Origin of the sequence: Priestia sp. LL-8 (genome assembly GCF_036227845.1) — a bacterium.
In the GTDB taxonomy this organism is placed as follows: domain Bacteria; phylum Bacillota; class Bacilli; order Bacillales; family Bacillaceae_H; genus Priestia; species Priestia zanthoxyli.
This window is the reverse complement of the sequence record NZ_JAZAQH010000001.1, coordinates 2,438,054-2,494,768: the sequence shown is the minus strand read 5'-3', so window position 1 is coordinate 2,494,768 and position 56,715 is coordinate 2,438,054. Positions and strand designations below refer to the sequence as shown.

Annotated in this window: 58 protein-coding genes and 2 riboswitches (2 of these 60 only partly in view); of the genes, 39 read left to right on the top strand and 19 right to left on the bottom strand. The window is 37.8% G+C overall.

Annotated features, from left to right (window positions below):
* Positions 1-263: the start of a hypothetical protein gene (locus U9R83_RS12635; protein WP_014459886.1), read on the bottom strand. The gene continues 349 nt to the left of window position 1, outside the view; 263 of the gene's 612 nt are visible here — the first part of the coding sequence; its start codon is at positions 261-263; the stop codon falls past the left edge of the window.
* A gap of 172 nt (positions 264-435) precedes the next feature.
* Here U9R83_RS12635 and tlp point away from each other — a divergent pair, with 172 nt between their 5' ends.
* The 3 genes from tlp (at position 436) to U9R83_RS12620 (ending at position 2,719) form a co-directional block, all read left to right on the top strand.
* Complete coding sequence (tlp, locus tag U9R83_RS12630; RefSeq protein ID WP_014459887.1) at positions 436-678, top strand: small acid-soluble spore protein Tlp; 243 nt, start codon at positions 436-438, stop codon at positions 676-678.
* A gap of 112 nt (positions 679-790) precedes the next feature.
* The gene (locus U9R83_RS12625; protein WP_209369307.1) at positions 791-2,218 is read left to right on the top strand and encodes a phospholipase D family protein; all 1,428 of its coding nucleotides are present in this window, start codon (positions 791-793) and stop codon (positions 2,216-2,218) included.
* Positions 2,219-2,296: 78 nt separating this feature from the next.
* The gene (locus U9R83_RS12620) at positions 2,297-2,719 is read left to right on the top strand and encodes an acyl-CoA thioesterase (protein ID WP_014459889.1); all 423 of its coding nucleotides are present in this window, start codon (positions 2,297-2,299) and stop codon (positions 2,717-2,719) included.
* Positions 2,720-2,759: 40 nt separating this feature from the next.
* Here U9R83_RS12620 and U9R83_RS12615 read toward each other — a convergent pair whose 3' ends face one another.
* Positions 2,760-3,050: a HesB/YadR/YfhF family protein gene (locus U9R83_RS12615; RefSeq protein WP_013057245.1), complete on the bottom strand. Its 291-nt coding sequence runs from the start codon at positions 3,048-3,050 to the stop codon at positions 2,760-2,762.
* A gap of 374 nt (positions 3,051-3,424) precedes the next feature.
* Positions 3,425-4,018 carry a glycerol-3-phosphate 1-O-acyltransferase PlsY gene (gene plsY, locus U9R83_RS12610; protein WP_014459891.1) on the bottom strand — a complete coding sequence of 198 codons (594 nt, stop codon included), beginning with the start codon at positions 4,016-4,018 and terminating at the stop codon, positions 3,425-3,427.
* Between the two features lie 205 nt (positions 4,019-4,223).
* On the opposite strand from plsY, the gene U9R83_RS12605 reads away from it, so the two are divergent.
* The 4 genes from U9R83_RS12605 (at position 4,224) to U9R83_RS12590 (ending at position 10,403) form a co-directional block, all read left to right on the top strand.
* Positions 4,224-4,637: a CoA-binding protein gene (locus U9R83_RS12605; protein WP_013057242.1), complete on the top strand. Its 414-nt coding sequence runs from the start codon at positions 4,224-4,226 to the stop codon at positions 4,635-4,637.
* Positions 4,638-4,970: 333 nt separating this feature from the next.
* Positions 4,971-6,947, top strand: coding sequence for a DNA topoisomerase IV subunit B (gene parE / locus U9R83_RS12600; protein ID WP_115654061.1), 1,977 nt, complete (start codon positions 4,971-4,973; stop codon positions 6,945-6,947).
* The gene (gene parC / locus U9R83_RS12595) at positions 6,944-9,370 is read left to right on the top strand and encodes a DNA topoisomerase IV subunit A (protein ID WP_115654060.1); all 2,427 of its coding nucleotides are present in this window, start codon (positions 6,944-6,946) and stop codon (positions 9,368-9,370) included. Before parE ends, parC begins: the two co-directional genes overlap by 4 nt.
* 211 nt (positions 9,371-9,581) lie before the next feature.
* Entirely contained in the window at positions 9,582-10,403 is an 822-nt protein-coding gene (locus U9R83_RS12590) for an alpha/beta fold hydrolase (protein ID WP_014459893.1), read from the top strand.
* Here U9R83_RS12590 and U9R83_RS12585 read toward each other — a convergent pair.
* Positions 10,389-11,030 (bottom strand): LysE family transporter, encoded by a 642-nt coding sequence (locus U9R83_RS12585; RefSeq protein WP_115654058.1) that lies wholly within the window; start codon positions 11,028-11,030, stop codon positions 10,389-10,391. The genes U9R83_RS12590 and U9R83_RS12585 overlap by 15 nt on opposite strands.
* 152 nt (positions 11,031-11,182) lie before the next feature.
* Between U9R83_RS12585 and U9R83_RS12580 the strand changes: the two genes are divergently transcribed.
* From U9R83_RS12580 to U9R83_RS12560, 5 genes are all read left to right on the top strand, one after another.
* Complete coding sequence (locus U9R83_RS12580; protein WP_243549398.1) at positions 11,183-11,950, top strand: YqcI/YcgG family protein; 768 nt, start codon at positions 11,183-11,185, stop codon at positions 11,948-11,950.
* Complete coding sequence (locus tag U9R83_RS12575; RefSeq protein ID WP_014459896.1) at positions 11,925-12,233, top strand: cupin domain-containing protein; 309 nt, start codon at positions 11,925-11,927, stop codon at positions 12,231-12,233. The genes U9R83_RS12580 and U9R83_RS12575 overlap by 26 nt, the downstream gene beginning before the upstream one ends.
* A 21-nt stretch (positions 12,234-12,254) precedes the next feature.
* Positions 12,255-12,842 carry a cysteine hydrolase family protein gene (locus U9R83_RS12570; RefSeq protein WP_014459897.1) on the top strand — a complete coding sequence of 196 codons (588 nt, stop codon included), beginning with the start codon at positions 12,255-12,257 and terminating at the stop codon, positions 12,840-12,842.
* A 90-nt stretch (positions 12,843-12,932) separates the two neighbouring features.
* A complete protein-coding gene (locus U9R83_RS12565) occupies positions 12,933-13,424 on the top strand; it encodes a GNAT family N-acetyltransferase (protein ID WP_014459898.1) in 492 nt (163 codons plus the stop codon).
* Positions 13,425-13,527: 103 nt separating this feature from the next.
* Positions 13,528-13,896 carry a hypothetical protein gene (locus tag U9R83_RS12560; protein ID WP_028413169.1) on the top strand — a complete coding sequence of 123 codons (369 nt, stop codon included), beginning with the start codon at positions 13,528-13,530 and terminating at the stop codon, positions 13,894-13,896.
* Positions 13,897-13,932: 36 nt separating this feature from the next.
* Here the strand turns inward: U9R83_RS12560 and U9R83_RS12555 are convergent, their stop codons facing one another.
* A complete protein-coding gene (locus U9R83_RS12555; protein WP_013057233.1) occupies positions 13,933-15,372 on the bottom strand; it encodes an amino acid permease in 1,440 nt (479 codons plus the stop codon).
* A 102-nt stretch (positions 15,373-15,474) separates the two neighbouring features.
* Positions 15,475-15,659: riboswitch (Lysine riboswitch) on the bottom strand.
* 174 nt (positions 15,660-15,833) lie between these two features.
* A riboswitch (TPP riboswitch) is annotated at positions 15,834-15,934 on the top strand.
* 32 nt (positions 15,935-15,966) lie between these two features.
* On the opposite strand from U9R83_RS12555, the gene thiT reads away from it, so the two are divergent.
* From thiT to U9R83_RS12510, 9 genes are all read left to right on the top strand, one after another.
* A complete protein-coding gene (gene thiT / locus U9R83_RS12550; RefSeq protein WP_047751853.1) occupies positions 15,967-16,575 on the top strand; it encodes an energy-coupled thiamine transporter ThiT in 609 nt (202 codons plus the stop codon).
* 156 nt (positions 16,576-16,731) lie between these two features.
* Complete coding sequence (locus U9R83_RS12545) at positions 16,732-18,150, top strand: ethanolamine ammonia-lyase reactivating factor EutA (protein WP_328575263.1); 1,419 nt, start codon at positions 16,732-16,734, stop codon at positions 18,148-18,150.
* Positions 18,151-18,176: 26 nt separating this feature from the next.
* Complete coding sequence (locus U9R83_RS12540; protein ID WP_014459901.1) at positions 18,177-19,547, top strand: ethanolamine ammonia-lyase subunit EutB; 1,371 nt, start codon at positions 18,177-18,179, stop codon at positions 19,545-19,547.
* 14 nt (positions 19,548-19,561) lie between these two features.
* Positions 19,562-20,275, top strand: coding sequence for an ethanolamine ammonia-lyase subunit EutC (gene eutC / locus U9R83_RS12535; protein WP_014459902.1), 714 nt, complete (start codon positions 19,562-19,564; stop codon positions 20,273-20,275).
* A 21-nt stretch (positions 20,276-20,296) separates the two neighbouring features.
* Positions 20,297-21,646 carry an ethanolamine permease gene (gene eat, locus U9R83_RS12530; protein ID WP_115654053.1) on the top strand — a complete coding sequence of 450 codons (1,350 nt, stop codon included), beginning with the start codon at positions 20,297-20,299 and terminating at the stop codon, positions 21,644-21,646.
* Positions 21,647-21,786: 140 nt separating this feature from the next.
* Complete coding sequence (locus U9R83_RS12525) at positions 21,787-22,719, top strand: TcaA NTF2-like domain-containing protein (RefSeq protein WP_226555500.1); 933 nt, start codon at positions 21,787-21,789, stop codon at positions 22,717-22,719.
* A gap of 47 nt (positions 22,720-22,766) precedes the next feature.
* Entirely contained in the window at positions 22,767-23,957 is a 1,191-nt protein-coding gene (locus tag U9R83_RS12520) for a TcaA NTF2-like domain-containing protein (protein ID WP_014459906.1), read from the top strand.
* A gap of 405 nt (positions 23,958-24,362) precedes the next feature.
* Positions 24,363-25,445, top strand: a complete 1,083-nt coding sequence (locus U9R83_RS12515; protein ID WP_014459907.1) for a tyrosine-type recombinase/integrase — start codon at positions 24,363-24,365, stop codon at positions 25,443-25,445.
* A 142-nt stretch (positions 25,446-25,587) separates the two neighbouring features.
* Complete coding sequence (locus U9R83_RS12510) at positions 25,588-26,022, top strand: hypothetical protein (protein WP_013083346.1); 435 nt, start codon at positions 25,588-25,590, stop codon at positions 26,020-26,022.
* Positions 26,023-26,058: 36 nt separating this feature from the next.
* On the opposite strand, the gene U9R83_RS12505 is transcribed toward U9R83_RS12510, so the two are convergent.
* A complete protein-coding gene (locus U9R83_RS12505; protein ID WP_014459908.1) occupies positions 26,059-26,511 on the bottom strand; it encodes a MarR family winged helix-turn-helix transcriptional regulator in 453 nt (150 codons plus the stop codon).
* 198 nt (positions 26,512-26,709) lie between these two features.
* Here U9R83_RS12505 and U9R83_RS12500 point away from each other — a divergent pair, with 198 nt between their 5' ends.
* Positions 26,710-27,498 (top strand): HAD family hydrolase, encoded by a 789-nt coding sequence (locus U9R83_RS12500; RefSeq protein ID WP_140450929.1) that lies wholly within the window; start codon positions 26,710-26,712, stop codon positions 27,496-27,498.
* A 967-nt stretch (positions 27,499-28,465) separates the two neighbouring features.
* Here the strand turns inward: U9R83_RS12500 and U9R83_RS12495 are convergent.
* The 3 genes from U9R83_RS12495 to U9R83_RS12485 all read right to left on the bottom strand — a co-directional run bounded on the left by U9R83_RS12495 (position 28,466) and on the right by U9R83_RS12485 (position 31,735).
* Positions 28,466-29,746: an Nramp family divalent metal transporter gene (locus U9R83_RS12495; RefSeq protein WP_014459912.1), complete on the bottom strand. Its 1,281-nt coding sequence runs from the start codon at positions 29,744-29,746 to the stop codon at positions 28,466-28,468.
* Between the two features lie 156 nt (positions 29,747-29,902).
* Positions 29,903-30,838 (bottom strand): PD-(D/E)XK nuclease family protein, encoded by a 936-nt coding sequence (locus U9R83_RS12490; protein WP_243550339.1) that lies wholly within the window; start codon positions 30,836-30,838, stop codon positions 29,903-29,905.
* 402 nt (positions 30,839-31,240) lie between these two features.
* The gene (locus U9R83_RS12485; RefSeq protein ID WP_014459914.1) at positions 31,241-31,735 is read right to left on the bottom strand and encodes a hypothetical protein; all 495 of its coding nucleotides are present in this window, start codon (positions 31,733-31,735) and stop codon (positions 31,241-31,243) included.
* A 416-nt stretch (positions 31,736-32,151) separates the two neighbouring features.
* On the opposite strand from U9R83_RS12485, the gene U9R83_RS12480 reads away from it, so the two are divergent.
* Positions 32,152-32,652 (top strand): GNAT family N-acetyltransferase, encoded by a 501-nt coding sequence (locus U9R83_RS12480; RefSeq protein ID WP_013083340.1) that lies wholly within the window; start codon positions 32,152-32,154, stop codon positions 32,650-32,652.
* Between the two features lie 36 nt (positions 32,653-32,688).
* On the opposite strand, the gene uraH is transcribed toward U9R83_RS12480, so the two are convergent.
* From uraH to U9R83_RS12465, 3 genes are read right to left on the bottom strand one after another with little or no spacing between them, the layout of a single operon-like run.
* A complete protein-coding gene (gene uraH / locus U9R83_RS12475) occupies positions 32,689-33,045 on the bottom strand; it encodes a hydroxyisourate hydrolase (RefSeq protein WP_140450926.1) in 357 nt (118 codons plus the stop codon).
* Complete coding sequence (uraD, locus tag U9R83_RS12470; RefSeq protein WP_140450925.1) at positions 33,042-33,569, bottom strand: 2-oxo-4-hydroxy-4-carboxy-5-ureidoimidazoline decarboxylase; 528 nt, start codon at positions 33,567-33,569, stop codon at positions 33,042-33,044. Before uraD ends, uraH begins: the two co-directional genes overlap by 4 nt.
* 11 nt (positions 33,570-33,580) lie before the next feature.
* Positions 33,581-34,903: a nucleobase:cation symporter-2 family protein gene (locus tag U9R83_RS12465; RefSeq protein WP_140450924.1), complete on the bottom strand. Its 1,323-nt coding sequence runs from the start codon at positions 34,901-34,903 to the stop codon at positions 33,581-33,583.
* Positions 34,904-35,172: 269 nt separating this feature from the next.
* Here U9R83_RS12465 and U9R83_RS12460 point away from each other — a divergent pair, with 269 nt between their 5' ends.
* The 7 genes from U9R83_RS12460 to U9R83_RS12430 all read left to right on the top strand — a co-directional run bounded on the left by U9R83_RS12460 (position 35,173) and on the right by U9R83_RS12430 (position 40,180).
* The gene (locus U9R83_RS12460) at positions 35,173-35,760 is read left to right on the top strand and encodes a lysophospholipid acyltransferase family protein (RefSeq protein ID WP_114895545.1); all 588 of its coding nucleotides are present in this window, start codon (positions 35,173-35,175) and stop codon (positions 35,758-35,760) included.
* 20 nt (positions 35,761-35,780) lie between these two features.
* Positions 35,781-36,266, top strand: a complete 486-nt coding sequence (locus tag U9R83_RS12455; protein ID WP_140450923.1) for a hypothetical protein — start codon at positions 35,781-35,783, stop codon at positions 36,264-36,266.
* Positions 36,267-36,485: 219 nt separating this feature from the next.
* The gene (locus tag U9R83_RS12450; protein ID WP_014459921.1) at positions 36,486-37,559 is read left to right on the top strand and encodes a branched-chain amino acid aminotransferase; all 1,074 of its coding nucleotides are present in this window, start codon (positions 36,486-36,488) and stop codon (positions 37,557-37,559) included.
* A 226-nt stretch (positions 37,560-37,785) separates the two neighbouring features.
* Complete coding sequence (locus tag U9R83_RS12445) at positions 37,786-38,013, top strand: hypothetical protein (RefSeq protein WP_014459922.1); 228 nt, start codon at positions 37,786-37,788, stop codon at positions 38,011-38,013.
* 137 nt (positions 38,014-38,150) lie between these two features.
* Positions 38,151-38,432: a hypothetical protein gene (locus U9R83_RS12440; protein ID WP_014459923.1), complete on the top strand. Its 282-nt coding sequence runs from the start codon at positions 38,151-38,153 to the stop codon at positions 38,430-38,432.
* Positions 38,433-38,538: 106 nt separating this feature from the next.
* Positions 38,539-38,997, top strand: coding sequence for a hypothetical protein (locus tag U9R83_RS12435; RefSeq protein ID WP_209369300.1), 459 nt, complete (start codon positions 38,539-38,541; stop codon positions 38,995-38,997).
* Between the two features lie 256 nt (positions 38,998-39,253).
* Positions 39,254-40,180, top strand: a complete 927-nt coding sequence (locus U9R83_RS12430; RefSeq protein WP_014459925.1) for a manganese-dependent inorganic pyrophosphatase — start codon at positions 39,254-39,256, stop codon at positions 40,178-40,180.
* A 19-nt stretch (positions 40,181-40,199) separates the two neighbouring features.
* Here the strand turns inward: U9R83_RS12430 and U9R83_RS12425 are convergent, their stop codons facing one another.
* On the bottom strand, positions 40,200-41,144 hold the full coding sequence (locus U9R83_RS12425; protein ID WP_154991278.1) for an alpha/beta hydrolase: 945 nt from the start codon (positions 41,142-41,144) through the stop codon (positions 40,200-40,202).
* 225 nt (positions 41,145-41,369) lie between these two features.
* Here U9R83_RS12425 and ilvD point away from each other — a divergent pair, with 225 nt between their 5' ends.
* Entirely contained in the window at positions 41,370-43,046 is a 1,677-nt protein-coding gene (gene ilvD / locus U9R83_RS12420; RefSeq protein WP_013057207.1) for a dihydroxy-acid dehydratase, read from the top strand.
* 64 nt (positions 43,047-43,110) lie between these two features.
* On the opposite strand, the gene U9R83_RS12415 is transcribed toward ilvD, so the two are convergent.
* Positions 43,111-43,539 carry a GNAT family N-acetyltransferase gene (locus tag U9R83_RS12415; RefSeq protein WP_014459928.1) on the bottom strand — a complete coding sequence of 143 codons (429 nt, stop codon included), beginning with the start codon at positions 43,537-43,539 and terminating at the stop codon, positions 43,111-43,113.
* A gap of 294 nt (positions 43,540-43,833) precedes the next feature.
* Here U9R83_RS12415 and U9R83_RS12410 point away from each other — a divergent pair, with 294 nt between their 5' ends.
* Entirely contained in the window at positions 43,834-44,622 is a 789-nt protein-coding gene (locus U9R83_RS12410; RefSeq protein WP_209369298.1) for a DUF4240 domain-containing protein, read from the top strand.
* Between the two features lie 46 nt (positions 44,623-44,668).
* On the opposite strand, the gene U9R83_RS12405 is transcribed toward U9R83_RS12410, so the two are convergent.
* Entirely contained in the window at positions 44,669-45,646 is a 978-nt protein-coding gene (locus U9R83_RS12405) for a DMT family transporter (protein WP_115654042.1), read from the bottom strand.
* A gap of 85 nt (positions 45,647-45,731) precedes the next feature.
* Between U9R83_RS12405 and U9R83_RS12400 the strand changes: the two genes are divergently transcribed.
* The gene (locus U9R83_RS12400; protein WP_028413197.1) at positions 45,732-46,289 is read left to right on the top strand and encodes a helix-turn-helix domain-containing protein; all 558 of its coding nucleotides are present in this window, start codon (positions 45,732-45,734) and stop codon (positions 46,287-46,289) included.
* 44 nt (positions 46,290-46,333) lie between these two features.
* Here the strand turns inward: U9R83_RS12400 and U9R83_RS12395 are convergent, their stop codons facing one another.
* Both U9R83_RS12395 and U9R83_RS12390 read right to left on the bottom strand, forming a co-directional pair.
* Positions 46,334-46,618: a hypothetical protein gene (locus U9R83_RS12395; RefSeq protein ID WP_014459932.1), complete on the bottom strand. Its 285-nt coding sequence runs from the start codon at positions 46,616-46,618 to the stop codon at positions 46,334-46,336.
* A gap of 95 nt (positions 46,619-46,713) precedes the next feature.
* Positions 46,714-47,052: a hypothetical protein gene (locus U9R83_RS12390; RefSeq protein ID WP_013057201.1), complete on the bottom strand. Its 339-nt coding sequence runs from the start codon at positions 47,050-47,052 to the stop codon at positions 46,714-46,716.
* Between the two features lie 336 nt (positions 47,053-47,388).
* Here U9R83_RS12390 and U9R83_RS12385 point away from each other — a divergent pair, with 336 nt between their 5' ends.
* From U9R83_RS12385 to U9R83_RS12360, 6 genes are all read left to right on the top strand, one after another.
* Positions 47,389-48,507: a GAF domain-containing sensor histidine kinase gene (locus U9R83_RS12385; protein WP_182420523.1), complete on the top strand. Its 1,119-nt coding sequence runs from the start codon at positions 47,389-47,391 to the stop codon at positions 48,505-48,507.
* Between the two features lie 15 nt (positions 48,508-48,522).
* Positions 48,523-49,161 (top strand): response regulator, encoded by a 639-nt coding sequence (locus U9R83_RS12380; RefSeq protein WP_182420524.1) that lies wholly within the window; start codon positions 48,523-48,525, stop codon positions 49,159-49,161.
* A 139-nt stretch (positions 49,162-49,300) separates the two neighbouring features.
* Positions 49,301-49,840, top strand: a complete 540-nt coding sequence (locus U9R83_RS12375) for an NADPH-dependent FMN reductase (RefSeq protein ID WP_014459935.1) — start codon at positions 49,301-49,303, stop codon at positions 49,838-49,840.
* Positions 49,840-51,057, top strand: coding sequence for an MFS transporter (locus tag U9R83_RS12370; RefSeq protein ID WP_328575262.1), 1,218 nt, complete (start codon positions 49,840-49,842; stop codon positions 51,055-51,057). Before U9R83_RS12375 ends, U9R83_RS12370 begins: the two co-directional genes overlap by 1 nt.
* Positions 51,058-51,189: 132 nt before the next feature.
* The gene (locus U9R83_RS12365) at positions 51,190-54,396 is read left to right on the top strand and encodes a DEAD/DEAH box helicase (RefSeq protein WP_328575261.1); all 3,207 of its coding nucleotides are present in this window, start codon (positions 51,190-51,192) and stop codon (positions 54,394-54,396) included.
* A gap of 17 nt (positions 54,397-54,413) precedes the next feature.
* On the top strand, positions 54,414-55,070 hold the full coding sequence (locus tag U9R83_RS12360) for an MtnX-like HAD-IB family phosphatase (RefSeq protein WP_226701271.1): 657 nt from the start codon (positions 54,414-54,416) through the stop codon (positions 55,068-55,070).
* 11 nt (positions 55,071-55,081) lie between these two features.
* Here the strand turns inward: U9R83_RS12360 and U9R83_RS12355 are convergent, their stop codons facing one another.
* Positions 55,082-56,176 (bottom strand): acetyl-CoA C-acyltransferase, encoded by a 1,095-nt coding sequence (locus U9R83_RS12355; protein WP_328575454.1) that lies wholly within the window; start codon positions 56,174-56,176, stop codon positions 55,082-55,084.
* Between the two features lie 13 nt (positions 56,177-56,189).
* A protein-coding gene (locus U9R83_RS12350) for a biotin transporter BioY (protein WP_014459940.1) crosses the window boundary here: on the bottom strand, positions 56,190-56,715 show its 3' portion. It continues 32 nt past the right edge of the window; 526 of the gene's 558 nt are visible here — the last part of the coding sequence; its start codon lies beyond the right edge, outside the window — the gene reads right to left on this strand; the stop codon is at positions 56,190-56,192.

The window sequence follows — 56,715 nt, the reverse complement described above, 5'->3', positions numbered from 1 at the left end:
TTGGCTTTTCCCTTTTCATAATAAGTAGCTTTTACATAAGCTTCTTTTGCGCCATTAGGAGCTTTAACATCATATGCAATGATATTGCTTTTGTAGTCTAAGTTTGTCACGGCTAACATTTTTTCTTCATGTTTTGAGTAATGATGAGGCTTCATAGAGGCACTTGCTGTCAATTTTGATGCCAATGAGGTTTGCGACATAAAAAATACAACAAGCACTGCAATAAAGATTGCGCTTAGTAATGCTATCAATCGTTTGGTCATAGCGATTCCCCCTTTGTATGTATATATTACCATATTATGTATGTTTTATATATACATTTTAACTTTATTATAATTATATTATGTAAACTAAAATCATTTTTTTCCACTTATAGAGATGAACAATTCCGGCATACTACAATTGTAACAAAGTTATTTTGAGGAGGAAGATACAATGGCATGGAATAAATCGAATCCAGACGATCGCAGTGATAACGTTGAAAAATTACAAACAATGGTCCAAAATACAATGAAAAACATTGAAGAAGCAGAAGAAGCTGCTGCATGCAGCACTGAAGAAGAACGTCAGCGCATTCAGCAAAAAAATCACAATCGTGAAGTAAGTATCGAAGCAATGCGCAGCGAAATAAAAGATGAGTCAGAAGCTCGTCAAAATGGTTACGAAGGTACGATTTAATAAGTAAAACAGCGACAATAAGCAGCTAAAAATAAACGGTTTTAGCTGCTTTCTTTCTATATTTTTTTAGTAAGGTGAATAATAATATAAACTAGCGAAGAGGTTTATGTAGGTGAAAAAGCACGTGAAAAAGAAAATAGTAAGGATTTTGGTCAGTTTGCTTGTCGTCTTGATTATTGTGGGCTCTTATCACACGCATAAACCCTTGCCTAAAGGAGTGTCATACGAAAGTAAGCCCCACAAAGTAGAAGATGTATTTCTTTTGTCAGACCTAACGTATCAAGACCAGCAGACATCTGTTTCTGAACAACATATTTTTCAAGCAGTTACGAATGCGATTGATGACGCAAAAGCTTTTATTATTATGGATATGTTTCTATTTAATGGCTACTATAACCAAGGCGAAACGTTTCCTCACCTTAGTGATACGCTTGCAAGTAAGCTGATTGAAAAGAAACGAAAACATCCTAATATCGAAATCGTCTTTATTACAGATGAAATCAATACAACCTACGGCTCACATGATTCAAAGTGGTTAGATTCACTGCGGCTAAACGGAATCAAAGTGGTGCAAACCAATTTATCTAAGCTCAGAGATTCCATTCCACTATATTCTTCAGTGTGGAGAACTTTTGTTCAGTGGTTTGGTGAAAAAGGAACCGGATGGATCACGAATCCTTTCGGAAATAATGCGCCTAACGTGACGGCCCGTGCTTATTTTAAGTTGTTAAATGTAAAAGCTAATCACAGAAAAGTAGTAGCAACCGATCAAAGCGTTATTATCTCCTCTGCCAATCCTCATGATGCAAGCTTTTATAATTCCAACATGGCCTTTGAAGTAAAGGGGAATATCATTGGAGATGTGGTAAAAAGTGAACAAGCGGTGTCAGATTTTTCTTACGGAGGAAAGTTACCTCGGTATAAGAAGAAAGAAAAAGAAAAGGGAGACCTCTATGTTCAGCTGTTAACAGAAGGTAAAATTTATAAGCACGTATTAAATGATTTACGTCATGCTAAAAAAGGCGACGATGTATGGCTTGGCATGTTTTATCTTGGAGATCGAGACGTAATAAAGGCGCTTTTAAAAGCTTCTAAACATGGCGCAAACGTACGATTAATTTTAGATCCTAATGAAAATGCGTTTGGAAAAAAAAAGTTTGGACTGCCTAACCGTCCAGTAGCAGCAGAACTTGTAAATAAATCCAAAGGAGATATTAAAGTTCGCTGGTATCATACAGGGAAAGAACAGTATCATCCCAAAACTTTATTTATTCGAAACAAAAAAAATGCAACTATTATTGCAGGAGCAGCAAATTTCACAAAACGAAATTTGGATGATTTGAACTTAGAAACGGATGTTAAAGTATCAGGACCTCCTAGCAAAAAGGTTATGACCGAACTAAACGCTTATTTTGACCGCCTATGGACAAATAAAGACTACACATATACACTTCCTTATAAAAGGTATGAAAATAAGATGACGAGGCTGGAAATGCTGATATATCGCATTCAAGATGCGCTTAGTCTTACAACATATTGAGTAATAACCAAACTAGTAGGAGTATATTCTCCTTATATGGTAAGATAAAACAGGAACAGTGCAAGAGGAGGTAAAATCATGCTAGTATCGAAGAAAGAAATCGAAGTGCGCTATGCAGAAACTGATCAGATGGGCGTTGTGTATCATGCTAACTATTTAGTATGGATGGAAATAGGTCGAACGCAGTTTATTAGTGATTTAGGTTTTAGCTATGCACAAATGGAAAGAGACGGTGTGCTGTCGCCGGTTATTGATATACAGGCATCATATAAAAAGCCGCTTCATTATGGCGAGACAGCTGTAGTACATACTTGGGTTGAGAGCTATGACGGGCTACGCGTTGTGTACGGCTACGAAATTTTTAATTCAAATGAAGAACTTGCGTTAACAGGAACATCGTCACACGTATGTGTGAAAAAAGAAAACTTTAAGCCTATTTCAGTTCGCCGTAATTATCCGGAATGGCATAAAGCCTATGAAGGTGCCAAGAAGCAGGGTTAAGCGTAAGAATAAAAAGCATCGATAAATCGATGCTTTTTTCTTACGCTTCGTAATGAAAGTCAGGTTCTTTTGTTTCTTCATTATAATTTACGGTCAAATCATGACCATCAAAGTACCAAAGGTCTTCATCTTCTACGAAGAATGTTAAACCGTCAACTTTTGTTTCAACGCCAACGTTTTTAGGAGAATCTGTGTTTACACCTAAAGAAAAACCTTTTTGAACGTTGCTGCATCCGCCGTAGCGAACAAAAAAGCGAATTGTTTCATTTCCTTCTAGCATCATTTCGTCTTTGTACCACGTAGCTGCTGCTTCTGTTACTGTCAATTTCATTAATTATGCTCCTTCCAATACTGCGGATACATTTATTATAGTAGAAAGATAGATAAATTACCAATATATACGAATCCAGCTAGGAAGGAATGAGATAAAATAAAACGATTTAATATAGAGGTGAATGCTTCATTTCTATATTAAATCGTTTCATTCTTTCATTTGAAATCATATTGTTTTCCAATGGTTTCCCAGCAGTGAACGCAGTAGCGGCTTCCTTCTAGCTGTGAATCCATTTTCTTATTTCGTTTGCAAATAGGGCATTTTTTCTTCACATCATTCACCTCCTTATTTTAGTATCAGTATAACTAATAAACAAGAAATGTATTCGCTTACAAAGTGGTTATAAAAAAAGAAATAAGAGGAAGATCCTCTTATTTCTTTTTACCTGACAAAAATGTGACTTTCGGTTCTGTTTTATTAAGAATTCGGGTAATGTTTGCGCGGTGTCTGTAAATGACAAAGGCTACAATTACACCAATAATCATAATAAGCATGTAGTCTTGCTTAAATAGCGTGTAGATAAAGGTTAATACCCCAGTAACCATTGATGACAGTGATACATACTTCGTTATGTATAAGCAGATAAAAAAACATAATAGCACGAAAACAAATAAAAGAGGTTCATAACATAAAATCACTCCGGCGGATGTGGCAACAGCTTTCCCGCCTTTAAATTTCGCGAAAATAGGAAAAATATGACCAATGACAGCAAATAAACCAATGAAGAGAATGTTTTGATTTGTATCAAATAAAAGCGGTAAAGAAGCTGCTAGGGTGCCTTTTAGAATGTCTCCAAGCGTAACGATAATTCCGGCTTTTACACCCAATGTACGAAATGAGTTGGTGCCGCCTAAATTGCCGCTTCCATGCTCTCGTATATCGATGCCGTATCCTAGTTTTCCAACAACTAGTCCAAAAGGAATAGAGCCCAAGATATAGGCAAGAATAGGTAATAAATAATTCATGTTTGAAAGCTCCTTTATTTCTATATCGTTTCTATTTTACCATGAGATACTTAAAAAAACATAGTTAGTTTTGGGTGAGAGACAATTATTTTAAAAAAAGAAGACGTTTACAAAAATAGAGAAAACGGGTACTATATGCAGGAAATCAACTGTAAATCGCGAATGTTGTTCAGTACATATTATATAGCTAAGAGAGGTAATAGACATGTCCATTAAAATTCCTTCCCGTCAAGAGCTTGGTAAAATATTAAAAAAAAGCAAGCGCATTGCTGTAGTAGGTTTATCAGATAATCCTCATCGAACGTCTTATATGGTTTCAGAAGCCATGCAGCAACAAGGTTACGAGATAATTCCGGTGAACCCAACAATCAACTCAGCGCTCGGCGTAAAAGCCGTATCTTCATTAAAAGAAATTGAAGGGCATATTGATATCGTTAATGTATTTCGTCGCTCTGAGCATTTGCTTGAAGTTGCAGAAGAGTTTTTAGAAGTAGATGCAGACGTATTTTGGGCACAATCTGGTTTAATTAATGAAGAAGCATATGACCTGCTCGCTAAAAAAGGGTATACTGTAGTTATGGATCGTTGTATAAAAGTCGAGCATGCTTTAACAAAGTAAGATCTATAAGCAGAACAACCAACCCATGCACACTGCTTGCATGGGTTTCACCATGCGTTGAAATAGTAAGAGCGTTTCCGCTACAATAGACGTTAGACAGCTAGCTTTATAAGGCTTATAATCCATGAATACACAAGATATTGCTTTTATAATACGGAAATTTGTGCTAAAATCTTGTAAGTACGCAAAAATAGAAACATACGTTCTATTGATGCGAACACTATAAAATTAAAAGATAGGATACATGATCATTTATTCTTAGACACGAAGCGCAAACGTTTGTGTTTCATACATAATGTAGTAATGTTCGTTGTGATGAAAGGGGTAGTATGAATGGCTCGGAAACAACAATTTAATTATAATGAAGATGCAATTCAAGTACTAGAAGGATTAGATGCCGTTCGTAAACGTCCTGGTATGTATATTGGAAGTACGGATACACGAGGTCTGCATCATTTAGTATATGAAATCGTCGACAACTCTGTCGATGAAGCTCTAGCAGGCTACGGAGAAGAAATTATTGTAACCATTCACAAAGATAATTCAATTTCTGTACAAGATAAAGGTCGAGGTATGCCAACGGGCATGCATAAACTAGGAAAACCAACGCCTGAAGTTATTTTAACCATCTTGCATGCAGGAGGTAAATTCGGACAGGGTGGATATAAAACAAGCGGAGGCTTACACGGAGTAGGTGCATCTGTTGTAAATGCGCTGTCTGAATGGTTGACTGTAACCATTCATAGAGATGGATTTATTTATGAACAGCGTTTTGAAAATGGAGGAAAGCCGGTTACGACGCTAGAAAAAATAGCGAAAACGAAAAAAACGGGAACAACGATTCATTTCAAACCGGATGCCACGATTTTTTCAACAACCGTGTACAATTATGACACGCTTTGTGAACGGCTCCGCGAATCGGCTTTTCTGTTAAAAGGATTCAAAATAGAGTTAATCGATAAAAGACATGATCGTCACGATATCTTTCATTATGAAACAGGTATTCAAGCCTTCGTTTCATACTTAAATGAAGAAAAAGATTCACTTCATCCAGTCGTCTTTTTTGAAGGGATTCATCATAATATTGAAGTTGAATTTGCCTTTCAATTTAACGATGGTTATTCTGAAACCATTTTATCATTTGTTAATAATGTTCGTACCAAAGACGGGGGAACGCATGAGTCCGGTGCAAAAAGCGCTATGACCCGTGCATTTAATGAATACGCCCGTAAAGTAAGCCTGCTAAAAGAAAAAGACAAAAACTTAGAAGGAACGGATATACGAGAAGGATTAGGAGCCATCGTTTCCGTTAGAATACCTGAAGAGTTGCTTCAGTTTGAAGGACAAACCAAAGGAAAGTTAGGTACAAGTGAAGCTCGTTCGTCGGTAGATGCAGTTATTTCTGAAAAACTTGCCTATTTCCTAGAAGAAAATCCGGACGTAAGCTCTCTTCTTGTAAAAAAAGCAATCAAAGCTGCTCAAGCGCGTGAAGCGGCACGAAAGGCGAGAGAAGACGCAAGAAACGGGAAGAAACGAAAGCGTCAAGAAACCGTTCTAAGCGGGAAGTTAACACCTGCGCAATCAAGAAATCCTCAGCGAAACGAACTGTACCTAGTCGAAGGGGATTCCGCCGGAGGTTCAGCAAAACAAGGAAGGGATCGCCGCTTTCAAGCTGTGCTGCCACTGCGAGGGAAAGTTATCAATACCGAAAAAGCTAAGCTTCAAGATATTTTTAAAAACGAAGAAATTAGTACGATCATCCACGCGATAGGCGGAGGAGTAGGTGCAGATTTTACAATTGATGATATTAACTACGATAAAATAGTCATCATGACTGATGCGGATACGGATGGCGCTCATATTCAAGTGCTTCTGCTAACGTTTTTCTACCGCTATATGAAACCGCTTGTGGAAGCAGGAAAAGTATTTATTGCTCTTCCACCGCTCTACAAAGTAAGTAAAGGGTCAGGTAAAAAAGAAGTGGTTGAATATTCATGGAGTGACGAAGAATTGCAAGGTGCTATCGATAAGGTAGGAAGAGGGTACATGATTCAACGCTATAAAGGTCTCGGTGAAATGAACGCAGATCAGCTTTGGGAAACAACAATGAACCCAGAGACGCGTACGCTGATTCGTGTCCGTATTGATGATGCTGCTCGCGCTGATCGTCGTGTGACCACTTTGATGGGCGATAAAGTAGAACCACGCAGAAAATGGATTGAAAGTAATGTAGCGTTTGGGTTAGAAGAAGATCCAAATATTTTAGATAATGAAAATGTATTAACGGTCGCAGAGGAGGACGTACAATGACACAAACAGAACGCTTTTTAGATTTACCTCTTGAGGATGTACTAGGCGACCGTTTTGGTCGATACAGTAAATATATCATTCAAGAGCGTGCACTGCCAGATGCAAGAGACGGGTTAAAACCCGTTCAGCGCCGTATTTTATATGCAATGCACGTAGATGGAAATACAGCAGAAAAAGGGTTTCGCAAGTCAGCCAAAACTGTAGGGAATGTAATTGGTAACTATCACCCTCATGGTGATTCATCCGTATATGATGCCATGGTTCGAATGAGTCAAGAATGGAAAGTTAGAAATGTATTAATCGAAATGCATGGAAACAACGGAAGTATTGATGGAGATCCCCCAGCAGCAATGCGTTATACAGAAGCTCGACTTTCGTCGATTGCTGCAGAACTTCTACGAGATATTGACAAACAAACGGTTGAGTTTGTATCTAACTTCGATGATACAAGCAGCGAACCAACTGTGTTACCAGCTATGTTTCCTAACCTGCTAGTGAATGGGTCAACGGGTATCTCAGCTGGTTATGCTACAGAACTTCCTCCTCATCATTTAGGTGAAGTAATTGACGCAACAATCATGCGAATTGATAAGCCAACGTGTACAATTGAAGAGTTGATGACGGCTATTCAAGGTCCTGATTTTCCTACGGGAGGAATCATTCAAGGGGTAGACGGGATTAAGAAGGCCTACGAGACAGGTAAAGGAAAAATTATTATTCGCGGAAAAACGGAAGTGGAGTCCATTCGCGGGGGGAAACAGCAAATTGTCATTACGGAAATTCCGTTTGAAGTAAACAAAGCCAACCTTGTTAAGAAAATGGATGAGCTTCGTTTAGATAAAAAAGTGGAAGGCATTGCTGAAGTTCGCGATGAAACGGATCGTACCGGTTTGCGCATCGTAGTAGAACTGAAAAAAGATGCAAATGCCCAAGGAGTACTTCACTATCTTTATAAAAATACGGATCTGCAAGTACCGTATAACTTTAACATGGTTGCCATTGCTAAAAAGCGACCAAAGCTTATGAGTTTGGCTAACATTCTTGATGCTTATATTGATCATCAAAAAGAAGTAGTAACAAATCGTTCTAAATACGAACTGCAAAAAGCACGTGAACGTGAACATATTGTAGCGGGATTGATTAAGGCACTGTCGATTTTAGATGAAGTTATTGCGACGATTAGAGCTTCTAAAGATAAGCGCGACGCTAAAAATAATTTAATTGCTAAATATGAATTTACAGAACCTCAAGCAGAAGCGATTGTGTCGCTTCAATTATACCGTTTGACAAACACGGACATCACAGCTCTACAAGCAGAAGCTGAAGAGCTAGGTGCTAAAATTAACGAGTTAGAAGAAATCTTACATAGCGAGAAAAAACTTTTTAATGTCATCAAAAAAGAATTACGCCGTGTGAAAAAGCAATACAGTACAGAACGCCGCTCAAAAATTGAAGCGGAAATCGAAGAAATTAAGATTAATCTAGAAGTGATGGTTCCTTCTGAAGAAGTGATGGTGACAGTCACAAAAGACGGATACGTAAAACGAACAAGCCTTCGTTCTTACGCCGCGTCTAACGGACAAGACTTCGGTATGAAAGATACGGACCGAATTTTAGCGAAGTATGAAATTAATACAACTGAAACGCTGCTCATCTTCACAAACAAAGGGAATTATTTATATATGCCAGTGCACGAACTTCCTGATATCAGGTGGAAAGACATGGGGCAGCATATCATGAACATTGTTCCAATTGATAAAGAAGAGCAAATTGTACGGGCGATACCGGTAAAAGAATTTAAAGAAAATCAGTATCTGCTTTTCTTTACGAAAAATGGTATGGTCAAAAAATCAGAATTACTTCAATATAAAGCACAGCGCTACTCCAAAGCTCTTGTCGCCGTTAATTTAAAAGGCGATGATGAGGTAGTCGATGTATATCAAACGGACGGTAAAAAACAAGTGTTTATTGCCACTCGCTCTGGCTACGGACTGCGTTTCCGGGAAGAAGAAATCAACATTGTAGGAACTCGCGCTTCTGGTGTGAAAGGAATTAACTTAAAAGACGATGATTATGTTGTAAGCGGCGTTATCTTCGATGAAGATGAAGCTCTATCAACTGAATTATTTATCGCCACGCAGCGAGGAGCTGTGAAAAAGACAAAAATTACTGAATTTGAAGAATCAGCACGAGCAAAAAGAGGGCTAGTGATGGTCCGAGAACTAAAATCTAATCCGCATCAAATTGCAAAAGTAAAAGTAATCTCTAAAGAACATTACATGATAGTGGAATCATCTAAAGGTCAAACCGAGCAGGTTGATCCATCTACAATGCGAGCTAGCGACCGATACAGCAATGGTTCATTCGTATTGGACCAAAGCGAAGCTGGCAATTTAGTTGATGTGTGGCTGGAAGAAAAATAACAAAAAAGTAGTAAAGTTTTTAAAGCTTTACTACTTTTTTTGTTTAATGTTTTTAAATTAAACTATGTTCTAAATAAACAATATAAAAGAATTACCCTACTTCTCATCCCAGATACACATTATACGCCTCCTACACAAGCCTCTAAGAAACTTTTGAATGTTCCAATTGTCCTAAACATATATATAAAAGAACAACTAGGAGGTGTTATACATGAACTATTTTATTCACGTAACTCCTAAGACTAAACTTTTTGTTCGGGATATTGGAAAAGGGGAACCCGTTCTTTTCCTTCACGGGTGGCCTGTTAACGCTAAAATGTACGAATACCAATTTACAACGCTGCCGGCCCGCGGTATTCGATGTATCGCTCCTGATCTTCGGGGATTCGGAAAATCAGATGCACCTTTCACCGGCTATTCTTATAATCAATTAGCAGATGATATTCGCATGTTAGTAGAAAGACTGGAACTTAAAAATTATACGCTCGTAGGCTTTTCTATGGGGGGAGCCATTGCCATTAGATATATGAGCAGACATTTAGGATATGGCGTGAAGAAGTTAATTTTATTAGGGGCAGCGGCTCCAAGCTTTATTCAAAAAACTGATTTTCCATATGGACTTCCTGTTGAGGAAGTAAATACAATTATCCAAAATACGTATAAAGATCGTCCTAACATGCTTGAGAACTTTGGGGGAAAGTTTTTTAATCAGCCTATCAGCTCAGCTTTTAGAGGATGGTTTCAAGATTTAGGTTTAGAGGCATCTGGTCATGGAACCATTAAAACTGCGGTGTCTTTACGAGACGAAGACTTACGGGAGGATTTGAGTCAAATTTTCGTCGAGACATATATATTACACGGAAAAAAAGATCAAATTTGTCCATTTGATCTTGCAAAAGTAATGAATCGTCACATTTCGTTTTCTACACTTATCCCGTTTGAAAATAGTGGACACGGCCTTTTTTATGATGAACGTGAGAAAGTAAATGACACCCTTATTGAACTCATCAATAAAAGCTCAGCCGATAAGTAAGGATACACATTTAAAACCGAATTGGCAGCCAAATAAAAAAAGGAGAAAACCAGCACCTAACGTAATGAGGCGAAAAAGCTTAGGCGTGATAAATTTTCTTGTAAAATGAATGCTGCTCGCAATATTTAAATTCCAAAGAAGGATGCCAAAAATAATAAAGAAGCTATGAAAAAAGACGGATAGCCACGTTTGACTTTGAAGGCTTTCGCTTAAGCTTGATCCAAATACACCAAACCAAAACACAATATTTAAAGGGTTCATAAGAGCAATAAAAAAACCTGTAAAAAACGACTTATCTTTTTTAGCAGAAGGGTTATTTACATCTACTGAAAAGGAACGAGAGACAGCTTGTTTCATACTTTGAAAGCCAACAAATGTGAGCATGACAAAACCCGTTGCATACAGGACAACCGTAACAGCCTGCATCTGAACAAAAGGCGTTAACCCTATTAAAATGAGAAGCATAAATAAAATATCGGCCGTCATGCCTCCTAAACCAACTAGCCAAGAAGCCCAAAATCCTTTTGTCAGACCTCTTTTAATCATCTCTATATTGATTGGACCTACCGGTGCTGCGAGACTAACACCTAGAATTATTTGTTTTATAGCAATCAAAAACCACTCCAAAAACACAGCCTCCTTTCTAACTTGTCCAACAGTAGCTTATATATATATAGATTAGAGTTTTATAATTTAGAAGCGGGATTTAGTTAAAAATACTCATAAACTTTCTTTTTTTTAATACACATGTAACGTTGAGTTCCATAAGGAGGGTTTTAATGGCATCAAAAATGCTTTTTCGAGCTAATGAGATTTTAGAGTCAACGCATGTCCCGTTCTGGGGAAAAGATGCTTTTCAATATTTCCAAAGCGATATATTATCAGAAGAAAATCCATTTCCTTGTATATTAGGGGTAGAAGGCTTTAAAAAAGATTTACTGCGTTTTTCATTTGTGACGAATCCTTATAACTACCAAGATATTAGGAGTGCAGCGTCGGCACTTAGAGAATACATAGATACGTTCAAGACCATAGGTCGCTATACATCTTTTGTGTTATTCTTTAAGCCTGAACATAAAGAACGTTCAATGGAAGAGTACGAAACGATGTTTTGGGATACGCTGACATTTCTTCATCAAATTGATCAAAAGAAATGGCCGCAAGACATTCCAAAAGATCCAAAAGATGCATTCTGGGAATTTTGCTTTCACGGAGAACCTATTTTTGTCGTCTGTAATACACCTGCTCATTCTTTACGTAAAAGCCGTAAGAGCAGAGGATTTATGATTACATTTCAGCCTCGGTGGGTGTTTGAAGGAATGACAGGGGATTCGAAAATAGGGAAGCATGTACAAAAGATCGTTCGCGATCGGTTAAAAACATATGATGACGTAGCAGCTCACCCTGAATTAGGCTGGTATGGGCAGCAGGAAAACCGAGAGTGGAAGCAATATTTTTTACACGATAATAATAACCATACTACCGGACAATGTCCGTTTAAATTAAAAAGGAGTGAGCAGCATGGACGTAAAAAAAGCCTCTATTAAAAAAGGAGTTGGCGGAAAGTTTGAAGAAGTAATTAAAGAACTGCTTCCCGCGTATACTGGATACGTTGAAGTACAGCACGATATTGCTTTTCAAACGCACCCATCTCATACGCATCCAACTGATGAAATTCTTCATATCCTTGAAGGATCTATTCACTTTACAGTTGAACGTGATACGGTTCTATGTCAGGCAGGAGATCGAATACATTTACCGAAACAAACGGTTCATTCGTCAAAAGCTGGTCCTGATGGGTGCACATACGTTATTTCCATTTTAAAATAAAGACGAAAGAAGATGATGCTTATGCTACGTTCCCGGCCAGTGCTGCTGCTTATCGATGTACAAGAAGGGTTTTATTCACCCGAGTGGGGAGAAAGAAACAATTTAGATGCAGAAAAGAATATGCTGACGCTACTGCAAGCATGGAGGCGCCAAGATTATCCTGTCATTCACGTGCAGCATGCATCAGAAAATCCAGATTCTCCTTTACACCCAAGTTCAAAGGGATTTCAGTTTAAAGAAGGATTTGGTCCACAAGAAGATGAATACTTAATTCGTAAACACGTAAACAGCTGCTTCATTGGAACAGAGCTAGATAGCTATTTAAAAGCAAATGGCTATGAGACGCTTATCTTAATAGGACTAACTACTAATCACTGCGTCTCTACGACTGCCCGCATGGCTGGAAATCTAGGGTACAGGACGTACGTTGTGAACGATGCAACGGCTTGTTTTGATTGTATGTCCTACGATGGAAAAACAAGGCTTCCTGCAGAAGATGTACATACATTCGCACTGTCTTCTTTGCACGGAGAGTTTGCAACGGTCGTTTCTACAAAAGAGACACTTCAAGTTCTTCAAACCTTTCAATATGCTCAAAATCATAACTGATGTGCATGCGCACATCGGTTTTTTATGTAGATTATGTTTATTAAAAGAAGTAAAATAAAGATAATTCTATACTATAAGGAGTTTGTACATATGATCATTCGTTATGCTAAAGAAGAAGATTTACCTATGCTTGTTGAAATTTATAATCAGTCCGTTCAAACAAGTGCTGCTACTTTTGACTTAACGCCTGTAACAGTAGAACAAAGAAGGGGCTGGTTTAATAATCATATTAGCAATGAACTCTTTCCGCTTATTGTCGCGGAAAAAGATGGAGTAGTAGCGGGCTATGCTTCGCTTTCTTCTTATCGAGATAAAGAAGCGTACATTCAAACGGTAGAGCTATCGATTTATATTGATAAAAATCAGCAGGGGTATGGCATTGGAAAACAGCTTATGAAGCGGATTTTGGAATTGGCTAAAGAACTCAACCATCACGTTGTCATTTCAGGGATTACAAAAGGGAATGATATCAGTATCAAAATGCATGAGCAATTTAATTTTACATTCTGCGGAGAATTTAAAGAAGTAGGCTGGAAATTTGATCAGTGGCAAGATGTGCTTTTTTATCAGCTTATTTTATAAGATGTATGACACCTTTACACATTGTAACGTTTTAGTTTCATGTGTAAAGGTTATTAAAATAATAAGTCATTTTATTATTTTAATACGAAAGGTGTTAGCTATCATGAATACACATTTTCAATATCAGCATATAAGAGCTATTCCAAAAAGATGGTCCAAAAAAGAACTGCATATCCAGCTGAATAGAATCAAACACAATTCTGAACTATCTACTATAACAGCAGATCCGCTTTTTCATCTGTTACAATGTACTCGTTCGGGCCTTCAAACTAAGCAAGAAATCATAGACTACATCCAAAGCATTCCTACTCATCAACTTCCATCTTTTGTAACCCATTTAAGCAGGTTAATTCAGCATATTTATTATATAGAAGCCGCTGATTACTATAACCGTCCCCTCAAAGGTTATATGCTTGTTATGAAAAAACAGCCCCCCTATATATCGCTTCATTTTGCTGATCAGATCACATAAAAAAAGCTCTCTATTCTTTTGAATAGAGAGCTTTTTTTACTCGTATTTTTTCACTGTTACTTGGCATTCTTTTAACGGAATAAGTTTTGACTTTTTCGTCCATTTGTATCCTAACCAAACAATTAAGAATAAAGGAAGTCCGATATAAGAAACAAGTACACCGTACCAGTCAATCGAATCACCCATAAACGCCGAATAGTTTTGACCTAAAATAACAACAGCACATAAAATAAAGGCAAAGATAGGACCAAACGGGAAAAGTTTTGCATGATATGGAAGTTCACTCAAATCATGACCTTGGGCAACAAATGCTCTTCTAAAACGATAGTGGCTGATTGCAATTCCTAACCAAGCAATAAAACCAGACATACCAGAAGCGTTAAGTAACCATGTGTATACCGCACCGTCTCCAAAAAATGAAGCACCAAATGCAAGTGTACCGACAAGTGCCGTTGCGATTAAGGCATTAACTGGAACGCCTCGTTTATTCACTTTTGCTAAGAACCTTGGTGCTTTTCCATCTTTCGCTAAGTTCCACAGCATACGCGTAGAAGCATACATACCTGAGTTACCAGCAGATAAAACAGCTGTTAAAATAACGGCATTGATAGCCGATGCCGCAAACGCCAGACCTGCTCGTTCGAATATTAGAGTAAACGGACTTACCCGCACATCATCACTTGCTAATGAATCCGCTGTGTATGGAATAAGCATTCCAATAACAAAAATAGCTAAAATATAAAATAACAAGATGCGCCAGAAGACTTGTTTAACTGCGCGAGGAACCGTTTTTTCGGGATCTTCACTTTCTCCAGCCGCGACTCCAAGCAACTCTGTTCCTTGGAATGAAAAACCAGCAGCCATAAAAATACCTAGTACAGTAAAGAATCCACCGTGAATCGGTCCATCACCAAGCGTGAAGTTTTTAAAACCTGGTGCTTCATTGTTAAAGATACCAAAAATCATCATAATACCAATAACTAAAAAGATGATAACCGTTACTACTTTAATTAACGAAAACCAAAATTCAGATTCACCAAATCCTTTTACAGAAAGGTAGTTAAGCCCAAACATAATTAATAAAAACAGGGCACTCCATAAAATAGAAGAAGAGTTTGGGAACCAAAATTTCATAATAAGGGCTCCAGCGGATAATTCAGCTGCAATCGTAATAGCCCAGTTATACCAGTAGTTCCAGCCGAGAGCGAAACCAAAGGATGGATCTACAAAACGAGACGCATACGTACTAAATGAACCAGCTTCAGGCATATAAGCTGCGAGCTCTGCTAGGCTGGTCATCAAAAAGTAAACCATGACGCCAATGATAGCGTAAGCTAAAAGCGCTCCCCCAGGTCCTGCTGTGTGAATTGCTCCACCACTTGCTAGGAATAAGCCGGTTCCGATGGCTCCTCCTAATGAAATCATCGTTAAGTGGCGAGATTTCAACCCACGTTTTAATTCTTGCTGCTCTTGCATAGATAAATACTCCTTTCGAATGTACGGAAAGAGACGGGATAACATAAAAAAAGCCCGCAGTATATGTGCGCGCTTTTAAATCTGAAAACCGCGTCAACCTTCCGTGAAGATAGCTCTTCACATCACTCGCATGATGTGACAGTTCTGTTCCTGTTCGGAGACAGCCCCAGCTTAAATCAACCGAGAAGTGATCTAAACTTCGGCAATTTTTCCTTTCAAGCAACATCCTCAATGTTCTCTGCATTTCCGTTACTTTACTATTAAAAACTGCGACCTCTACCTCATCGATTAGGATGAGGGTTTTTTATATTCAATTGACATAGAAGAAGTATAACAAATACTAAAACGATTGTCATTATAAAAAATAGATTCAGAAAATAGAAACATCTTTGAAATCTCTCGAATCTATTTTGTTACATATGATATAATAAACATTGTCTTTATACTACATAAATATCCAAACGTACCACAGGGGGAGCCGCCGTGCTGAGAGTGAACGAAATGTTCAGACCCTTAGAACCTGTTAGTTAACGCTAGCGCAGGAATGTGGGAATAGTAGCATATATTTGCTTACTCCTGTGTAAACCGTTTGATATGAATGATTCAAAAACAGGAGTGAGAAACGTGAATAAAGCATTACCTTTACAGGCTAAAATTGAAATAGCTATTTTTGCAGCATTGGCACTTCTACTTGACCTTTTGCCTTCCATTAAGATTGCAACGGCTGTAAGTATTTCGTTCTCCATGGTGCCCATTTTTATTATGTGCTTTCGCTGGGGAGTAAAAGGCGGGGCTCTATCTGGTCTATTATGGGGGCTTTTGCAGTTAGCGACAGGAACGGCTTATATTTTAACAGCGCTACAAACATTTATTGAATATATTGTGGCTTTTGCTTTTATAGGTTTTGGAGGTATTTTTTCACAATCTATTAAAACAAATTTAGCTACCAATAACAGATCAAAAGCTTTTGTTTTGATTGTTTTATCCCTTATTATCGGAAGCTTCGCACGTTATTTCTGGCACTTTATTGCTGGTATTATTTTCTGGGGATCGTACGCACCAAAAGGTATGTCCGCTCTGTGGTATTCTTTTTCAATGAACGGTATTTCAATGGTAGGGTCACTAATAGCCTGCTTAGTCATTCTTTCATTGTTAATTCCATCGGCATCAAGAATGATTGTAACTAAATCACATTCATCATAAGAAAAAAGACTAAATCTACCAAGATTTAGTCTTTTTTGTCATTTGTCACCTTTCTTTACACAAAAGTGTGTCAGGTTTGATAACATAGTTAGTGAAATATTCAAAAAACTGTTTTATGATAGTCAACATATTCAAACGAGATAAAGGATTGATAGCATGCTACAGAAATGGATCACGAGCATAGGTTTAGATATTGGAACAAGTACAACAAAACTGATTGTAAGCAAGCTGTTAATAGCAAATCAACAAAATCAGTTTACGCTGCCAGGCTGTCAAATTATTGATCGTCAAGTAACGTATGCAAGTTCTATCTATACCACACCTATGCTAAACGAGGTTGAAATCGATGTTCAACGATTAACGGTACTACTAGAACAAGAGTACAAGAATGCAGAAATCTCCTTATATCAAGTGGAGGCGGGCGCTGTGATCATCACAGGAGAAACTGCTAGAAAGCAAAATGCAGAAACTATCGTTCACTATCTAGCCGAACATGCTGGAGATTTTGTTGTTGCAACAGCCGGTGCTGACTTGGAAGGAATATTGGCGGCAAAAGGATCAGGAGCAATCCAACATTCCGCTGAAACAAATGCAGTAATTGCCAATATTGATGTAGGAGGAGGCACCGCTAACATCGCTTTATGTCAAAACGGAAAAGTGATCGAAACGTTTACGCTGCATGTAGGTGGAAGATTAATTCGGCTGAATTCAGACGGCTTTGTTACCTACGTTTCACCTTATTTAACTGAATTTTTAAAAAATAATTCTTTAATACTGCGAGAAGGTGAAAAAGCAACATTTGAAAAACTCTCGTCTATCTGTCAATTACTAGCTGAAGAAACCGTGAATTATGTAAGAGCACTAATTCAAACCTCTTCGCTGCTCGTTTCTCCTCATACAAGATCTTCTATCCAACCAGAAACAATTATGATTTCAGGAGGGGTAGGAGCAATGATGGAGAAGCAAAAGCCGAAAACAGTGAGGGAAGTGGCTGTACATGGAGACATTGGTCCTCTGCTAGCGTATCAGTTTCAATCCATACACGTATCTCAAGCCGCTGAAACAACGCGCGCTACTGTCATTGGGGCTGGCATGCAAAATACAGAAGTTAGCGGATCAACCGTATACATTAAGTCTAAAAAACTGCCGCTGAAAAACATTCCGATTATAGAAATACCTGTACAGCCAGAGGAGGAGTGGAATCCGCAGCTGTTTCAAGAAAGAGCTCGAGCGTCATGCATGCAGGCTTCAACTATTTTCAGCGCAGAAGATCCTCCCGTTGCTATTGCTTTATCGCATTTTCCTTACTGCAGCTATAAGATGCTTCAAGAATTAGCAAAAGTAATAAGCGCTGAATTTGGTGCTTGTTTTAAGGGAGCTAAGTGCCTCGTTGTTTTATGCGAGCAAGATATTGCAAAAGCCTTAGGACAAGCACTAGCCAAACAGAAGAAAGAATTAGAAATTATTTGTTTAGATCAAATTGATTTTACACACGGAGATTACATCGATTTAGGGTTACCAGTAGCTGGAGAAGCAATCTCCGTTTCCGTTAAAACGCTCGCTTTTTCATCCTAATCCACTAAATATACAAGGAGGAAACGATGTTTAAAACTACACGATTATTAGGAGAAACATTTTCATTTTATAGCTTAAAAGAAATCATGGCCAAAGCAAACGAAGAACGTTCTGGAGATCAGCTAGCAGGAATTAGCGCCGAGTCAATGAAAGAACGAATGGCAGCCAAACAAGTTCTAGCTGATATCACACTTGCTGATATTCGAAATTACCCGCTGCTAAGCGCAGATGAAGACAACGTCTCGGCAATAATCGAAAGTCAGATCGATTCATCGGCTTACGACATTATAAAAAACTGGACGGTAGCAGATTTGCGAGAATATATTTTATCTGATCAGCATAGCGGAGAAGACCTTCTTGCACTTAGCAAAGGATTAAGCAGCGAAATGATTGCGGCAGCTACTAAAATTATGTCCAATTTAGATTTAATTCAAGGAGCTGCCAAGATAGAAGTGCAAACTACTTGCCAAACGACTATCGGCCAAAAAGGAGTATTGGCTTCTCGGGCCCAGCCTAATCATCCTTCAGATAACTTAAAAGGAATGAGAGCATCTCTATACGAAGCGTTAAGCTATGGAATTGGAGATGCGGTTATTGGAATTAACCCCGTTATTGACACAACGGATAATATTTACGCGCTTTTAAATGAAACAAAAAATATAATCAATGAATGGTCCATCCCTACTCAAAACTGTGTATTATCACATGTAACAAGTCAGATGAGAGCAATCGAAAAAGGAGCATCTGCTGACTTGATCTTTCAAAGTTTAGCAGGTACAGAAGCTGGTAATGATTCATTTGGAATTTCACTGTCTATGCTCGATGAAGCGACAGCGCTAATTCATGAAAAAGGAACGGCAAAAGGTCCAAACCGCTGGTATTTTGAAACAGGACAAGGTTCTGAACTGTCAGCAGAAGCTCACTATAACATTGATCAAGTAACGCTCGAAGCTAGGTGCTACGGCTTAGCTCGTCACTACAAGCCTTTCTTAGTTAACACGGTTGTTGGATTTATTGGACCTGAATATTTATATAACAGCAAACAAGTTCTACGAGCTGGGCTTGAAGATCACTTTATGGGCAAAATGCATGGCTTGCCTATGGGAGTAGACGTATGTTACACCAATCACATGGATGCTGATCAAAACGATATGGATAATTTAAGTATGCTTCTAGGAACCGCTGGAGTGAACTTTGTGATAGGAGTGCCTATGGCTGATGACTGCATGCTAAACTATCAGTCTCTTAGTTATCATGATATCGCAACGGTGCGCAATGTACTTGGACGTACCCCAACGCCGTTATTTCAAAAATGGCTTGAAGATCAGCGTATTATGGAAAACGGACGGTTTACATCAAGAGCTGGAGACCCAACTGTTTTTATGAATTTGATTTAAGGAAGGTGCTTACTATGATACCAAAGTCAAATCACGATCCGCTTGAAACACTTAAACAATTTACCCCTGCCCGCATAGGTGTCGGCCGTACAGGAACAAGGCCGCTAACAAAAGACGTTTTATCTTTTCGCACCGATCATGCTGCAGCCGTAGACTCTGTATACGGCGCAGTTTCAGAAGATATTCTATCTGAGTTTAACCTTTTTCCTGTGAATACACGCGTGGAGTCAAAAGAACATTATTTAAAACGGCCGGATCAAGGGAGGTTATTAGCAGATGACGCTAAGAAAGAAATTTTTAAAAACTGCGTGCCACAGCCTGATGTACAAGTAGTGGTATCAGATGGACTGAGCGCTAAGGCAATTGAAGAAAACATGAGCGACGTGTATCCTGCTTTAATTGATTCACTGGAGTCATATGGACTTCGTATCGGGACTTCGTTTTTTGTAAAAGGAGGACGAGTTGCATGTATGGATGAAATCGGCGAGATCATAAAGCCAAAAGCACTTGTGCTATTGATTGGAGAGCGACCTGGGCTGGTCAGTGCTGAATCAATGAGTGCTTACATGTGCTATGAACCTAGCAAAGGCAAAAAAGAGTCTGATCGTATGGTTATTTCTAATATTCATAAAAGAGGAACGCCTCCTATTGAGGCAGCCGCACATATCGGTACCATGATTGACAAAATGATCAAGCAGCAAACAAGCGGCGTACATCTTATTGTCTAAACATCAAAAGGAGGAGAAGGTATGGCGTTACAAAAACAATTAAAACCTATTCATTTATGGGCTATTTCAGTCGGCATGGTTATTTCAGGACAATACTTTGGATGGAATTATGGGTTTGAACAAGGTGGGATTATCGGACTTGCCATTGCGACGTTAATTGTAACTGTGTTTTATACGACGTTTATGTTCAGCTATGCAGAGCTTTCAACATCTATCCCGCAAGCTGGTGGACCTTCAGCTTATGCAAGAAGAGCACTTGGACCTTTCGGCGGATATATCGCCGGAATTGCATGCTTGCTTGAATTTATTTTTGCTCCTCCTGCTATTGCCGTATCAACAGGAGCATACCTGCACTTTCTTATCCCAGCAGTTAACCCTGTATATGCAACGGTAGGTGCCTTTATTTTCTTTGTTTTACTAAATTTAATCGGGGTAAAAGAAGTAGCGGTGATTGAGCTTACAGCTACCATTGTTGCACTAATTGGTTTATCTATTTTTTATGTAGCTGGTTTGCCTCATGTACAAACATCAAATATTTTTAATGACCACTCATTTATTAATGGTCCAACGGGGGTATTAGCAGCTATTCCATTCGCTGTGTGGTTTTATCTAGCAATAGAAGGCGGAGCGATGGCAGCGGAAGAAGTGGAAAATCCAAAGAAAAATATCCCTAAAGGGTTTATTGGAGCGATTATCACTTTAGCAACCGCAACGTTATTTACGCTATTTGTAACAGCAGGACTTGGCGGAGGAAGCGGGAAGCTAGCCGATTATCCACTTCCACAGGCGCTGTCTTCTGTATATGGAAACGGTATTTCAACCGTTGTTGCGATTATTGGATTATTCGGGTTGATTGCTAGTTTAAATGGAATCATCATGGGATTTTCAAGACAGACCTATGCGCTTGCACGAGATGGTTACTTTCCTAAATTTCTTGCTAAAACGAATAAAAAAGGAGTTCCTGTCGGCGGTTTGTTGATTCCAGGAGCAATCGGTGTGATTTGTGCTGGATCTGCCACGTTTGCCAATGCCCTTATTATCTTATCTGTATTCGGAGCAATGATGATGTACTGCATCAGTTTAGTTTCTCTTTTTATTTTACGCAAAAAAGAACCTAACTTGTCTCGTCCCTTTAAAGTAAATTACCCGGTAGTGCCAAGCATCGCCTTAGTATTAGGGATTCTGTGCTTATACAGCATTATAAAATACAGTGTGCTTACAACAAGTTTAATGCTGTTTGGCGTTTCTCTACCTTTAATGTATGTGATTCTTGGAATTTTCCTTCTTTCAATTATTTACTATGTCTTTTATGGTTCTAGACAGCTCAAAAAAGAAGCAGCCAATTCGTATCAAGAAGCATCCATTAAATAGGAGAAAAAACGGCTCGCTGTAAAGGCAAGCCGTTTTTCTTGTGAAATTAAAGGGTTGAGCGTTTTTTTGTAGAATGATATACTAGGTCTGTTTGTTGGAAGAATATACATACATTTATATTAGATAAAGAAGGGGCAATTATGATGAACAAACGTAATACAATCATTATCACGGTTGTTTCATCTATTCTGTTATCAGCCTGTCAGCAAGAAGAGACAATAAAAGACGGAAATACAATGATAGTAGAAAAAGATGCAAAAAAAGTACTAAATGAACCAAAAACACAGGTAGAAAGCATTCAATCGATTGATTTAGATAAAGAAACAATGACCGGAAAATTTATTACAGCGTGGATGACTGATTACTTTTCAGCATTTGGAAAAGCAGTTGATCAAAACTCCTTTGATGATCTAAAAGCTTTTTTGAAAACAGACAGTTCTTTTTATAAAGAGCAGAACCTTCTTGTTGAAAATTTCACACGCCAAGGCATCAAGCAGAAGAAGCAAACGTTTCATATTGTCAATTGGTATGAAGAACCTAACCATGTGTTCAAAATACAAACCCACGAAGAAAGCTTATTAAAGCAGCCGGGTAAAGATCCTTATACTAAAATTTGTGACCGCCTTTATACAGCCGTTTATCAAAACGATACGTTAAAGTTATCTAGTGTAGAACCATTTGACTTTTCATCTAAACCAAATGCAAGCACTGAAACTCCCACTACACAAACAACAGATTTACACGACTACGATGGAAAATGGACCACTGGCAATGATAACGGATCTCCTATCATTCAATTTCTTGCTACATCCAACTCGGAAGCAACGATTAAAATAAATTCGTACCAGCCACCTAGCAAAATCCGCGTGTCAACCGTTGAACAAAAAAATATTCGCTTTGAAAATAACCAAGCAGCCATTGAATATGAAAATGATGGACAAGGAAATAAAGGAACAATTGTCATTACGCTCAAAGAAAATTCGATTTCATTACTTGCTAAAACAGATCAAAATAAAAAGGCAAAGTGGGGAATTCCAAGCGGTGATTACGTGCTCGATACGTTTGAGAATTAAAGATCATTTTTAAAACAGACTAAATTCGGCATTGAGGAGGACACCTTATGCATAAAAAATGGACGATTGCATTCGTTCTACTGCTGCTAATGGTTTTGACAGCCTGTGAAGAAAAAGAAACAGTTAAGTTATCCAAACCAACCGAACCTTCCTCAGATGAAGTGATCCCAAAAGATCAAGCTAAGTCATCTCTTCCACCTGATCTTGTATCAGAAAAAAAAGCAGAAAAAACTGCGGTTGAGACGATGAACAAAATTTCAAGTACCTATAAAGAATTAGGTGAAGAGTATGAATGGGAAAATGAATCTAACCCTGCTGATTATGAAACGCTAAAAAAAGCGCTAACGCCATATGCGACATCGTCTTTAATTGCAACAAAGTTAAAAAGTATCTCTACTAACTATTACTGCAAAGAATGTAATATGAGCTTTTTTCCTGATGTAACTCACCTTATTCGCTTTGAACTTATTAACAACCACGCTGGACAATTTTCAGTATCAGCCATCGAGCCAATTAGTAAAGAAGGAAGCGGCGGCCTGACCATTTACATGAATTTTAAATACGTTAATAAGCACTGGAAGTTAAATGAATGGGATGAAGTTACCTATCATCAAAAATACCTGAACATTACGGCCGATGAATATATCGAATACGTAAAGTCAATTAATCCTTCGAGTGATATTTCATACCAAGGTGAAACCACTCGTACAAATGAAAAAGGGGAAAAGGAAGAAATTTTGATTTTTAAAGAGAACAATAAAAAATATGCCATCAGCAAAATCAGCTCTCAGCGAATCGACGATTTTACCGAAGGTGAAAAAGAAAAAGAAGAGAAGGATGAAAAAGATTTTAATTTAAAAAACATCCAAAAGGTTGATCAAGAAACAGCAGATATTTTTATTGAACATTATTTGCAAGATTTAACAAAGTCCATTAACACGAATAAATTTGAACACGTACAGCCTTATATCCAGCGGGATAGTGTTTTATGGAATGATCAAAAGCAACTTGTGAAAATGCTGTATGAAAGAGACATTCGAGAAGAACTCGTTGATTATTCGGTATTAGACGTGGAATCTGTGAGTGAAGAAGAGGACGAAGCGGTCTATACAATCCAAACGAAAGAAGTCATTTCCATTACAACGAACGGTCAAAGTCAAGAAAAAGAGTATTACCGAACGTATACCGTTTCTTACAGCAACAAACAGCTGCACCTGACTAAAATTGAATCACTTTAAAAAACATCACGCTAAGCGTGATGTTTTTATTTGTAAAGAGGCTCCTTTGAGGACGTCAATCTAATTTACTGATTATCCAAAGTCAGTACCGCTTAAACTTCTAATAGTGTTCTTCAAACATTACTGTATAACACAAATAGAATCCTTTAGTTAACTAACGCAAGATAACTCTTCCTTATCAAGCGTTTATATGATAAAGTAGAAAAATAAGCAGAAAATAGAATAAATTTTACATATAATGGATATTCGTGTTGAAATCTTTAAAAACCGGCTTTCTAAATTACGTTTTGAGAGGTTTTTGAAAACTTTTAATGGTATTTGTTGCGAATGAATAAAAATTCGTTATATTTAATTCTGGTTCGTTTAAAAAGTATATCTTCGTTTTTTATAATTAGGAGGGGTAAAATGGAAGAATTTGAATTGTCGCCTGCGAAAAATTCGTTTCGCCAGCTAAAAGAGCAGTGGGAAGAGGCAGAGCTGTTAGATGAAGATAACAACTTGAATTTAAAGCACGTTTCAGATGAAGAATTTATTCAGCTCTTTTTTTCAATGCGTATTATTAAAAAATCACTTTCTCCTCATACGATCAGATCTTACAATCAAGACATGAAAACGATTCTGTCTTTTTTCTACGAACGAGAGATTACATTAAAATCGATTGGATTTATGGAAGTCAAATTATTTAATGAAGAAATGATGAATCAATATGCAAATCGAACTGCTGCAAGAAAGCTAGAATTTTTTAGAAGAATGCTAGAGTTTGGACACGCTACTCATTTTTATCCTTCGCTGTATACCACATGGATTGAAAAGCCATCTATTGCAAAAGGACATTACAGTGATAAAGAAAAACAAAATCGTACTGAGTACCGAGAGCTAACCGATCGCGAAGCACAGGTAATTGTAAATGCGTTAGAATCCGTCGTGCGCATTCGCCAACATGAAAAGGAATTCAAAGCGCGCAACCGCTTAATGGGAATGCTTTTGTATATGAGTGGAATGCGTTCAAGTGAACTGCTGAGTTTAAATTGGGGAAGCTTCCGCGAAGACCGCCGCGGAAATTTGGTTGTAGATGTGATTGGTAAAGGAAAAAAAGAACGCACTATTCCCGTGTTTGATGATGTGAAAGAAACGCTTTTCACTTACCGGCAAGCGTTAAATGAAAGCACCGAACTAAGTCCTTTTAATACTGAACCGCTTTTTTATTCCATTAAAGAGTACTATCGTACCGGCGAAAAGAAGCGATTATCCTATACAACGTTGTATCGAACGATTAAATCAGCTGTTTATAAAGTAAAAGGAAACGCGTCTATTTCTCCTCATTGGTTTCGTCATACCTTTATTACAAATAGTTTAGCTAATGATGTTCCGCTTGCGGTTGTGAAGCAAGTAGTAGGGCACTCTTCTATTGCTACAACGAACGTTTATCTTGAAAAACTTCAAGAGGATACGGTATACGACGCGTTTCGAAAGTCGGGTTATCGCTAATTACTTATAATATTTTTATGTAAACTAAAAACAAATAGATTTTCATTTTTACTGCTTATGCGTATGAAATAAGTTGTATAAATGAATAAGTTACTTTTCCTACAATATAATGGTAGAAAGTCGATAAAGGAGGGAGCTACCTATGACGGCTAAACATCCGCTTCACTACCATTTCGGAGAAGTAACGGAGCTTTTTCATTACATATACGAAGTTTGTGAAACAGCAGGTATTTATATTGACTGGAGCGGAACAGCCCAAACCGTTCAGCTATATCGAAGCAAAGAGTCTTTTTTATCCGGAGAACGCTACATCGGAGCGATTCAGTATGAGGGAAGCAATCAGTTTCAAAAAAGATGGCCTTCTACCGTCAGTTTGAGATTTCGACGTGCGAACTTGTCGTTTATTTTAAAATATTGTTTAGAACAAATTGAAGACTACCGCAAAGACACAAACAAAGAACCCTTCATTAATCCAAATGCAGAATCCATCGCGTTTAAATTCACCTCTTTAACAGATGAAACCAAACAAGTGATTTCAAAAATAAAAGAAGTACTATGCATCGCCAACTACGTGTAAAACCCCGCAGAATGTTAGCTGTGGGGTTTTGGGTATTTAACGCAGGTCTTCTGTGTCTTGAAGCAATTGTTCGGCGCGGTATTCAAGTTTTTGTAAAGTTTCGGTGTAAATTTTAACCTGCTGCTCGTTTAATTCGGACGTTAATTCGAAAAATACCTGTTCTACAGCAGGCGTCACTTCTGTTTTTAAACGCAGGCCGTCTTCTGTTATTTGAATAAAAAACGAGCGGCGATCTTCTGGATTCCTAACACGCTGAATCCAATTTTGTTTTTCTAGTAAATCTAAAATTTTAGTCAGCGTCGCTTGATCTTTATCTGCTCGCTCAGCTAATTGCTTCTGTGTACTATATTCAGCTTCTGATACGCGTTTTAAAACGGTCCACTGTTCTGGCGTAATTCCAAAAGGGCGCAAGCGTGCGGCAACCACTCTACTTAAGCGCTTACTTGTACGAACCGTGGGAATGCCGAATATTTCTTCTAACGATTCCATATAAAACCTCCTGCATACATACATGCTGTGATTATATCAGCTGTTTTTATTTCTGTAAATTTGTTTATAAAAGTGACGCTTTATAAAAAGAAATTTACAGAATAAATCGCAAATACACTAGACTTATTGGGTGTATCCTTGTAATCTAGTGTAAGAATAGTTAAACTTTTTCAAAAACAGTAGGAGGTACACACATCCATGATTAAAGCGGTATTTTTCGACCTAGATGACACGCTACTTTGGGATCAAAAAAGCGTAAAAGAAGCATTCGTTGCAACATGTACATATGCAAGTGAGAAATATAATCTAAAACCTGAAGAACTAGAAGAAGCGGTGCGTAAGGAAGCAAGGGAATTATATGCTTCGTATGAAACCTATGAATTTACGCAAATGATCGGCATTAATCCATTTGAAGGATTATGGGGGAATTTTTTAGACGATCATGATGAATTCCGCAAAATGAAAGATATTGTTCCTACTTATCGCAAAGAAGCTTGGACTCGAGGTCTTCGTGCTTTAGGAATTCACGATGATTCTTTTGGAGCAGAGCTAGCCGAGCGTTTTCCATTAGAGCGCCGCAAAACACCGTTTGTATACGAAGAAACGTTTGAAGTGCTTGATCAATTAAAAGGAAAGTACAAGCTGCTGCTGTTAACAAACGGTTCACCTGACTTACAAAATACCAAATTAGATATTACATCAGAACTAGTTCCATATTTTGATGAGATTGTGATTTCAGGTGCATTTGGCCGCGGTAAGCCTGATCCATCTATTTTCGACCATGCTTTATCACTTATGGATTTAAAGAAAGATGAGGCGATTATGGTTGGAGATAATTTAATGACAGATATACTGGGTTCTTCTCGCGTTGGAATGAAATCTGTATGGATTAATCGTCACGATAAAGAGCGAAATGAAGTCATTCCTACTTATGAAATTACCCATTTAAGTGAACTGCATTCAATTTTAGATGAACTAAATTCATAATACAAACAAAAAAGAGGCGGAAATCGTCTCTTTTTTGTTGTAAAAATAAGCACAGCAGTCTTTGTAGGTCCTATATCCATTCCAAATCTCACTGATTTTATTCACATTCTACCAATCTTATCCTTGATTACCATATAAACACCATGTAGGTTTCTCATAGAAAGAGCAAACGATACTACAACTCCTGAATAAAAAGAAGGAATATACAAGGGAAGCGGAGCAAACGATAGACATAAAACGCGTTAGTGTAGTCAAGTTCAAAAAGAACGTGTATTATTGTAACTGCTGGTAACAAAAGATAGACATAAAATATAAATAACAAAGTTATGAGAAAGGAAAAGGTGCGTACATCACGTTAAAGACATATGAATGATAAACATACAAAAACAACTACTGAATTTAGTAATAAAAAAATAAACATGCATTTGAATAGAAAGCTATCCGCGGCTATTATAGCTGCGTTTCTTTTTGCTTTGCTTTTTTGTTTTATACCCGGGATAAAAGAGTCAATTCCCAATTTTACTATAAATAAAAACGGTTCGCATTTCATCGAATTATTTCCTTTATACCTTTTATTCTTTACGCCCTTCTTTTTAATAATGGGGACGTTGGGCACGGTTATCGTTGATTTATTAGTCAGTGCTTTTGTAAAAGACCGTAGTAAAAAAATTGATTTTGTCCTATCCTTCATATTCCATGCCATTTTTGGATTACTAATGTTTGAATTTGGAATGATAGGAATTGTTCTTATTTTTGTTGTTGATCGTATACTTTCAATCCGTAAAGAAAACTATTCTTATTTATATCCACTGGGTTGCTTAGTACTGTCGGCCATTATTGGAACTCTCGTCTACTTCATTTTTACTATCGTTTAATAAAAAATAATAAAAAAGAGACCCAGTTGTTAGACTATATCTAACTTTTCAGGGTCTCTTTTTTGTTTTTTCTTGAAAGTTTGATTTACTTACTATGCGAACGTTTGGTAAATCAAAAAGATATTTAAACAAATGACTAATGCAGCTATCACCCAAGCTACAGACGTTGTAGCTTTATGATTAACCAATCCGCCCATGATTTTTTTATTACTTGTGAACATGATAAGAGGTACAAGCGCAAATGCAATTCCGAACGATAAAATAACTTGACTGACAACTAGTGCACTTGTTGGATTAACGCCAAGCCCAATAATCAAAAGCGGCGGAATAATTGTAATAAACCGGCGAAGATATAAAGGAATTCTCCGTTTAATAAACCCTTGCATGATGACATCTCCAGACATCGTTCCGACCGAAGAGCTTGAAAGTCCTGAAGATAATAATCCAACACCGAACGCAATAGCTGCAAAGGGACCAATTAAATGTTCAAATTGTGTAAAAGCCACGTCCAAATCTTGCACGTTTAGTCCGTTTTTAAAGAATAGAGCGGCTGCGACAATCAGCATGCTTGCATTAATTGCACCAGCAATAATCATGGCAATAACAATATCAATAAATTCAAAGCGGAAGATCGCTTTTTTCTCCGCTTCAGTAGTTCCTACCACGCGTCGCTGTGTAAGAGCTGAGTGCAAATAAATTGCGTGCGGCATAACTGTAGCACCTAAAATTCCCGAAGCCAATAGAACGCTGTCTGTTCCGTGAAACTGAGGGACGAATAAGCCATGGACAACACTTGCACCGTCTGGGTGTGCAAGAAACATTTGGGTCCCGAAAGCTAATACCACAATAAAAACCATCGCCGCAATAGCTGCTTCTAGCAGTCGAACACCTCGTCTTTGCAATTCTAAAATAGCAAAAGAACCTACCGCTGCGATAAGTGCAGCTGGGAACAAAGGAATATGAAATAATAAATAAATGCCAAGAGCAGCCCCAATAAATTCTGCTAAATCCGTCGCCATAATGACCAATTCCCCTTGTATCCAAAGCCCAAAAGAAACGAAGGATGGGAAGTGTTCTTGTGCTATCTCAGGTAAATTCAGGCCCGTTGCAATACCCAATTTAGCTGACAACGATTGAATTAAGACAGCCATTAAGTTAGAAATTAATACAACCCAAAGCAGCATGTATCCGTATTGAGATCCTGCTGCAATGTTAGTAGCAAAATTCCCTGGGTCAATATAGGCAACCGCTGCGATAAAAGCAGGCCCTAAGAAAGGCAATAATCGCTTAATTCCTTTTGTTTTACCCGACAATACGTCTTGAGCACTTAGCTGCATAGCTGATAATGCTTTACTGCCGTTTTGATCTTTCATGTCTAGTGCTCCTTTCTTTGATGAACAACAAATAGCCCAAGCTAATTTTTTTATATGAAGTATAAAATGTTTCCTTAATGCAAATTATATGCTAGCAAAGGTTCTTTTGACAATAAAAAAGTTTATTAAAAAATATAGACGATTTCCAAGTGATTTTTATCCTGTTTGGCACAACTCTTTAAATGCACAGCCGTGACAGGAGGCAGGCGTATCTGCTTTAGGAAAATGCTCAAGCGGAAGAGGCTGATTTACCTCTGAGTCTTCCAAAAAAGTTTTCATATAATCAATGCTTGTATCAACTTGCCAAAGAATGGCTTCAATTTCGTGAAGGGTAAGCTGATACGTACGCGAACTGCCCGAAAGCAAGTATTCGTTTCGGACTTTTATCTCATCAACGGAAATATTGTATTCGGCTAGCACGTAGAGGGCGTATATCGCCAGTTGAAACAAATCATCTTTTGTTTGTTTACTCGTTTTCCAATCAACAATCGTAAATTCTTCTGTATTTGTATGCTTAAAAAGAGAATGGAAGGGAGCATATACTTTATGATCATACACATTTATAGAACGAAATGACTGATGAGACTCTACTTCTAAAGGTGAAGATACCATGTCGCAAAACGATTTACTTTGCAAAAAGTGATGTATACAAATTTGTACCCGTGTGTGCATGTCTTTAAGATCTTTTTTAGAAATATAGCCATTTTCGTAGAATTCTAAAAGCATTTTATACTGAGCGGGCTTATGATACCAAAGCTCTCCGTAGTCAGTAGAGTCACGCAGTGCGTTATTTAGTAGCTGCTGCACTTTCTCGACTAAGTTCTGTTCACTCGGGACAAGCTGTGTAGATGTATAGTCATAAATGGCCTCTGTAATCACTTGACGGACGGCTTGTCCTGCGTACATAGATAAAGTAGAAACCTTTTTTAAACGATAAGCGCTTTGAGACTGTGCAGAAGCGCTGTCGAGCCATCCGTTGTGTGAGACATAATAATGATATGCATACTTTCGTTTGCACTGTGTGATCATTTTATGCCTAGAGTACGACCATGAAAATTCAGGGAAATCAGTGATTTGAAACAAGCTATTCACATCCTTTTTCAAAAACTGCGCATAGGTTGGTCTATTAGTGTATTCGAATAAGGGATAAAATAGACTAAAAATGGAGAGATTGAATAGCTACGCATGCATATTATTTTGTGGATTCTTGCGAAATATGTATAAATAGAAAAAACTATTTAAAAATTGATTGCTTTTTTCTATGGCGGATGTTATATTAATAAAGCGATGAGCTAATTTGTGTAAGTCGAAGGACATGCTTTCGAGCTAAACGTGTGAATGTGGTCACACGGTCCCCGCCACAAACGCATCAAAGACGTCCTGCGTGGACGTCTTTTTCATTTTATAAAAAAGAGAGCATATTGCTCTCTTTTTTTGTGATAACTTTTTGATCCCTTCTATAATTTCTGCCCCTTTTATTTACTGCAACCAAACTTACTGTATTTGCACATTTGCCGCATATTGCATGGTTCCTCTTGTAGAGTTAATCACGATATCTACAACGTAAAAACCTTGATTTTTAGGAATCTTAAATTCATTATTTTTGACAAACAGCTTGGTTTTTTCGCCGTTATTTTTCCATATATGCACGTTCACGCCGCGAATATAAGCGCCGTCTAGGTTGGAAAAATGGAGCTTAACTGATTGCTGCTGCTTCAATGGTATGCTTTTTTGCTGCGATATGTATGTATATAAATCATATACATTTATTTCTTTTTTTGTTGTTGAACGGCCGTTTGACCAGTTAATAGAACCTTTGTGAAGGTGATAGGTATGTTCGTTGACCGCAAGCGCAGCTTCAGGTTTGTTTTGATCGTATTCTTCCTCTAGAAAGAAAGCACTGTTCTTAAGTAAAAGTAAGAAGAACACCATAACAGCCCCTAGACCGCTTAAGACATATACACCACATTTTGCGGGTTGTACTTTCATAATGATTTCCTTTCACAGACCAATAATTAAGGAGGATAGGTACATAAAATTTCCACTTTTTCTATTCTAAACGATTATAAATAAAATTACATTTATCGCTTTCTTTCTTCACAAAAAACAGGATAATAGTCATGTGTTTTCTATAAAAGGTCTCCTTAGATCCAATTCAAACCCATATAAAAGGAAGATAAATGGAAATTAAAAGAGGGAATCTAAAAAATTTACAGAAGTTGATAAGTGATTTAAAATTATACAGAGGAAAAAAGGATTTCAAAAAAAGGGAGATTAGTAGGTTTTTCGTTCTACTGCAGCTACTTAAAAAGCCGTATTTTTCGTAAGAAACTGTAAAGCTATATTTTATAAAGGTGAACCAATACATATACAAACAAAAGGGACACACAAAAAGGGGGATCAGCATGCAAATTAGAGAACTAGAATTACATGATGCTGCAAACTTTGTAGATTTGCTTAAACAGATTGAAGAAGAAAGTAAGTTTATGCTGTTCGAAAGCGGAGAGCGAAAGTTGAGTACAGATCAGCAGGAGAAAAACATCGAAATCTTTAAGCAGCAGCCAAACTCTACGATTATTGTAGCAGAAGAAAACGAGATGCTTGTGGGATATATAGCTGCAACAGGGGGCGAAGCTAACCGAAACGCTCACATCGCTTCTTTGACATTAGGTATTCGAAAGACGTTTCAAAATCAAGGGATTGGGACAGCTTTAATCGGTGCACTTGAAGAATGGGCGAGAGAACACCATATTCATCGTCTTGAACTTACAGTCGCTATACAGCATGAAAAGGCTCTTTCTTTATATGATAAAGTAGGATTTGAAATCGAAGGAACAAAGAAACATTCACTGCGAATTGGCGGTTTGTTTATTGATGAGTACTATATGTCTAAATTGCTCAACTAAAAAAAGAAACGACGTTTAAAGACGCCGTTTCTTTTTTTAACTTCCTCTATAAATTTGGTACCCCCACGGTGACACAAGTAAAGGGATATGATAGTGTTCTTGTTCAGAAGACAATCCGACTCGAACAGAAACTTGATTTAAAAAGGGCGGATTTGTTGTTTGGACCTCTTGTTTTTTATAATATTCCCCAATGTGAAACAAAAGTTCATAATCTCCTGACTCAAACGCTTCAGAAGAGAAGAGCGGAGTTATTAACCTCCCGTCTTCATTTGTAGTACCATGAGAAAGCTTTATTCGTTTACTTTCCGACTGGATGTGATAGAAATCAACTTTGACAAAAGCAGCCGGACATCCGTGGGTGAGGTCTAAAATATGCGTTGTAATTTTAGTCATGCTCGTTTCTTTGTCTCCTTATCTTCAGTAATTTTATCAGTTAAGCGAAAGAAAGCAATTTTATATACTTCTTCTAACGCTGTATCGAACTCTATTTGCTCGGTATTTAGTAAACGACTTTTCATTGCCTCGTAGATATCTTCTTTTTGTTTACCTCGTACTGCCAAAATAAAAGGAAAAGGAAACTTCTCCATATACCTTCCATTAAGAAAAGAAAACTGTTCATACTCATCTTGTGTTAAGTTTTGTAAGCCTGCTTTGGTTTGTTCTTCAGTAGAAGCAGATGTCATAGCAATATTTTCACCTAGATTTGGATGAGCTTGCAGCAGCTTTAGCTGTTTTTCTACAGATGCTTGCGCTACAATTTCTTTCATCATGCCATGAAGTTGTTCAACGGAAGAGAAAGGGCCTTTAAAATAAGCCTCTTCTGCAACCCAAGGTGAATGTTCAAATATATCACCAACTAGTGAAACAAAATGCTTCTTGCTAAGCTGATTTACATACTGCACGGATACGTTATTCATACTACACCTCTTTATTTTATTTCTGAATAATCTGTCTTCTCTAAAGAGACAGAAGGTACTTTTCGTTCAATTGATGCGTTAAAAAAGAGATTTAATAAAATGGCAGCCAAGCTTCCCGTAATAACTCCATCACTTACAATTACGCGCAAAGCACTTGGGAGCTGAGCGAATAAATCAGGTACCACCGTTACACCAAGGCCAAGTGAAAGAGAGCACGCAATAATCAGCAAATTTTCTTGTTTGGCCAAATCGACAGCACTTAGCATTTTGATGCCTGATGAAATAACTAAACCGAACAACACGACCATTGCTCCTCCTAAAACAGGGGTGGGAATAATGGTTGTAAAAGCAGCTATTTTCGGAACAAGCCCCAGTAATACGAGAATGAAGCCGGCTACTACCACTACATTTTTTGTTTTTACTTTCGATAATTGAACCAGTCCTACATTCTGAGCGAATGTATTGTAAGGGAAAGCATTAAATAGTCCTCCAAGGACAATGGCGATTCCTTCTGCACGGTAGCCTTTTGCAAAATCTTTTTCCGTTAATTCCCGATCACACAGCTTTCCTAACGCTAAAAATACGCCTGTAGACTCAATGATAATGACCAAGCATACGAGAATCATTGTTAAAATAGGGCCGATTTCAAAAGTAGGCATCCCGAAATAAAAAGGAGTGGGAATGTGCAGCCAAGAAGCTTCATTAAAATTAGTAAAATCAACTTTTCCCATTAATACAGCGGCTATTGTTCCAACTACAATTCCAATCAACACAGAAAGAGAACGAAGAAAACCGCTGAAAAATCGATTTAAAGTCAAAATAAGCGCTAGAACACCAAAAGAAAGAAGAAGATTAGAAAGAGAACCAAAATCTTTGCTTCCCACTCCTCCTGCCATATTTCGGACAGCGGATGGTACAAGCGATAAACCAATCATCGTCACAACCGTTCCGGTGACAACGGGAGGGAAAAATTTAATAATTTTCCCTAAAAAACTTGCTGCCAGTACGATGAAAATACCACCGGCAATAATCGCTCCGTAAACGGCACTAATTCCATATTGAGTTCCAATTGCAATCATAGGAGTCACCGCTACAAATGAGCTTCCAAGTACAACAGGAAGGCCAATCCCAAACCACCTGTTCGTCCAAGCCTGCAGCAGCGTAGCTAGTCCGCAGGTCAGTAAATCAATGGCTACGAGATAGGCTAAGTCATGTGCATTTAAATTTAATGCGCGTCCTACCATCAGCGGAACGAGAATGGCACCTGCATACATAGCGAGTACGTGCTGTAATCCTAATGAAGCTAGTCGAAACGGTCGATTTTGGTTATTCACCTAAAAACCTCCTTTAATTATATCACATGTAATGTTAATAAATATTACATTTAGAATGATACATTAATAGTAAAATGTTTTTTAAGGGATGTCATTAGTCAAGTTGACCAAAAACAGAGGTTTCAATATCTACTTTTTTACAATATATAGAGAAGTAGGTAAGCTATCGTGTAAAAAGATGTTACATTTATTTTTTAGTACCAGATATTAATATCAAGTGATATAATTTTGTATATATTTTCAAATAATAGAGGGAAGAGGAAATGTTTATGTATAATCTTGCGGCTCACGCATGTAAATTTTTATTAAAAAGAAGAGGTAAGCTTTACATAAGGAATAAAGAGTCTTTACCAACAGACACAGGTTTTGTGATCGCTTGTTCGCATAAGGGATGGGTAGACGTTGTAGCGCTTGGTGCGGCTATTTTGCCTCACCAAATTCATTTTATGGCAAAAAAGGAGCTTTTTAATCATATACTCACTAGTAATGTATTAAAAAAACTTAACGCATTCCCAGTAGATCGTAACAACCCGGGACCCAGCAGCATTAAAACACCTATTAAATTAGCAAAAGAAGGACATATCGTCGGGGTTTTCCCTAGCGGGACGCGAACAGAGGAAGACGTTCCCTTAAAAAGAGGAGCAGTCACTATAGCAAGTATGGCAAAGGTTCCTATTGTACCCGCAGTTTACAAAGGACCCGCAAATGTAAAAGAGATATTTTCAAAAGATCCCATTGTCATTTCCTTTGGGAAGCCCATCTATCTTGCTGAAGGGAAACTTACAAAAAATCGCCTTGCTGACGTGTCAAATCACTTAACAGCTTCGATTCGTGCGTTAGAGGAAACAGAAAAATAACTTCATAGCGGAGGTGCATCATGAAGGATTGGGTACAGAGAAAGCTAAACGATGTGATTAGTGATAATGTGCAGGCGAAAATGAAAGAAAAGATGGCTGAAAGCGGTGTAACCGTTCCTATATCCGCTTCTATGCTCATGCGAATTTTTCAAAAACAAATGACAAAGCAAGATCAAATTCAGCAATTTTCTATTTCATTTCAAGACTCCTATATTCACGTGAATGGAATTATTAAAAAATTTCTGGTGAGAATTCCGTTTTCCATTGTGCTAGAACCTCTTGAAGCAAAAGAACGTACGCTTTTATTCAAAATTCATGAAATGAAACCTCTTAATCAAAATTGGATCAACTATCGAATTTTTCATAAGCCGCCTGTTACTACGTATGAAGAAAAACAAATTCATATCAATCTCAATGAAATTGATAAAATAAAGGTCATTCCAGTAGGGAAAATCAAACAATTTTCAATACAAGATGAAAAGCTTCGAGTGAAAATTGGTTTATAAATGGTTGTAAATAAAATGTAGAAATAGTTTTTTTAGAAAGAAAACCTTTTCAGTTCAGCACTTAATTCGATTAGGTGCTATTTCTTTATAATTTTTATAAAATTTTTAGAATTTTTCGTCTCTAACTATTGTGACACGCTTCCCTAAAGTTGTACAATGTAACTTATATAGAGGTTTAAGCGAAAAACCCGTAAATATAAAGAGCAAGGAGAAACAACTATGACAACTTATTCAATCGATGTAACACTAAGTCAAACAAAAAAAGAAAAGCCGCAATCTGATCAATTGCAATTCGGGAAAGTCTTTACGGACCATATGTTCATTATGGATTATACAGAAGGCCAAGGATGGCACGATGCTCGTATTGTACCTTATCAACCTATCACATTAGATCCGGCATCCATGATCTTTCATTACGGGCAGTCTGTTTTTGAAGGACTAAAAGCATATGTAACAAAAAAAGAGCAAGTATTACTATTTAGACCAGATGAGAACTTCAAACGTTTAAATAAATCAAACGATCGTCTTTGTATTCCTCATGTTGATGAAGACTTAGCGCTAGAAGCGTTAAAGCAGCTGATTAAAATTGACCGCGAATGGATTCCTACTGCTGAAGGTACATCACTATACATTCGCCCGTTTGTCATCGCAACAGAGCCTTACTTAGGAGTAGCGCCATCTGGCCGCTATCAATTTATCATTATTCTTTCTCCAGTTGGTTCATATTACAAAGAAGGGATTGCTCCTGTAAAAATTGCGGTTGAAAGCGAATTTGTTCGTGCTGTAGCCGGAGGGACAGGGACAGCTAAAACAGGCGGAAACTATGCTTCAAGCTTAAAAGCTCAGCAGCTTTCTGACTCAAAAGGCTATTCACAAGTACTGTGGTTAGACGGCGTTGAACGCAAGTACATTGAAGAAGTAGGAAGCATGAATATTTTCTTCAAAATCGATGGAGAAGTAGTAACGCCATCTGTGAACGGAAGCATTTTGGAAGGAATTACGCGTAAATCCATCATTGAACTGCTAAAACACTGGAATATGCCTGTAACTGAGCGCCGTATTTCTATGGAAGAAATTAAGCAAGCTTATTCAGAAGGCAAACTAGAAGAGGCATTTGGAACAGGTACAGCTGCAGTTATTTCTCCAATTGGCGAACTATTTTGGAATAACGAGAAAATGGTCATCAACGGTGGAAACACGGGAGAAGTATCACAAAAACTGTATGACACTCTAACAGGTATTCAAAATGGTACAGTGGAAGATCCATTCGGCTGGGCAGTGGAAGTGGAATAAATTTCGATAATCGAACATCTTTTTACGTAAAAGAAGCGGGAGCTGTCCCGCTTCTTTTTTTTTGTTTGTTGCCGAATAGTCCAAAAGAAACAAATTATATTTTGAATATTTAGAACTATTTATATACTTTTATTGTAAAATAAAATATAATTATCCTTATAAAAGCAAGACTTTGTCTTTATTAGAATTGGCCGCGTTACTTATTCGTTATAAGGGGGAGAACAAAATGCTTTTTTTATCACATGATGAAAAAATTAAACAGCTGGCTTCACATTTAGCTGAACGACTCGAAAGAGAATTAAACCAAGAAACTTCAGATGAACAAATGCACGTGCTCATCGGCTACTTATTTGCTTCTCATTTAATCGAGCACCGTCCTACGGGTTATTACGTAAGGTCTCAATACCCTGAGCAGCTAAAAGATTTATATGAAACTTTACACGTCCACCAATAAATTATCTCTTCCTCTTTTGTCCTATATCGTGTAGAATTTTAGAAAATATATGATTTTCTAGTTGATGGCAGAGCTAGGACATAGCGTGGTGTGGCATTTACCTTTAAATGATTAAGTAATGGCTTTAGAGGTGAATAATGTTAGCGCAGATCAAAGAAATGAGTTTAGATAAAAATCGTCGTAATCCACATTACCGCGTATTGTTGCAGTGTCCAGACGGGAGTGAACTATTCATTCACTTTAATTATACATACCGATCAAAAACATATTGGTCAAGAGATGTATATCACAACAATGTTCATAAAAAATCTCAGCTTGCTTGGTATACCCAAAGCGTAGAGGAAATGACTGCTCAGCAGTTTCTTGAAGAGCTAGGAGCTAAAGTAAATGAACATTTCAACTTTACACTGCGACGATAACCAAAAAAAGCATTCCTTCATATGGGGTGCTTTTTTTGGTTGTTTTACATAAATAAGGACAGAATAATGTATATTCTCTTTTTTTGAAATGAAAGGCGGAATGTTCATGGCGCAAATTGTAATGTGGGTGTTTTTTATCGGTCCTTGGCTATTGCTTTTTGCAGTTGATAAAGAGCGAGTAAAGCGGTATATGGCTGTATCACTATTCGGAGTGGTATTGTTAACGATGGTTTTTCAAATTGCAGATCGCTTTAACTGGTGGGAAGTGAATAAAACTCTTTTTTTCTTTGTTAATATGACGCCTTTTCCTTTTGGCATATTTATAATAGGCACACTTTTTATTTTTTATTTTACCTACCCTGGCTTTTGGATGTTTATGATTATCAATGCAGCTTTCGATTTATTTCAGGCATTTGTCATGAGTCCTATCTTTGAAAAACTAGACATTTATACACTGAAGGAAATGAATCATTTTTTATTATTTGTACTAATGATAGTTATTGCTGTTCTACTTTTTCTTTATCAAAAATGGCAAGATACTGCGTTTAAGTTATCTATCAAGTGATGGAGAGACGGGTTGTGTTTTATCGATGACTTTTATATAATGAATGTGCAAAACCCTCTATTTACATCGGAAATAAAGGTGTTTTTTCCTATGAAAAAGATACAAAACAGCAAAATATCTGCGGATGAACATTATTTTTCGCAAAAAAATTAAAATAATGTAAAAGTTTATGTTAAAATGGCAATGTTGCGTGAACGCATTAACTAACTTTACGCAAGAATGCTATTTACATACGTAAGAAGGAGAGAGATTTAAGATGGCAAAAACGTTAATTTTTGGACATAAAAATCCTGACACAGATACAATCTGTTCTGCAATTGCATACGCTGATTTAAAGAATAAATTAGGTGTAGACGCTGAACCAATTCGATTAGGTGATATTAACGGTGAAACGCAATTTGCTCTTGAAAAGTTCAACGCTGAACTACCACGTTTCGTTGATGAAGTATCTAAAGAAACAAATGAAGTTATTTTAGTGGACCACAACGAACGCCAGCAAAGTGCAAACGACATTGATCAAGTTCGTGTGCTTGAAGTAATTGATCATCACCGTATTGCTAACTTTGAAACGGCGGATCCTTTATACTATCGCGCAGAGCCAGTTGGATGTACGGCAACGATCTTAAACAAGATGTATAAAGAAAACGGCGTAGAAATCGAACCTAACATCGCAGGTCTTATGCTATCAGCTATCATTTCTGATTCTTTATTATTCAAATCACCAACTTGCACAGACCAAGACGTTGCAGCTGCTAAAGAATTAGCGGAAATTGCAGGCGTAGATGCAGAAGAGTACGGATTAGCAATGCTGAAAGCTGGAGCTGACTTAGGCGATAAAACAGCTTCACAATTAATTTCATTAGATGCTAAAGAATTCAGCATGGGTACAAGCAAAGTAGAAATTGCACAAGTGAATGCAATTGACGTAAACGACGTTTTAGTACGCAAAGTTGAATTGGAAGAAGCTATTACTAAAACAATCGAAGAAAAAGGATTACAATTATTCCTTTTAGTTGTTACAGATATTTTAAACAGCAACTCTACTGCATTAGCATTAGGTTCTGCTGCTTCAAAAGTAGAAGAAGCATACAACGTAACGCTTGAAAACAATACAGCTGTCTTAGAAGGCGTTGTATCACGTAAAAAACAAGTAGTACCTGTATTAACATCTGTATTTGCTTAATAAAAAAAACGGTTCGTGTCTACACACGAACCGTTTTTTTGTCTATTTGCGCGTTAAGCCAATTTAGTATATCTTCTATCACTTCATCTTTATTTAATTCATTCAGCAACTCATGACGACACTCTTTAAAAAAACGGTAGCTTACATCCTGCAATCCTGCTTTTTTAAAGTCGTTATATACTTTGACTACCCCTTTTGTATAGCTGCCTACTGGATCATGTTCTCCAGACACTAAATAAATAGGCAGATTTGATGGTACTAACTTTATATTAGCTAAGTTAGAGATTTGTTTGATTCCTGTTAGTAAGTCATAGAAAAACCCCGCTGTGAAAACTCCTCCGCAATAAGGGTCATTTACATATAAATCTACAGCCTCATTATCTTGACTTAACCAATCAAAAGGTGTTCGAGCAGGATGAAAGGATTTGTTGTACTGTCCAAAAGAAAGTTTATCAAGCAATGGACTAGCAGATCGTAATCCTTTTCTTTTTTTCTCTATTTTCGCAGCTAATATGCCACCCTGCAGTGAAAGGGAAGGAATGCTGCCAGTACCTGAGAGCATCACACCATGGATGTGCTCTGTATTCAATTGAATATATCTTCTCGTTAGAAAAGACCCCATGCTGTGACCGAAAAGAAAGATTGGTAGGCCGGAGTGTTCCGTCGAAATGTGCTTAGTTAGAGCAATCATGTCGTAGACTACTGTATCGAAACCATTTTCTTCAGCAAAAAAACGCTTTTCTTCATCTTTTAAAGCGGTTTGACCGTGACCTCGGTGATCATTTCCATATACGATATAGCCATGTTGAGTTAATACATTAGCAAAGTATTCGTAGCGTCCAATATGTTCGGCCATTCCATGGGCTATTTGGACAACGCCTTTTGCAGAATTGTTTTCAACATTCCATTTTTGTGCAAATATTTCTTTTTCCTGATGACCTCTGTAGTAAAAGGATTGTTTCATGCTCAGCATCCACCTTCTGCCTTCCTGTAAAATAAGGGATATATGTATATATTATACTAATTTATGCAGGTGATTTTACTATTTTAAAATAAAAAATGATTATTTTGTCATAAACCTTTACAAACCTTTATGTGATTTGTTAAATTAGTATTTATATTAAAAATTATTAAACAATTTAAAAAGATTCAGTTTTTAATAGGTTAGATGAATACGGAGGGAATTATTGTGGCAGAATTAAGAAGTAACATGATCAAAAAAGGATTCGACAGAGCACCGCACCGCAGCCTACTGCGTGCAGCTGGTGTAAAAGAAGAGGATTTCGGCAAACCGTTTATTGCGGTTGTCAATTCATATATTGATATTGTACCAGGTCATGTTCACTTACAAGAGTTTGGTAAAATCGTAAAAGATGCGATTCGCGAAGCTGGTGGCGTACCTTTTGAAATGAACACTATCGGTGTAGATGACGGTATTGCGATGGGACATATCGGTATGCGTTATTCATTACCAAGTCGTGAAATCATTGCTGACTCAGTTGAAACGGTAGTATCTGCTCACTGGTTTGATGGAATGGTATGTATTCCAAACTGTGATAAAATCACACCTGGGATGTTAATGGCTTCATTACGTCTGAATATTCCGACAGTTTTTGTTAGCGGCGGACCAATGAAGGCTGGCGTAACGAGCGACGGTCGTAAGATTTCTCTTTCTTCAGTATTTGAAGGCGTAGGAGCTCATCAAGCTGGTAAACTTGATGATAAAGGATTACTTGAATTAGAACAATTCGGCTGTCCGACATGCGGATCTTGTTCAGGAATGTTTACAGCGAACTCAATGAATTGCTTAGCTGAAGCGTTAGGACTTGCTTTACCTGGAAACGGTACAATCTTAGCAGTTGCTCCTGAACGTAGAGAATTCGTTAAGAAATCAGCTAAACAGCTTATGGAATTAATTAAATTAGATTTAAAACCACGTGATATCGTAACAGAAAAAGCAATCGACAACGCGTTTGCTTTGGACATGGCGTTAGGTGGTTCTACAAATACAGTTCTTCATACGCTAGCTCTTGCGAATGAAGCTGAAATTGAGTACCCATTAGAGCGTATTAATGAAGTAGCAGAACGCGTGCCTCACTTGGCAAAACTGGCTCCGGCTTCTGATGTATTTATTGAAGACTTACATGAAGCAGGAGGCGTATCGGCCGCTTTAAACGAGCTATCTAAAAAAGAAGGGGCTCTTCACTTAGATACGATGACAGTTACTGGAAAAACACTAGGCGAGAACATTGCAGGATGCGATGTAAAAGACTATAACGTTATCCATCCAATCGATAAGCCGTTCACTGAAAAAGGCGGACTTGCTGTATTGTTTGGTAACCTAGCTCCAGACGGCGCGATCATTAAAACAGGCGGTGTTCAAGACGGCATTACTCGCCACGAAGGACCAGCAATTGTATTTGAGTCTCAAGACGAGGCGCTGCACGGTATTGCTAACGGAAAAGTAAAAGAAGGACATGTCGTAGTCATTCGTTATGAAGGACCAAAAGGGGGACCGGGAATGCCTGAAATGTTAGCTCCAACTTCTCAAATTATGGGAATGGGACTAGGTGCAAAAGTAGCGCTATTAACAGACGGACGCTTTTCTGGCGCTTCACGTGGATTATCAATTGGCCACGCATCTCCAGAAGCTGCTGAAGGCGGCCCGCTAGCATTTGTAGAAGATGGCGACCACATCGTGATTGACATTGAAGATCGTTCGATGAATGTTCAAGTTTCTCCAGATGTTTGGGAAGAACGAAAAGCAAACTGGAAAGGCTTTGAGCCCAAAGTGAAAAAAGGCTATCTTGCAAGATATTCTAAACTTGTAACTTCTGCTAGCACAGGCGGAATTATGAAAATCTAATAGTACAAAAAAGGCTCTCTACGGAGAGCCTTTTTCTTTACTAGAGCAACCGTGCAAAGAGTTTTTAATGCGTAAACTCTTTTTTCATAATAACGTGTGGAATACCGTCTTCCATAAAGACATCAGAAGCAGTCTTATACCCTAATTTATGATAAAAAGGTTCAGCCTGAACTTGACCGTGAAGCTTAGATTGAGTTAAGCCTTCTTTTTTTGCTGCTTCTTCTAAGCTGGTCACCACTTTTTTTCCAAGTCCATATTTTCTAAATTCTTTTAATACACATATCCGCTCTATCTTAGCGAAACCATCTACTATGCGGAATCTTCCAGAAGCAGCTGGTTCGTTGTTATAATAAATCAACATATGTTTTGCCGTTTCTTCATGTTCATCAAATTCATCTTCTAACGGCACTCCTTGTTCTTCAACAAACACTGTTTTACGTATATGAAATACTTCTTCAAGCTGCTCTTTTGTTGTAACATGCTCAATTTTCATTAAAATCCTTCCTTTTCTACGAATTTGCGCTTCTTTTTTGTATAATAAAAATAAGTGATATAAAAGAGTATAAAGGAAAAACAAAATGTTGTAAATGCAACAAAAATCAACTAGTGAACATATTACACAAATTTGAGGTCATTGCTCACTGTTTAAACGACCTCAGCAATAGTAAAATCAACTGAAACATGTTAAAAAAGCAAAGAAAAGGGATTATGAAGCGCTGTGAATCTACATAACTTGTAAAAAGAGAACTATTCACAATAGTAGTGGGATGAAAAAGGGGAATGTATCATGCAAATAACCTTAGTGTATAAAGATGAGCAATCGAATAAATTTTGGAAAGTTGAAAGAAGAGACAGCAAGTTAGTCATTCACTTCGGAAAAGTTGATACAGCCGGTCGCATGCAAGTGAAAGAGTTTGCTTCCACAGAAGCTTGTGAAGCAGCAGCTGAAAAGCTGATTCGTGCAAAATTAAAAAAAGGATATAAGCCTTTAACTTGTTCAATGCAAGTAATGAAAGACAGCACGATGTCAGAGGATCTCTTTTGGGAACTGATAAAAAAGGCGAAGACAAAATTGGATGTCGACGAGCAAATGGAATGGCTCCGCTCCACGCTAGCAAAGCGTTCTGAAAAGGACATTTTCCGCTTTGATCAGCTATTAAATCAGCATTTTGATCAATCCTATACTTCTTCATTGTGGGCAGCAGCATATATTGTAATGGGCGGTTGTTCAGATGATTGTTTTGATTATTTTAGAGCGTGGCTTTTATATCAGGGAAAAGACATATATTATAAAGCGATTGAATCTCCTGAGACGATGATTTCTGTACTTAAACCACTAGAAGCAGAAGGCTATGCTCCTCAATTAGAAGAATTACTTTCTGTAGCGTCTGAAGCTTACGAAGAAAAGACAGGTTTAGATAACGACTATTATTATGATAAATATGACCAGTTTGACCCAGTGTGGTACGATGAGCAAGATTTGGATCTTGATTGGGATGAAGATGATGAGGATGGTTTACAGATGCGATTCCCTGTGCTTTGGAGCCGCTATTGGAACAATCATCTCGAATATTAAAAAGAGGAGATGGAAACCTTTAAACAGATTTTCATCTCCTCTTTTTTTATTTTGATAGAGTACGTGACAGGGCGGCCGAAGACAGTTTTGTTTTTTTGTTTAGCATACTGTTCATAATCATTCCAATTACGATTATCGTCATACCAGCTAACGCAATCCCTGTTGGCATACGTCCATTTAATAAAAACACTTCGCCAAGCACGGTAAAAATCATGCTGCCTGATTGAGTTGCTTCAACCGCTCCAAGCAAACCTAAATTTTCTTTTGCCAAGTCTGTTGCGTAAAAGAACGTCATCGTAGCAATTACACCTGAACTCATTGCCAAGATGAAGGCTTGAGAAAATTGGGGAGAACTTGGGATACCTGTAGTAAAGAAGCCGTATATGGCGTAAATAATACTTAACGGAATACTTGCTAATGCCATTCCTAAAACGCGTTGGAACGTATCGAGCTTCCCGCTGCATATTTCCATCATTTTACGATTTCCAAGCGGGTATAAAAAAGCAGCGACAACCACAGGTAGAAACCCTAAGATAAACTGCATAGGCGTAATATTTTCTGCTTCTTTCACCTGCATAAGAATAACGCCTACTAAAATAAACGCTGAAACACTAAGCGTTTTTAGCGGGATTTTCCCTCTCACTTTTTTATATCCTTCCGCAGTTTGAACCTTTATAAAAAACAAGGGCGAAAGAAGAGCTCCTGCTAAAATAGTCACTTGCCACGTTCCCGCCACCAGCCAAGATGGTCCAAAAAGGGAGGAGAAACTTAAGAGAGAATAAAAACCTACTCCTGCAAGTGTTCCCCAGCCAAGCCAAGCCCAAGGGTGTTTTTTCATTTCCTGCCATAGAGGCATAAATTTCTTTTGCAGCAGCACTAAAATGAGTAAAATAGGAATAGCGAATAAAAAGCGGAGGGATGCAGTCCATGCCCAACTCGTTCCAGATACATTCATTGCTCGGTTAACAATAAACGTAGCGGAAAAGAACATGGAAGATAATAGTCCCCACATTATTGCTTTCATTGTTTACCCTCCTTATTAAATATATTATAATATGTTAATCACTTAAAAAAGTTTATCATAATATACAAAAGAAAGGAAGGAAGAAATGCACACAGAAGAGATGATTAGAAAAGTAGGCAGTGAATTACGAAAAATAAGGGTGCAAAATCATTTGACACTGGATGAACTAGCTGAAAAGACAGGAGTCAGTAAACTTACATTAGGAAAAATTGAAAGGGGAGAGACCAATCCCACTTTAGGGGTGATGTGGAAAATAACAACAGGTTTAAATATTCCTTTAACCAAATTAGTATCAGTAGAGCCTTCAGTATCCCTATCTAAGTGCGGAGAAGGATTTTCTCTCAAAGGACCAGATGAAGCTTGGAAAATCGAATTTATGTTTCAAAACCAAATGGATTCGACGATTGAAATGTACCGAGCCTTTCTTGCGCCTCTCGCTACATACCGTCCTGAACCGCATCACAAAGGATTAATTGAAGTAGCAACGGTAATGGAAGGAAGAATCGAAATGAAAATAGAAGAAGAGCTATACGAGCTAAAACAATTTGACTCTATAAAATTTGAAGGAAGTCATGTACACTCATACAAAAATCTTGAAGAACGTCCCGCTGTTCTGCATTTACTGCTAAAATATGAGGAGTAAAACGGCAGAGCCGCAGTAAAACGAACCATAAAAAATGATTCGTTTTACTGCGGCTCTAATAGCTGTTTATTCATCAGCTTGTTTTGATAGCTAATATATTTTTTTACTCTAATGATAATTAAGGAATATTCTTCAATCAAACGGTGGATGGATTGAACCATACACTCTGGATAATGATGTTTCTTCTGTAAGTACCCTTTATACTTTCGAATTTGTCTTTCGAAATATAAAATAACTTGCTCAGGCGTTTTCACCAGTAAAGATTGCATGTATTCATCTACTTGCTTTTCGAGAAACGAATAGCGATTTGTGATAAAAAATGTCTTCATCTTATTTTCCTCCCTATATGTTAGTGGTACAAAAAAGAAACCCTTGTGCTAGGATTTCTTTTTTGCTTTTTATTTGAATCAGCTGTGCGCACCTTTTAGGCGCTGATACTTGAAATCGAAGACTGTCTATATTTTTTTATTTTGCATTTTATATATGTAGGCGTTTCGCCGAAGAGATTTGCTACATGTGCAATAGCTCCGTAATACGTTTTAGCATCCATCATTTCTTTATTTACAATATAGTCATACAGGGATGATTCGATATCATCAACAAAAGCTAAAATGTGACGCTTTTCGAATAGGAGTTGATAAAGTTCATTAATTAAGTATGGGCTTTGATCAAATTTGTCTTGAAGCTGCTCTACTCGGTACTTTGTCATAGGCACTTCACACAAGATAATGTATCGTAACTCTTCTAAAAATAATTTATTCATCTTTCTCACATCCCTATTCTGTTAATAATTATATAATAGCACTATGCCTTCATATTTGGAAGCGTTTTCAATGGATTAATTTTAATATTTTTTTCTTCTCATTTCCCTTCATTTTTTCTGTTCTTACGTGAATTATCTGTAGTATAGTTCGTTTTACGTAAAGACTCTAGCTAATTGTTAAACTACCTGACATACTTTTTGAATTTTTCATTATTGGTGTCAAAAACTCTTACATACCTAAGCAAAAACACCTTAAAAATAAAGTCCTATGAGTCGGAATCATCTTTATTTGTGATAAAATAAAAAATGGAAAATACATCATATAGGAGAGAGGCTATGGAAAAAGATCATATTTCAGAGCTTAAGATTTTAAAAGACATTGCCGAGATTTTAAATGAAGGCACTAATTTACATACCATGCTTCATGATGCGCTTTTAAAACTGCTGCAAATCACAGATTTACAAACAGGATGGATCTTTTTTATTAATGAAAATGGAAAGCATGAGATGATTGCCGCTCAGCATTTGCCGCCAGCTTTATTAAATAAAACCGCTCAGCCTATGTGTAATGGAAGCTGCTGGTGTGTTGACCGGTATATGGATGGCCGGCTTCAAAAAGCGTCTAATATTATGGAGTGTAAGAGACTTGAAGATTCCGTCATTCATCAGTGGGGAGATACACATGACATTACTCATCACGCAACGGTTCCTTTACAAGCAGGGGATGAACGCTTTGGATTATTAAATGTAGCTGCTCCTCATAAAATTCATTTTGAACAGCGAGAGCTTGATTTATTAGGATCCGTCGCTCTTCAAATTGGCACGGCTATCAAGCGGATTAAGCTGACTCAATCTCAGCAGGAAGTAAAACTTATTGAAGAAAGAAACAGGCTGGCAAAAGACCTTCACGATTCTGTTAATCAGCTGTTGTTTTCAATTAATGTCACAGCTAAAGCAGGAAGCAGCTTAGCAAAAGATGTGCAGTTAAAAGAGACTTTTTCCTTAATCCAAGAAACCGCTCAGCATGCTCAAGTGGAAATGAAAGCTTTAATTTGGCAGCTTCGTCCTCAAGGATTAGAAAACGGCATTGTCAGTGCGTTAAAAAGCTATGGTCAAATGCTAGGGCTTAACGTAAAAGAACAAATTAAAGGAGTGTCCGTTTTGCCTGCTGTGATCGAAGAGACACTGTGGAGAGTCGGACAAGAAGCTTTTAATAATTGCCGAAAGCATGCGGGTACGGCAGAGGTAGATTTAAACGTAAATATAAGCAAAGAACAAGTGATTATGAAAATTCAAGATAGCGGCAATGGGTTTATGTATACCCCTTCAGCAGAATTGCCGACGCTTGGGCTAAAAACTATGCACGAGCGAATAAAAAGATTAAATGGAAAACTATCTGTTACAAGCAGCATAGGAAACGGAACGGTTGTGGAAGTATCTATTCCTCTTTCATAACGGAAAGGAGCGCACATGAAAATAAAGATTTTAATCGCAGATGATCACCATGTCGTCCGAAAAGGACTTGTCTTTTTCTTACAAACGCAGCCTGATTTAGAAGTTGTAGGAGAAGCTTCTAACGGAGAGGAAGCTTTAAAGTTAGCGACATCTCTAGAGCCTCATATTGTTTTAATGGATTTATCGATGCCGGTTCTCGATGGAATCGAAGCAACAAGAGAGTTGAAAAAACAAGCGCCACATATACAAGTCATGATTCTAACAAGCTTTTCAGATCAAGATCACGTGATACCGGCATTAGAAGCAGGAGCTTCAGGCTATCAGTTAAAAGAAAGTGACCCAGATGAACTTGTAGCGGCTATTCGAAAGCTAATGAACGGAGAAAATCAGCTTCATCCCAAAGTCACTACGCACTTGCTAACACGGTTAACTAAAAGCAGCGAAAAGAAAGTCAATTTTATTGACCACTTAACGAAACGAGAAAAAGACGTATTAAAAGAAATTGCAAAAGGTAAAAGCAACAAAGAAATTGGTGCTGCCTTACATATTACAGAAAAAACAGTAAAAACACATGTGTCTAATATTTTATCGAAGCTTGGGGTTCAAGACCGCACGCAAGCTGCTCTATATGCTGTTCAGCATGGAATTTCCTAACCTACGACTTTAGTTGTAGGTTTTTCTTTATTCACCTCAGTCTATATTGGTAGCTTTCTTTCTATCAATAGCATGACGAAAAAAAGTTCAATCATCCCTATACTATACATATAACCAAACGACAGAGGGGTAGATAAATATGAATATACTTATTATTAACGGAAGTCCTAGAGAAACAGGCCGAACAACACAAGTGACGAGAGAACTTCACAAAAGCTATCAAAGTTCTTTTCTAGATTTAAGTCAATTATCACTTCCTATATTCACCGGTGAACCTCATCAGTATGAAATAGAAGAAGTGAAAGTGCTGACTGAAGCAATAGAAAAAGCGGATGGTATCTTACTTGCGACGCCTGAGTACCACGGCGCTATGAGCGGAGCATTAAAAAACGCGTTTGACTTTTTAAACAGTGCGTATTTTGCACATAAGCCCGTAGCACTTGTAGCCGTATCAGGAGGAGGAAAAGGAGGTATCAATGCTTTAAACAACCTTAGAACCGTTACACGCGCTTTGTATGCGAATGTTCTATCTAAGCAGTTGGTATTAGACCCTGCAGACATCGTGGAAAAAGGAACTTTACGAAAAAACGCCGCTGACGGAATTCATGAATTAGTTAATGAGCTGACTCTGTATGCACAAGTGTCTAAGCAAATTTTAGAAGCTAAGCAAAATGTTTGATGAAGGCGCTCTATAAGGACCGTCGCTTTCAAGCCGTAGTAGCTGCGAATGTTTTATCCTCTATTGGTTCCGGTATTACGATGCTTGCCATTCCTTTACTGTTAGTTGCATCTCCAGATGGAAATAAACTATTTGGCACGATTATGCTGATTATGACGGTGATTAGCTTTGTTGCTACTCCGTATATCGGCGTTCTTATTGATCGAATGTCACGAAAAAAATTATTGCTAACAGTAGAACTTATCGGTTTTACCACGGTTATACTATTTGTGATCCTTGGTTTTATGACAGACTATTCAACCATTCACTACATCATTTTGTACGGAACCGGAAACCTTTATTACACGTTTTTTTATCCAACGATTTTTGCATTAAATCAAGAAGTTTTTTCAAAAGATGCGTTTCAATCATTAAACAGTATTATGGAAATACAAGGCCAGCTATCGAGTATGCTTGCAGGGGCTGCAGCGAGTCTAGTCATTACCCGGTGGTCGCTTCAATGGATTTTAACAGTAGATGCAGCTACGTACATAGCTGCATTCCTTTTTCTATTGAGTATTCCATATAAACAAAGCAGTGAACGAAGCGATAAAAAACACACTGCGATGAAAGAGGGATTAGCATTCATAAAAGAAAATCGCTCGGTATCTCTTTTTTTACTGCTTTCTTTTATGCCTTTCATTGCTGTGATGATGACGAACTATTTGTTTCCTATTTATCTGACTCAAGAATTAAACGCAAGTCCAGCAGCATACGGGATTGAAAGTGCTGTATATGGTTTCGGGGCGTTAACGGCAGGGATATTGATTGTATCTATTATGAAAAGAACAGGCACTGAGCTAGCGATTATGCTGAATATAAGCCTTTTTGCACTTGGAATATCGATCATCTTCTTTATGAAGCTTCTGCCCGTTTACTTTTCTATTGTGTTTCTTCTTGCTTTTGCAAATGCAGGTACAAGAGTAGCTCGAAATACGTTTATGATGCAAAAAATACCGAATATTATCGTGGGAAGAGTCGACAGCTGTTTTCGCTTTATCACGTTAGGGATTCGTATTTTATTGATTTTCTTCTTTACGTACGTTACGGCTAATGATCGTATAGGACTGGCTTTTTTAGGACTTAGCCTGCTTTTATTATCATCCGCTGTGGCAGGCTGGACGCTCTACAAAAGAAAACACCGAAAACAGTCTGCACTGCTTAAGAGTGTTTTATAATGTCTGTTGCATGTTATAATAGAAGAATTGACAAATAATGTTCAACGTTTATGACGTTGGACATTATTTGTTCTGAATAGAAATTAAACAGCAACAGCATTGACTGTTATGCGATTGGAAGATTGTGAAGCGATGATAAATAAAACATTAAACAAAGAACAATTAAAAGATTCGTACTCAAGCAGAACGTACTATAGAGGACACACGTATTACAAGCAGGGGCGTGTGCTTGATTTGGAATACAATGAACAGACCACTACGTGGACAGCATCCGTTCGAGGTGCGGAAATGTATACAGTAATGGTTGAACAAAAAGGAAATTCTTTTTATTCATTCTGCGATTGTCCTGCTTATCACGAGTTTTCAGAATGCAAACACGAAGTAGCTGTTTTATTAACCATTTGCGATGAGCGAGCAAAGCCGCAGCCAATTAAAACGAAGCCTTTTCGCCAAAGCAAAGAATACGAAAATGTAAATCACTTTATCGACTTATTTTCGAGCTATCAGCAAACAATAAGCGACCATAGAAAATATGCAGATAAAGATCCGTTGAAAGTAGAATTTATTTGCAAGTCTTACTCAGAAGAATTTTTACGTTCAGAAGGAATGTACGTAGCGCTTGAAATGAAAGTAGGCGTCGACCGGACATATGTAGTAAAAAACATTCAAGAATTTTTGACAGACGTTAAAGAATTCCAAACTCACGAATTTACTAAGCGCTTCGAATATGACCCTGAGGAACATTTTTTTATAGAAGAAGATAAGAAAATCATTGAGCTGCTGATGGATATTATGACAAATGAATCATTTTATAAAAATTCTTATTCCATGTATCGTTCGTCTGCAAATAACAGAGAACTAATCATTCCCTCCATCATAGCCAAAAAGTTATTTCAATTGCTTAAAGATCGGAACTTTACATTTATTCATGACGGGCACTCATATGAAAATATTATCTTTGCTGAAAGCTCAGCTCCTTTTTCATTTCAAATAAATAAGCATTCGGCAGCTGGATTTGAGCTAGACTTTACGGAACTTCATCAAGCTTCATTTTTTGATCGATATGGATGGTTATTTTTAAACGGGACGTTTTATGAGCTATCTCAAGATCAGCGAATGCTTCTTGAAGGACTTCGAAAAACGGCGCCTTTAAAGCCAGTCGTACCTATAGCAGAAGAGCAGATGGGCAATTTTTTATCTCACGTCGTTCCAGGACTAAAAAAAGTGGGGAAAGTAGATATCGCAAAGGAAGTATCTCATCAGATTATTGCACCTGAACTAAAAGCAAAAGTATTTATTGATCGTGAGGATGAACAGCTGTTTGTGACGCTTCGGTACAATTACGGAGAGATTTCAATTAATCCATTTTCACCTCAACCTGAAAAGTACGATAAAATCTTAATACGAGATTTAGAAAAAGAAGATCGCGTCATGGACTTAATTGAAACAGCTCCTTTAAACATTTATAAAAACCAGCTGTATTTAAATCAAGACGAATACTCTCTATATGAATTTTTGTTTCATATTGTTCCAAAGCTTGATGAAATAGCAGATGTGTATATTACGGATGAGATGAAAGACTATGCCTATACGGATTTTTCGGATCCGGTAACAACGGTTGACATCAAAAACAGTAATGGGTTATTAGAGATCAATTTTGACTTAGGAGGCATTGATCATCAGGCCGTTCAAGATGTTTTAAAATCTGTTTTAGAAAAGAAAAGCTATCATCGTCTAGATAACGGTGCGTTTATTCCTCTTGAAAACGAAGGCTTTGAACATATCCAAAATCTGTTTCGCGAGCTGAACGTAACCGAGAAAGACTTAAAGGATAACTCATTGCAGGTACCTTTATATAGAGGAATGCAAGTGGAAGAGATTATGAGTGCGGGTGATAAATCAGCTGCTAAATTTGGCTCAGCATTTAAAAGGTTACTTACACAGCTTAAATCCCCAGAGGAAATGGATTGGGAAGTACCGGAATCCTTGCAGGCATCACTGCGTGATTATCAGTACAATGGGTTTAAGTGGTTTAAATCGCTGGCTCACTACTCTTTAGGAGGCGTACTGGCTGATGATATGGGGCTTGGAAAAACGCTTCAAAGCATTGCCTATATCTTATCTGAAAAAGAGCTTGATGAAGACAGCAGTGCTTTTTTAATTGTTGTGCCGGCTTCCTTGATTTATAACTGGCGCAACGAATTGGAGAAATTCGCACCGAATTTAACGGTTCAAACCATTACAGGAACGCCGAGCGAGCGTGAGGAGAAGCTAAAACGCACAGCTGACGTATGGATTACATCTTACCCAACGCTGCGTCAAGATATCGATTTGTATCAGCATCTTCATTTTCATGCTTTAATTCTAGATGAGGCTCAAAGTATTAAAAATCATACAACGAAGACAGCAGTAGCTGTTAGGACTATTTCAGCTAAAAAACGTTTTGCGCTTAGCGGTACCCCTATTGAAAACTCACTTGACGAGCTTTGGTCAATATTTCAGACTATTCTTCCAGGTTTATTTCCAGGGCTTCGCCAGTTTAAAAACATGTCATCGGAGCAGGTCAGCCGAATTGTAAGACCATTTTTACTGCGACGAGTAAAAAAAGATGTGTTAAAAGAACTGCCTGATAAAATTGAAACCACTCATTTATCTGAGCTGACTAAAGAACAAAAAGAGTTGTATGTAGGCTATTTAGAGCAGTTAAAATCATCTTTAGCCGGTGAAGATTTTAATAAAAACCGAATGAAGATCTTGGCGGGATTAACAAGACTTCGCCAGATTTGCTGTCATCCGTCCCTATTCGTTGAAAATTACGAAGGGTATTCAAGCAAATTAGAGCAGCTGCTTGAAATTACAAGAAATGCGGTTGCCAACGGAAAACGTTTGTTAATCTTTTCTCAGTTTACAAGCATGCTTCACATTATTCGAGAAGAGCTTCAAAAAGAAAATCTCTCATACTTTTATTTAGACGGTCAAACGCCATCAAAAGAACGAGTGGAAATGGCGGATCGGTTTAATAATGGAGAACAAGACATTTTCTTAATTTCATTAAAAGCCGGAGGCACGGGTTTAAATTTAACGGGAGCCGATACGGTTATTTTATATGACTTATGGTGGAACCCCGCGATTGAAGAACAAGCGGCAGGGCGTGCACACCGTATTGGACAAAAAAATGTGGTGCAGGTCATCAAGCTTATTTCTCAAGGAACCATCGAAGAAAAAATTTACGGCTTGCAGCAAAAGAAAAAAGAACTCATCGAACAGGTTATTCAGCCGGGAGAAACAATGCTTTCTAGTTTGACAGAAGAAGAGCTTCGAGAACTGCTTAGTATGTAGCAAAGGACGTGTAAGGAATGAAAAAATGGGCGTTTGTATCAGATTTTGATGGAACAATTTCAAAAAAAGATTTTTACTGGATTGTGATTGAAAAGTATTTTCCAGAAGGTGAAGAACTTTTCCACCGATGGAAAGCAGGAGAAATGAAAGATATTGATTTTTTATCTACTGTTTTTCAATCCATTCACCAAGAAGAACCGAAAATTTTAGAAGAAGTAGCGAATATTCCAATTGATGAATACGTGCCCGCTTTTATTAAAGCTGTTCAGGAAAACGGCGGAGATTTTTATATTTTAAGCGCTGGAACAACGTACTATATTAAACCGATTTTAGATAAATACGGTGTTGAAAAAGTGGAAGTTTATTCGAATGAAGGATATTTCCATCAAAACAATGTTCATCTGCGTCTAGATCCTGCTCACAGATGGCATTCAGAACGCTACGGCATCGATAAATCGGCTGTTATTCAAGAACTAAAAGAGACATACGAAACGATTTATTTTGCTGGCGACAGCGAGCCGGATTCGCATCCAGCAAAATATGCAGATGTTACATTTGCAAAAGATTCTTTGCAAGATTTACTGCGCGAACAAAACGTTTCATTTGTTCCGGTTGAGACATTTAAAGATATTGAGCAATATTTGATGCAACATAATGTGATAAAAAAGGCATAAAAACAGCGGTATTATTTGATTACTTCAAATAATACCGCTGTTCCTATTCCGCCTCCGCTTCCTAAAGCAGCTATTACATATCGCACGTCACGGCGCTTACTTTCATAAAAAAGACGCGTAGCTAAAATAGCTCCTGATGCTCCGTATGGGTGTCCTAGCGTCAATGCTCCTCCGCAAATATTTACTTTCTCTTCTGATATCCCCAGTTCTTGCATGCAAGCGACAACTTTAACAGCAAATGCTTCATTGATTTCAAATAAATCAATATCATCTACCGTAAGCGAATTTCGCTTCAAGATATTTTTAATCGCAGAAACGGGCGCAATAGCAGGGTAAAGAGGTGACACTCCTGAAATATCAGCGTCAATAAAACGCGAAACGGGCTGAAAGCCTAAAGCGCGTGCTTTTTGTTCTTCCATCACAAGTGTAATGCAGGCTCCGTCGTTAATTCCACAGCTGTTGGCTGCGGTGACGGTGCCTTCATTTTTTAAAAAGACGGGGCTGGCTTTTTGCAGCAGCTTTGTTAGGTTTCGTTTTTTCATAAATGCTTCATCGTGCATCACGTTTGGAAGAGGAAGCGTTTCTTCTTCAAACAATCCTTTCTCAAAAGCCTCCCAGCTTCTTTCATGACTTAAAAGAGCGTACCTGTCCTGCTGATCTTTAGATATATTGTATTGCTGGGCTACATTTTCTGCTGCAATTCCCATGTCGGGATCACCAATTTTGTCAGGAGAAAAACGTGCTCTTTTTTCAAAAGGAGAAGTGCTTGTACTTTCAACGCCTCCAGCTAAGTAGCACGTTCCTGCACCTGCTTTTATCAAATAGCTGGCCATTCGAATCGCCTCTAAGCCAGCTCCGCACTGACGATCAATGGTCATTCCCGGGATAGAAAAAGGGAGGTCCGCTTCTAAAGCGGATAACCTGGCTACATTTCCTCCTGGACCTACAACATTTCCTAAAATAACGTCATCAATTTCATGTTCAATTCCAGCGCTAAGCTGTTTTAATAAAGGAGCCGCTAGCTCTTGAACGTGAAAATCTTTCAGTAGACCGTTTTCTTTTCCAATGACCGTACGCTTCGCTTTTACAACGGCTGCTTGATACATAGTCATCACATCCTTACATAGAAGCAGTGTTAGAACGGCCAGGTACCGCTACTGCTTTTCGAACTTTTGTAATTAAATAAGCCGCGACCGCTGCTTTTATACAGTCACCTGGAAGGTAAACAAAGCTTAGCTGAAGAGACTTCAGAAACGGAATGTGAAGCTGCATTGCCTGCACAGGAATGCCACAGGCATAGACTAACACAATCCCAAATAACACATTGACAGCAAAAGCTTTTGCAACCGTTACATTTTTTAAATTTGATAACGTCCAGCCAATAAAGAAAGCTGCAAACACATAGCCAATGATATATCCAGCACTCGGACTCAAAAACACACCAATTCCTCCGCGTCCTCCAGCAAGTAAAGGAACGCCAGCTGCTAGCAAACATAAAAAGAGAAATTGACTTAAAGCTCCTAATCTAGCTCCGAGGATTCCTCCTGACAGCATGACACCCATAGGCTGAAGAGTAATTGGAACGGGTGTAAAGGATAAAAAAATAGGAGGGACGAGTCCTAGAGCGCCCATTATAGCCGTGAAT

Excerpts from the sequence above, each read along its gene's own strand:
- U9R83_RS12590 (WP_014459893.1), top strand. The coding sequence starts at position 9,582 with ATGAACTATTTTATTCACGTAACTCCTAAGACTAAACTTTTTGTTCGG.
- thiT (WP_047751853.1), top strand. The coding sequence starts at position 15,967 with ATGAATGATTCAAAAACAGGAGTGAGAAACGTGAATAAAGCATTACCT.
- U9R83_RS12460 (WP_114895545.1), top strand. The coding sequence starts at position 35,173 with ATGTATAATCTTGCGGCTCACGCATGTAAATTTTTATTAAAAAGAAGA.
- U9R83_RS12395 (WP_014459932.1), bottom strand. The coding sequence starts at position 46,618 with ATGAAGACATTTTTTATCACAAATCGCTATTCGTTTCTCGAAAAGCAA.
- U9R83_RS12445 (WP_014459922.1), top strand. The coding sequence starts at position 37,786 with ATGCTTTTTTTATCACATGATGAAAAAATTAAACAGCTGGCTTCACAT.
- U9R83_RS12545 (WP_328575263.1), top strand. The coding sequence starts at position 16,732 with ATGCTACAGAAATGGATCACGAGCATAGGTTTAGATATTGGAACAAGT.
- U9R83_RS12515 (WP_014459907.1), top strand. The coding sequence starts at position 24,363 with ATGGAAGAATTTGAATTGTCGCCTGCGAAAAATTCGTTTCGCCAGCTA.
- U9R83_RS12415 (WP_014459928.1), bottom strand. The coding sequence starts at position 43,539 with ATGAAAATTGAGCATGTTACAACAAAAGAGCAGCTTGAAGAAGTATTT.
- U9R83_RS12485 (WP_014459914.1), bottom strand. The coding sequence starts at position 31,735 with ATGAAAGTACAACCCGCAAAATGTGGTGTATATGTCTTAAGCGGTCTA.
- uraH (WP_140450926.1), bottom strand. The coding sequence starts at position 33,045 with ATGACTAAAATTACAACGCATATTTTAGACCTCACCCACGGATGTCCG.
- U9R83_RS12400 (WP_028413197.1), top strand. The coding sequence starts at position 45,732 with ATGCACACAGAAGAGATGATTAGAAAAGTAGGCAGTGAATTACGAAAA.
- U9R83_RS12425 (WP_154991278.1), bottom strand. The coding sequence starts at position 41,144 with ATGAAACAATCCTTTTACTACAGAGGTCATCAGGAAAAAGAAATATTT.
- U9R83_RS12435 (WP_209369300.1), top strand. The coding sequence starts at position 38,539 with ATGGCGCAAATTGTAATGTGGGTGTTTTTTATCGGTCCTTGGCTATTG.
- U9R83_RS12510 (WP_013083346.1), top strand. The coding sequence starts at position 25,588 with ATGACGGCTAAACATCCGCTTCACTACCATTTCGGAGAAGTAACGGAG.
- U9R83_RS12525 (WP_226555500.1), top strand. The coding sequence starts at position 21,787 with ATGATGAACAAACGTAATACAATCATTATCACGGTTGTTTCATCTATT.
- U9R83_RS12555 (WP_013057233.1), bottom strand. The coding sequence starts at position 15,372 with ATGCAAGAGCAGCAAGAATTAAAACGTGGGTTGAAATCTCGCCACTTA.
- U9R83_RS12385 (WP_182420523.1), top strand. The coding sequence starts at position 47,389 with ATGGAAAAAGATCATATTTCAGAGCTTAAGATTTTAAAAGACATTGCC.
- U9R83_RS12440 (WP_014459923.1), top strand. The coding sequence starts at position 38,151 with ATGTTAGCGCAGATCAAAGAAATGAGTTTAGATAAAAATCGTCGTAAT.
- U9R83_RS12500 (WP_140450929.1), top strand. The coding sequence starts at position 26,710 with ATGATTAAAGCGGTATTTTTCGACCTAGATGACACGCTACTTTGGGAT.
- U9R83_RS12605 (WP_013057242.1), top strand. The coding sequence starts at position 4,224 with ATGTCCATTAAAATTCCTTCCCGTCAAGAGCTTGGTAAAATATTAAAA.
- U9R83_RS12580 (WP_243549398.1), top strand. The coding sequence starts at position 11,183 with ATGGCATCAAAAATGCTTTTTCGAGCTAATGAGATTTTAGAGTCAACG.
- eutC (WP_014459902.1), top strand. The coding sequence starts at position 19,562 with ATGATACCAAAGTCAAATCACGATCCGCTTGAAACACTTAAACAATTT.
- uraD (WP_140450925.1), bottom strand. The coding sequence starts at position 33,569 with ATGAATAACGTATCCGTGCAGTATGTAAATCAGCTTAGCAAGAAGCAT.
- U9R83_RS12570 (WP_014459897.1), top strand. The coding sequence starts at position 12,255 with ATGCTACGTTCCCGGCCAGTGCTGCTGCTTATCGATGTACAAGAAGGG.
- U9R83_RS12360 (WP_226701271.1), top strand. The coding sequence starts at position 54,414 with ATGAAAAAATGGGCGTTTGTATCAGATTTTGATGGAACAATTTCAAAA.
- U9R83_RS12455 (WP_140450923.1), top strand. The coding sequence starts at position 35,781 with ATGAAGGATTGGGTACAGAGAAAGCTAAACGATGTGATTAGTGATAAT.
- U9R83_RS12505 (WP_014459908.1), bottom strand. The coding sequence starts at position 26,511 with ATGGAATCGTTAGAAGAAATATTCGGCATTCCCACGGTTCGTACAAGT.
- eat (WP_115654053.1), top strand. The coding sequence starts at position 20,297 with ATGGCGTTACAAAAACAATTAAAACCTATTCATTTATGGGCTATTTCA.
- tlp (WP_014459887.1), top strand. The coding sequence starts at position 436 with ATGGCATGGAATAAATCGAATCCAGACGATCGCAGTGATAACGTTGAA.
- U9R83_RS12380 (WP_182420524.1), top strand. The coding sequence starts at position 48,523 with ATGAAAATAAAGATTTTAATCGCAGATGATCACCATGTCGTCCGAAAA.
- U9R83_RS12370 (WP_328575262.1), top strand. The coding sequence starts at position 49,840 with ATGAAGGCGCTCTATAAGGACCGTCGCTTTCAAGCCGTAGTAGCTGCG.
- U9R83_RS12560 (WP_028413169.1), top strand. The coding sequence starts at position 13,528 with ATGAATACACATTTTCAATATCAGCATATAAGAGCTATTCCAAAAAGA.
- U9R83_RS12365 (WP_328575261.1), top strand. The coding sequence starts at position 51,190 with ATGATAAATAAAACATTAAACAAAGAACAATTAAAAGATTCGTACTCA.
- U9R83_RS12450 (WP_014459921.1), top strand. The coding sequence starts at position 36,486 with ATGACAACTTATTCAATCGATGTAACACTAAGTCAAACAAAAAAAGAA.
- U9R83_RS12375 (WP_014459935.1), top strand. The coding sequence starts at position 49,301 with ATGAATATACTTATTATTAACGGAAGTCCTAGAGAAACAGGCCGAACA.
- U9R83_RS12620 (WP_014459889.1), top strand. The coding sequence starts at position 2,297 with ATGCTAGTATCGAAGAAAGAAATCGAAGTGCGCTATGCAGAAACTGAT.
- U9R83_RS12520 (WP_014459906.1), top strand. The coding sequence starts at position 22,767 with ATGCATAAAAAATGGACGATTGCATTCGTTCTACTGCTGCTAATGGTT.
- U9R83_RS12390 (WP_013057201.1), bottom strand. The coding sequence starts at position 47,052 with ATGAATAAATTATTTTTAGAAGAGTTACGATACATTATCTTGTGTGAA.
- plsY (WP_014459891.1), bottom strand. The coding sequence starts at position 4,018 with ATGAATTATTTATTACCTATTCTTGCCTATATCTTGGGCTCTATTCCT.
- U9R83_RS12540 (WP_014459901.1), top strand. The coding sequence starts at position 18,177 with ATGTTTAAAACTACACGATTATTAGGAGAAACATTTTCATTTTATAGC.
- parC (WP_115654060.1), top strand. The coding sequence starts at position 6,944 with ATGACACAAACAGAACGCTTTTTAGATTTACCTCTTGAGGATGTACTA.
- U9R83_RS12480 (WP_013083340.1), top strand. The coding sequence starts at position 32,152 with ATGCAAATTAGAGAACTAGAATTACATGATGCTGCAAACTTTGTAGAT.
- U9R83_RS12355 (WP_328575454.1), bottom strand. The coding sequence starts at position 56,176 with ATGTATCAAGCAGCCGTTGTAAAAGCGAAGCGTACGGTCATTGGAAAA.
- U9R83_RS12495 (WP_014459912.1), bottom strand. The coding sequence starts at position 29,746 with ATGAAAGATCAAAACGGCAGTAAAGCATTATCAGCTATGCAGCTAAGT.
- U9R83_RS12430 (WP_014459925.1), top strand. The coding sequence starts at position 39,254 with ATGGCAAAAACGTTAATTTTTGGACATAAAAATCCTGACACAGATACA.
- U9R83_RS12410 (WP_209369298.1), top strand. The coding sequence starts at position 43,834 with ATGCAAATAACCTTAGTGTATAAAGATGAGCAATCGAATAAATTTTGG.
- parE (WP_115654061.1), top strand. The coding sequence starts at position 4,971 with ATGGCTCGGAAACAACAATTTAATTATAATGAAGATGCAATTCAAGTA.
- U9R83_RS12405 (WP_115654042.1), bottom strand. The coding sequence starts at position 45,646 with ATGAAAGCAATAATGTGGGGACTATTATCTTCCATGTTCTTTTCCGCT.
- U9R83_RS12615 (WP_013057245.1), bottom strand. The coding sequence starts at position 3,050 with ATGAAATTGACAGTAACAGAAGCAGCAGCTACGTGGTACAAAGACGAA.
- U9R83_RS12575 (WP_014459896.1), top strand. The coding sequence starts at position 11,925 with ATGGACGTAAAAAAAGCCTCTATTAAAAAAGGAGTTGGCGGAAAGTTT.
- U9R83_RS12565 (WP_014459898.1), top strand. The coding sequence starts at position 12,933 with ATGATCATTCGTTATGCTAAAGAAGAAGATTTACCTATGCTTGTTGAA.